Source organism: Shewanella sp. GutCb, from assembly GCF_002836135.1.
GTDB lineage: Bacteria > Pseudomonadota > Gammaproteobacteria > Enterobacterales > Shewanellaceae > Shewanella.
This window is the reverse complement of the sequence record NZ_PJBL01000015.1, coordinates 1-57671: the sequence shown is the minus strand read 5'-3', so window position 1 is coordinate 57671 and position 57671 is coordinate 1. Positions and strand designations below refer to the sequence as shown.

Sequence of the window (57671 nt, the reverse complement as noted above, 5' to 3'; positions counted from 1 at the left end):
TGCATGTTTATGTTGACGCTTATCCGACCGAACCCTTTGAAGGCATAATATCGGCAATTGAACCCGCTGTTTTTTACCAAAGTGGTTTGATTCAAGTACAGGCACAAATTCCCAATACCGATTCAAAATTGCGTAGCGGAATGTTTGCTAAAGTCGACATCCTGTTGCCTGAACTCGTTGAGCAAATCGTGCTACCACAAACGGCCATCAGCTTTACCCTTTACGGCAACTCAGTTTATGTCATTGAAGACAAAGTCGAAGACGGCGAGCAAGTTAAACGCGTTAAACAGATCAACGTGAATGTCGTTGAACGTGGCATTCATAATGCGTTAGTGACAGGCGAGATAAAGCCTGGCGATATGATCGTCACCTCAGGCCAAGTTCGCTTGAGTAACAATAGCAAAATCAGTGTGAGTGAGGATAAAGCATTAACGCCTCCCGCCACATTGCCACAGCTATAAGCGGAGGTCAGAGTCATGCGCTTTACTGATATATTTATCCGCAGACCTGTGTTGGCTGCGTCAATTAGCTTTCTAATCCTATTACTTGGCTTTTATTCGCTAAACAGTATGCAGGTTCGAGAGTACCCTGAAATGACCAATACCGTGGTCACTGTCACCACCAGTTATTACGGTGCCGATTCAAACTTGATACAAGGCTTTATTACCCAGCCGCTTGAGCAAGCTTTAGCTCAAGCTGACAACGTTGATTTCATGACCTCAGACAGTTTTCTGGGTAGCTCAAAAATCACCGTTTACATGAAACTCAACACCGACCCCAATGGGGCATTGGCAGACATTCTCGCTAAAGTTAACTCAGTACGGTCGCAGCTTCCTAAAGAAGCAGAAGACCCAACGGTTGACATGTCTACCGGCTCGCAGACATCGGTGTTATACATCTCATTTTACAGTGAGCAAATTAACTCTAGCCAAATTACCGACTATCTTGAGCGCGTGGTAAAGCCAGAATTATTCACCATTGATGGTGTCGCCAAAGTCAACCTTTATGGCGGTATTAAGTACGCCATGCGCATTTGGTTAGATCCAGCACGTATGGGGGCTTTTAGCCTATCGTCGACCGACGTAATGAACGTACTACAAGCTAACAACTATCAATCTGCAGTGGGTCAGGCAAACAATACTTTCACCCTGTTTAATGGCACCGCAGACACCCAAGTCGCCACCGTTTCCGAGTTAGAAAAACTGGTGGTCGGCAGTCAGGACGGCCTGGTTATTCGTCTTGGTGATATTGCCGATGTCAGCTTAGAAAAAAGCCATGACGTTTACCGCGCACTCGCCGATGGGCAAGAAGCGGTTGTTATTGGCTTAGACGTCACCCCAACAGCTAACCCACTGATTGTGGCTGCTGATGCGCGTGCGATGATGCCAGATATCACCCGTAACCTGCCGGTATCAATGAAGGCGCGTATCCTTTATGACTCGTCACTGGCGATTGATGAATCGATCAATGAAGTGATCAAGACGATTGGCGAAGCGGCACTGATTGTGATTGTGGTTATCACCCTCTTCTTGGGCTCATTCAGGGCGGTCATTATTCCAATAGTCACCATCCCGTTGTCACTGATTGGTGTTGCCGTCGTCATGCTGATGTTTGGCTTTACACTCAACCTAATGACACTGCTGGCGATGGTGCTGGCGATTGGCTTAGTGGTGGATGACGCCATCGTGGTCGTTGAGAATGTCGACCGGCATATCAAACTTGGCGAAACCCCCTTTAGAGCAGCGATAATAGGTACCCGTGAAATAGCAGCCCCTGTTATCTCAATGACCATTACGTTAGCCGCAGTGTATGCACCAATTGCGTTAATGGGCGGAATAACTGGCTCTCTGTTTAAAGAGTTTGCACTCACCCTTGCTGGTGCGGTATTTATCTCCGGTATTGTGGCACTCACGTTATCGCCAATGATGTGCTCTAAGATCCTCAAAGCCCACTCTGAGCCGAATAGGTTCGAGCGTGGCGTTGAGCGTTTTCTTAATGGCCTCACCAACCGCTACAGCCGCATGTTAAGTGCAGTGCTTAATCACCGTCCGGTAATCGTCGCATTTGCCATAATTGTGTTTGCGTCTTTACCAGTGATGTTTAGCTTTATTCCCTCAGAGCTGGCTCCTAACGAAGACAAAAGCGTTGTGATGATGATGGGCACAGCACCTTCAAGTGCTAACTTGGATTATATTCAGTCCAATATGTCGATAGTCACAGACATGATCACTGCCCATCCAGAAGCGGCTGCATCACTTGCCTTTGTGGGTGTGCCAAATGCGAACCAAGCATTTGGTATCGCACCGCTGGTGCCTTGGAGTGAGCGAGATAAAAGCCAGAAAGAGATGCAAAAAATACTCGGGAAAGAAGTTAAAACGGTTCCTGGTATGGCGGTTACGACCTTCCAAATGCCTGAGCTTCCTGGTGCCTCTGGTGGCTTGCCAATACAATTTGTGATCACCAGTTCAGCATCGTTTGAGAGTCTGTTTCAAATTGGTAGTGGCGTACTTGAAAAAGTGCAGCAAAGCCCACTGTTTGTTTACTCAGAAATTAACCTTAAGTTTGATTCAGGCACCATGAAAATCCACATCAAACGTGATTTAGCCGGTGCTTATGGCATCACCATGCAAGATATTGGTATTACGCTAACCACAATGATGAGTGATGGTTATGTTAACCGTATCAACCTCGACGGGCGCTCATATGAGGTTATCCCTCAAGTTGACCGAAAATATCGTGCTAACCCTGAATCACTTGCAGGTTATTACGTCACCGCGGCCGACGGGCGCTCTATTCCGTTATCCAGCTTGGTCGACATTGAGATGATCTCAGAGCCGCGATCATTACCGCACTTCAACCAAATGAATGCGGTAACGGTTGGCGGCGTAGCCACCCCAGGTGTTGCTATTGGTGATGCGATTGCCTTCCTGCAAAACATTGGTGATAACGATTTACCTAAAGGTTATAGCTACGACTTCCTTGGCGAAGCCCGTCAATACGTCACCGAAGGTTCAGCGCTATATGCGACATTTGCTTTAGCACTGGCGATTATCTTTTTGGTTCTCGCTAGCCAGTTCGAAAGCCTGAGAGACCCGCTAGTGATCTTGGTTTCTGTGCCATTAGCCATCAGTGGCGCGTTAATCGCACTTGGCTGGACCCACGTTATGGGGCTATCTTCGATGAATATCTACACCCAGGTCGGGCTCATAACCTTAGTTGGCCTTATTACCAAACACGGTATTTTAATGTGTGAAGTCGCCAAAGAGGAGCAACTGCATAACGGCTTAAGTAGAGTAGATGCTATTAAGCACGCAGCCACCATTAGATTGCGTCCGATCTTAATGACCACAGCAGCAATGATAGCGGGACTCATACCATTGCTCTTTGCTGTAGGTGCAGGAGCAGTTGCCCGTTTCAATATTGGACTGGTTATTGTCTCTGGCCTTGCCATCGGGACTATTTTCACCCTGTTTGTATTGCCCGTTATCTATACCTATTTGGCAGAAAAGCACCAGCCTTTGCCAGTATTTGATGAAGAGCTACAACCGGAGTCGTAATCCATAACCGACAGCATAAGGGCCCACGACGAGATATGGTTGTGGGCCTTTTTTTTATCTGTTGCCGAAGTGCCTCTACACGGCACTCAGCAAATGGTGAATCTTTTGGCAATCGCCATCTCCTAAGGTACAATCACTGCCATACTGAACAGGCACCCTAGCGGATATTAAAGATGATCAATCCAAAGAAAATCGAAGAAGTTGCCAAGCAACTTAGCGAAAGTCTACCCAGTGGACTAAAGCAGTTTGCCGGCGAATTTGAAGAACGCAGTAAGCAAGTTTTGCAAAACCAGCTACAGAAGTTAGATGTTGTTTCGCGTGAAGAGTTTGAAGTACAGCAGCATGTATTAATCAAAACCCGTGAAAAACTAGAAGCACTGCAAGCTCAAGTGGATGCACTAGAAGCTAAGCTGAACGCTGAAGACTAATCTCAATATTATTTGACCCAAAAAAGCACCCTTTAAGCGGGTGCTTTTTTATATTATGGCTATCCTGTTCTCAAATAAGCATATTTTAGTTTGGCTTGCGCTGTGCAAATAGAATTAGACACCCCGCCAGTAACACTAAGTCTTTAACAATAAACTGGCCACTCCCAGTCAAAACGGGAAAACCTAAGCTGATTTCCACAGCTGGCAGCGTAATAATAAAAGTCTGTGTCGCAGCAAACGTTAACGCCGCCATCCCAAGCCCAAAAACATAAGTCTTATCAGACCAACGCCCTAACAGCATCCCCGTCACCGCGAGTAACTCGACCACACCAATGAAGTAAGATCCATGCAGCACGCTAAAGAGTGAGTAGATCCAGCTAAACAGCGGACTCGTGCTCATTAGCCCTTCAATACCATCCGCTTCAATTTGGGTAAACTTCATCGCTCCGATCCAAACCATCACCAATAGAATGCCAGCAAGCACCAGTTTCACCGCCACTTTGTTAACTATTGTATGGTTGGCATAATATGAGGCCAGATATAACGAAACGGCTGAAATCCCCAAATACTTAATCAGTCCCTGCCCTGCGCCAATCGCTGGAAATCCCCCTAACGCGTCAATCCAAACGGGATGAGTCACTAGCATGAATAACGGCACTGTCGCTAATGCAGCATAAACATAGAGCATGATCTGGCTCCAACGCTGAGTTGGCATCATAAGCGCAACAACGACAACTAATTGCAATATACCTAAAACAGCGGCTAACCAAGGCATGGTGGGGAGATTGATTTCAAGCAGTTGCTTAGTGAAGTACAGACTATCGGCCGCGGTAAAGCGAGTTATGGCAGTGAGCAACAAAAAGCTGCCTAACAAGTAACGGGATATTGTTACGCTGCTTGCAACTGACAATGATTTGAATGAAGTTAGCATGTAGGGCTCTCAATCTTTTTCAGTAGTTAATTCCAGCAATAGACCCGCGCTGGTGCAAAAGCCTTTCACACATTTTGATATCAGTTAAACAAGTTTAATTTACACTTCATGTAATTGAACTAGCATAGCCTGCCGTTAATCATTAATCTGCCATGCCATATAACTCCAGCCCACTCCAGTTTCACAGAGTGCTTCTGGGTAACAGACAACAGCTACCATCTTGCTCACTGAGGCCCATATTGAACCCTTTACATCGTGACGCTAAAACCAGTTCCAAACTCCTACTCATAGGCTGGGCGATGTTGATCCTTATCCCTGCGAGCCTTTATATTTTTTCAGTCACCATGTTCCCGCGCATTGAGCTCGATACTCACTTTGCACAATTACTGTATTGGATCACCAGCACTGGCACTGCACCCTATGGCATCGCCACGGGTATTGTCATTCTTATCGCTTGTTATCGCAGTCTTGCTAAGCCTCAGTTTTTACAGCTAGTACTCGCCGTTTCCATCAGCATGGCTGCCACCCTAAGCCTTAATCATTTTTTAAAACCCTTTTTTGCCGAAGCAAGACCTTATGCTGCGCTACTCGCTCAAGAATCACTGCTCAATACCGATGACTTTTATCAACACAACAAAAAAAACAAACGAGCGATGATTAGCACTGCCGTTGAACAACTGGAAGTCGCTCGCACCGATATTAACTTAAGCTCTGCCATTAAAGGACATTGGCAGCACGAGGTTGGTTATTCTTTCCCCTCGGGTCACACATTATTTGCCGTCACCTTGGCGCTAGTGGTTAGTTTCTACCTGTTATTAGCAGGGCAAACTCTATTGCCAACAGCACTCGTTAGTTGGGCGATTGCAATGGGCTTTAGCCGCATGTGGCTCGGCATGCATTGGCCACAAGATGTTCTCGCCTCAACCGTCATTGGCGGTATTATCGCTTTAAGCAGCATTGCAGTGATACAAACACTGTTGATAAGAGTGAATAGGGTGCAGAAACTATCAGCAAACGAATAGGGGGTAAGCTCCAACACCTTGAACTTAAATAGAATAAGGGTATGCTGCCTAAGACGTTATCTGACTTTTAAGAGAAACCCCAATGGCTGACATTCAATTAGACAAAATTGATCTGCATATCCTCAAACTGGTGCAGCAACATGGAAAGTTGTCTAACCAAGAACTTGCTGAGAAAGTCGGTCTATCTCCTTCGCCTTGTTCTCGCAGAGTCAAAGCGTTAGAAGAAGCGGGTTATATTGCAGGCTATGCCACCTTGCTTAGCCCTGCACATTTTGACTTAGCGCTGACCGCTTATATTCATGTGCGACTCGAAAAGCATTCAAGTGAGACTTTAGAGGGATTTGAAGCCAAAGTTGCCTCTTATGACGAAGTACAAGAGTGCTGTTTACTGACGGGTAGTGATGCCGATTACCAATTAAAAGTATTGGTTAAAGACATGTCCGCTTTTAAAGTTTTTCTGCTCGATAAACTCACCACCAATGAAAAGATTGCCGGTGTACACTCAAGCTTTGTACTTAAACAGGTCAAAAACCAAACACAGATCCCGCTCCCTCAGTCTGCTGACTAAATTAGCGCAAACCAGCCTCCAGTCTTGCCTATTGCGACTATAATCTGTGGATTCGGTCGCACTTTTCTAATAAACCAATAAATGATTAAATTGCGCCACAAGGGCGGTAAACGCTCATCAACGCAAAATAAAATCGTCAATTTGTGAGTTTTAAGGCTTTAATCTTGGTTTTATGCAAAATTAAGATTAACTCTACTTGTATTACCGACATTAACGCCTATTGATTGCGTTGACCTACGTATTTAAAACTCTATCATGCGCGCTCTTTCATTGGTTCGAGATCATTTATGAGCACTGTAAAACAGGGGCATTTCAGCTCTAGAATTGGCTTTATCATGGCCGCTGCAGGCAGCGCTGTTGGCGTGGGTAATATTTGGGGTTTTCCTACGCAGGCAGCAACTCATGGTGGTGGCGCATTTTTACTGGTATATCTCATTTTGATCTTGCTGCTTGGTTACCCGATGTTACTTGCGGAGCTGATGATTGGTCGCCACGGTCAAACCAACCCGGCAGACGCCATGGCAAAAATCGCCAACAATCCTATGGCTAAAAAGATAGGTAAAACTATCGGTTTTATCTCCATTATTACCGCCACCCTCATCTGTACTTTTTACAGCATATTGTCAGGTTGGTTTGTGAGTTTCGCCCTCGCGCCAGTGGCACAAATGGCCAATCAGCCACAGGTATCGGCTTGGTTAATGGACTTTTCGCTTTCCCGCAATCTGGTGTTTACGCTGGTCTTTATCGCCATGGTCATTTTGGTTATTCGCCAAGGCGTGCAGCAAGGGATCGAGCGCTGGTCAAAACGATTAATGCCAATGTTATTGATTATTTTAGTCGCCGGGGTGGCTTACATATTAACGCAACCGGGTGCAATGCAAGGGCTTGAAGTATTACTCGTACCTGATTTTAGCCGAATATTTGAAGCCGACGTACTGGTTGGAGCCCTTGGACAAACCTTCTTCTCGCTCACCATAGGTACCGGTGCAATGATGGTTTACGGAGCCTATTTAAACCAAAATGAGGATCTCGGCAAGCTAACCGCTTATGTCACGTTAACCGACACCAGTGTTGCATTTTTAGCGGCATTAATGGTGATCCCAGCCATGTACGTTGCACAGCACAACGGCGTACAGATATTCGCAGAAGATGGCAGTTTGCTCAATTCAGACACCTTAGTGTTTACCGTATTACCCGCGCTATTTGATACATTAGGCGGTGTAAGTCAGTATCTACTCGCCATTATTTTCTTCATGTTGATGACCATTGCAGGCCTCACCTCTGCTATCTCTATTGTTGAGGTTCCCACCAGCTACATAGTAGAGAAAACATCACTAGGCCGCGATAAAGCAACGCTATTGGTTGGTGCCCTTATCGCTGTGTTATCTATGGTGGTGGTGTTTAACTTCAACACCCTATTTGGATTGATGATCACTTTAACCACCGAGCGAGCTCAGCCGTTAATCGCCTTAGGCATCGCCATCTTCTTGGGTTGGGTTTGGAGCCGTAACAAGTTGATTAGCACCATTGCAGCGCAAGATGGAGTAAAAGCTGACAGCCTGTTTTGGAAGCTATGGCCAGTGTATGTCAAGTTCGTTTGCCCGCTGTTGATTATCGTCATTATCATGCAGTTGTTTACTAAATAGCACTTGTTAAGCCAACCATGACTAAGCCGTCTTTCACTCAGTGACTTATTACTCGAAAGCGATGCAGAGTTAGCATGAAAAATCCCCACTTAGGTGGGGATTTCTATTAAGCTTTACTACCACTAACTTAACCATGTCACTGCAACAATATTTTATATCGCTATTTTTATGCTATTTTTATGCTATTTTCATTTTACAGCTATTAAAGCAGCGATTAATTTAGTGAAAAAACTATTTTTATTTTTATTTTTATTAATTAGCTTTTAAGAACAAGTTTATCCCGGCCGTCTGACTCGATAACCAATAGAATAAATAATATCTTCTCCACTACACTTACTATTTTCAAAATAGCTTTTTTCTGCACAATGACCATCTCCAGTCTCCAAGCAAAACTGAAATTGAGTACTGGTTTTAATCGGCTCTTGTATAATACCTTTCGATAATTCAGACCACTTCCATTGTTTTATACTTAATTTTGCTTGTTTAGCAAAGTACTTACTATTGGATGCGATTACTTTTATATCTCTAATTTCGTAATCTGGAGTGATGACATACTCTATTGAAGCGCAGCCCTCTTTTCCTTCTCTAGCAGTTTCAATGGGGTATTGAGGAGAAAAACGTTCTAGGCTTTCCCATTTTGTTGAGACCAATTCAGCTTCAATTAACTGTACATGTTGATACTGCTCTGTGGGTGCCGTCTTACAACCGGCTAAAACAAGTATCCCTACTATTCCTGAAATATATCGATTCATGCCAAACTCCTTTTGTATTCCTAACCGCTTATTCAATAGCAGCATGATAACGTCCTTGGCTGCTAGATTGACGTATCAAAATATCACTGTTAAGTAATTGTTGCAAAATAAATTTATCACGATAACCGTAAATAAAAATATCTTTACGAAGTCTATTAGTCAGTACGCAACAACTCTTCAGCTGCCATTAAACACTCATCTCCATCTAGGAGTCCGAATTAACAAACCTTATCTTCCCCGTTGGACATGTTCGCTTTCAGGTGATTTCACCGCGGTGCTGAGGGATTAATTATTATAAAATCAAGGCGGGGACAAGAACTTTAGTAAAGCGCAACATTACATCCTAACAATTATGGCTCCAATGGCCTACGCATGTGCAGATATAACTGAGCCTTACTGCAAGTCAATCTAACCTCCATCAATGAAGATAAAGGAAGAAGCTACAATCTCGACCCACTTTTCAGCAGTGGGGGTGAGTTACAAATTAAAACCTATGTAACCATAAGCAACCCAATTAGTTAATACTTTACCCATCCCTTTACATGGTATTAATAATTGAGAACATCATCACAAGACTCAAAAAAACAATAAAGGTGAGTCTGATAAGTTACTAATAATTATTTTTTAATAAACAAGATGTTCTATGGTGCTGCAATGTGGAAACTCAGATAATTTTAGACAAAAATATTATGGAAAATCAGAATCAGCGACAATCAAAAGAAGTAACCTACCCAGATAGTTATAAAATTCTATCTACCACCGATCTTAATGGTTACATCACTCATGTGAACAAGGACTTCTTACAAACATGTGGTTATGAAAAGTCTGAGCTGGTCGGTAAACCTCATAATATTATTAGACATTCTGATATGCCCAAAGCAGCATTTAAAGATCTCTGGCAAACAGTTCAAGGTGGTCGTTCTTGGATGGGGCTGGTCAAAAATAAGTGCAAAGATGGCAGCTATTATTGGGTGAATGCTTTTGTCACGCCGATAAGACATCAGGGAAAAGTCACCGAATACCAATCTGTAAGAACTAAACTAGAGCCATCACTAAAGGCGAGAGCTCAAGCCTGTTACGACGCCATTAATAGTGGTAAAAAAATTAAACCTAAAAATCGTCTCTCTATTGTTCAATCTTTAGGTCTTAGTTGGGCTATCTCATTGTTGATGATCTACTTAGCCACAATATCATCTATACCCGTTAGTCTGGGGTTAGGCGCTGTTGGTCTATTCAGTTTCTTTCTACCATTAAGACGGTTAAACACACGGCTTAATCATCTGATGACCATGAGTAAAAAGGTTCATGACTGCGCGCTAAATCAGGTCATTTATACTGGATATCAAGATGAATTATCCCACATTGAATTAAGCTTAAGAATGCAAAGAGCGGAGAGCCTAGCCATTTTAGGCCGAGTTAAGAACAGCTCTGAAGAGTTACAAGAGAGTATGGTGGAACATGATAAACAGAATAATTCCAATCAAATTCATCTAGTTGAGCAATCATCAAATCTTGAGCAGGTTGTTGTCGCCATTGGGCAGATGAATGAAGCAGTAACCGACATAGCAAAGAGTACCACCAGCTCCGCCGATGAAATTTCAACTTTGGTTGAAAAGATCGAAACCACTCAATCAGCATTGAAGACAAGCCAAACAACCACCTCTGAGATCACTGGGTTGTTGTCGGAGTCACATCAGTCAATTTCAGAGCTCGAATTACAGTGTGTAAAAGTAAAGTCGGTATTGGAAGTGATTGATAGCCTAGCCCAGCAGACAAACCTGCTGGCACTCAATGCGGCAATTGAAGCAGCACGCGCGGGTGAAGCTGGACGGGGTTTTGCGGTAGTTGCCGATGAGGTTAGAAGCTTGGCTAATCACTCTCAAACATCCGCCCATGAGATCCAGTCAATCATCGATACACTAAGCAAGACAACGGCACAAGCTGTCAGTCAAATGGAACAGAGTCACGAGTTGACTGAAAAAAGTGTTGAATCAAATCAGATATTATCTGACAGCTTGCAATCTGTTAGCGATGGTCTGCATCTGATGGAAGCCAACGGCGAACAGATAGCAGTTTGTGCTGAAGAGCAATCAACTGTCATTAATCAAGTTTACGCTAATGCGATGGATCTTAAATCGAGCACGAATATGTTCATAAAAAATTGTGAACATGCAGCAAGCTGCAGCAAAGAGGTTACGGCGCAAAGTGGTAGGCTATTGGAGTTGGTAGTACAGTTTGATCACTAACAAAGAAGAAGTCGGTACTTATTACCACACCTTGATTCAGAGACAAGTATTGAAGCCTTCATCCATATTGAACGGGTGGTTTTTTCTCAACATTGAATAAAAACATCTACCTATAAAAAGGCCAGTCACTAATGTGGCTGGCCTTAATTAAACACTATTGATAAGCGCTACGATGATGACATCGTTAACTCGAAAACCTAAAAAGTTCGCGAGTTACGCCAGCACCTCTTCAAGTGCCTTGATACATAGCGCGACATTTTCACGACGGGCAGCATAGCCCATTAAACCAATGCGCCAAGCTTTGCCTGCCAAAGTGCCAAGCCCAGCCCCTATCTCTAGGTTATAGTTTTCCAATAGCTGCTTGCGTATTTTAGCGTCATCTATTCCTTCAGGAATATAGACCGCATTAAGCTGAGGTAATCGAACCGCTTCAGCAACCACAAACTTAAGGCCTAATCGCTGCAAACCATGGCGCAACACTTGATGCATATCAGCGTGTCTTTGCCACGCTTGCTCCAACCCTTCAAGCGACAACAGACGCAATGACTCATGTAATGCATACAGTGCATTAACAGGTGCCGTATGGTGATAGCTGCGTTTCCCGCCACTTTCACCGGTCCAATAGCCCATTACCAAGGTTTGATCGAGAAACCAACTCTGTACAGGCGTCGTACGGGCTTTCATTTTCTCAACTGCAGCAGGAGAAAATGACACCGGTGACAAACCAGGTACACAGGATAGACACTTTTGGCTACCTGAATAGATAGCATCAATGCCCCATTCATCGACCCGAAGCTCAACGCCACCGAGAGACGTCACCGCATCAACAATCGATAAACAATCATGTTGTTTTGCCAAAGCACATAAAGCTTTAGCGTCAGACAAGGCGCCAGTTGAGGTTTCTGCGTGTACAAAAGCAAGAAACTTAGCATCAGGATTGGCCGCAAGTGCGCTAGCAACGTCATCAACTGAGACCGCTTCGCCCCATTCATTATCAACCATTACCGCAACGCCACCGCAGCGCTCGACGTTTTGGCGCATACGCTCACCAAATACACCATTACGACAAACAATCACTTTTTCACCGCGCTCAAGCAGATTAACAAAACAGGTTTCCATGCCTGCGCTGCCAGGTGCTGACACCGCTAGCGTCATCTCATTGGTAGTTTGAAATGCATATTGGATCAGCGCCTTTAACTCATCCATCATGCCAATGAATAAGGGATCAAGATGACCAATAGTGGGTTTAGCTTGTGCAGCCAAGACTTCTGGATAAACGTCTGAAGGCCCGGGTCCCATCAGCACTCTGCGCGGTGGATTAAACGTTTCAGTATAGGGTGCTATTAACATTATATTTCCTTAGAAACAAAGTACGTTGGTGTGGTTAAGATTGAACTGCCTTGCCTAAACAAAAGCCCTGCGCTGACCGCAGTTATTATTATTATTTTCTTTAAGACCATATTACAAAACGAGACTTAACTCTATAAGTCTGCGAGAGTTTTATAAAAAAAGGACGCTTTCGCGTCCTTTTTTTAAGAAACCACTTCAAAATGCTAAATTCTGCATTTTGAGAAGGTTCAGTTATGGTCATTATCTTCAGTCGAAAATGATAATTTCAACCACAAAATTTTATATAAAAACCACAATCTATGCGCGGTTATCGAGAAATAACCGATACGCTGGACTCTGGGTTTCCTCTTGATAGATGAAACCAAGCTCAATTAAAAACTGCTGAAAAGCAAGATTATCACTCTCTGGCACTTCAAAGCCGGCTAACACTCTGCCATAGGCAGCACCATGGTTACGGTAATGAAATAAGCTGATGTTCCACTTACTTTGCAGTGTGGTCAAAAACTTAAACAGTGCACCTGGGTGCTCTGGGAATTCAAAGCTAAATAAACGCTCTTCGAGCGGCTCAGGAGGATGTCCGCCAACCATATAGCGCACATGCAACTTAGCCGTTTCATCCCGGGAGAGATCCTGTACCCCAAAACCTTCAGATTCGAGGTTAGCGATAATCTCATTAAGCTCGCTTTGCCCTTCGGATATGCGAATACCCGCAAAAACAACCGCCTTATTACGACTACTGAACCGATAGTTAAACTCAGTCATCACCCGCTTATCAAGTAGCTCACAAAAACGCAGGAAGATTCCTGGACGCTCAGGTACCGTTACCGCAAGAATGGCTTCTTTTTGCTCGCCAAGCTCACAGCGCTCCGATACATAACGTAGGCTATGAAAATTGACATTAGCGCCGCTTAATATGGCGCCGAGCTTCTCGCCTTTGCCATTACTACCCACATATTTTTTAAGTCCCGCTAACGACAATGCACCTGAAGGCTCAGCTATCGCACGCGTATCTTCAAAAATATCTTTTACCGCTGCGCAAATTTCATCAGAGGTCACGGTGATAACATCATCAACATACTCGCGCGCTACCCTAAAGGGCTCTGCACCAATTTGCTTCACCGCCACACCATCGGCAAACAAACCCACTTGCGGCAGTATCACTCGCTCACCCGCATCGAGTGCCGCTTTCAAGCAGGCAGAATCTTCAGGTTCAACGCCAATGATCTTCACTTGTGGCCGCACCGCTTTGTAATAAGCAGCAATACCCGCAATTAAGCCACCACCGCCCACAGGAACAAATACTACTTCAAGATCGCGCTGTTGCTGTACCATCTCCTGCGCCACTGTCCCTTGTCCGGCGATAACCGCTTCATCATCAAATGGGGCAACGTAGACGCGCCCTTCTGTTTTAGCCAGATTCTGTGCGTAAGCATTGGCTTGATCGAAAGCCTGCCCATGCAAAAAAACATTGCCACCGAGTCGCCTTACCGCATCAACTTTAATATCGGGGGTGGTTTCAGGCATAACAATAACCGCGCTAATACCACGCGCAGCAGCAGACATTGCCACCCCTTGCGCATGATTACCCGCCGACGCGCATACTACGCCACACTCACACTCTTCTTTTGTGAGCTCCGCAATCTTGTTATAAGCACCACGCAGCTTAAAAGAGTGCACTGGCTGCATATCTTCACGTTTAAGAAATACTTGGCAGCCAAGACGTGCAGAGAGCTTATTTAGGCTAGAAAGCGGCGTCACTTTAGCGACATCATAAACAGAAGATAGTAATATCTTTTGCAAATAATAATGCGCTAAGTCCAATTGTGGTTTTGATGCTACAGCCAACATAAACTACCTCTTAAGCCCATTAAATCGATTAAACCAGTTTACTGGTATCACGCACAGCACCTTTGTCGGCACTGGTCGCTAATAATGCGTACGCCTTTAGCGCCATCGACACTTGTCTTACGCGTCCTATTGGCTTCCACGCATTGGCGCCTAACGCCTCCATCGCTGTGCGACGCGCGGCTAGTTCAACATCACTAATGGCCAGTTTTATTGAACGAGCAGGGATATCAATCTCAATCCTGTCACCGGTATTCACTAAAGCAATCGTGCCACCCGCTGCCGCTTCTGGTGATACATGTCCAATCGATAATCCCGATGTGCCACCAGAGAAACGACCATCGGTGATCAACGCACACTTGTCCCCTAGGCCACGAGATTTAAGGTAACTTGTTGGGTAAAGCATCTCTTGCATACCAGGCCCACCTTTAGGGCCCTCATAACGAATAACTACGACATCACCCGCAACGACTTCGCCGCCTAAGATAGCAGCAACGGCATCATCTTGGCTTTCATAGACGCGTGCGCTACCGATAAATTTGTGATTTTCCACTTCAACACCGGCGGTTTTAACAATACAGCCATCTACCGCGATGTTACCGGATAGAACAGCGAGTCCACCCTCTTGGCTAAAGGCAAATTCACGAGTACGAATACAGCCCTCTTCGCGGTCAATATCAACACTGTCCCAACGGCAACTTTGGCTAAAGGCTTTAGTCGTTGGAATACCTGCAGGACCGGCGGAGAAAAATTTATGTACTGCAGCATCTTTGCTTTGAGCGATATCATATTTTGCCAGTACTTCAGCAAGGTTTTTACCGGCAACATGATAAGCGTCATTGTGCAGTAGACCAGCACGATCGAGTTCACCCAAAATACCCATTACGCCACCGGCGCGATGCACATCTTCCATATGGTATTTCGGTGTAGACGGCGCAACCTTACACAGGTGCGGTACTAGGCGAGATAGTCGGTCGATATCAGCCATGGTGAAATCAACTTCCGCTTCACTTGCCGCGGCAACCAAATGCAATACCGTGTTGCTCGAACCGCCCATGGCGATATCGAGTGTCATGGCATTTTCAAACGCATTAAAGTTAGCAATATTACGTGGCAATGCTGACTCATCGTCATCTCGATAATAACGCGTCGCAAGATCCATAATACGGCGACCCGCTTCTAAGAACAGTTCACGACGATCAGAGTGAGTCGCCAACATTGAACCATTACCCGGCAATGACAAACCTAGCGCTTCGGTTAAGCAGTTCATTGAGTTAGCGGTAAACATGCCAGAACATGAGCCACATGTTGGACAAGCACTTCGCTCAATTTGCTCGCTGTCGGCATCCGACACACGTTCATCGGCGCCCGCCACCATAGCATCAACTAAATCAAGCTTAATAATTTTGTCTGACAGCTTAGTCTTACCCGCTTCCATCGGGCCACCAGAGACGAAAATGACTGGAATATTCAGTCTAAGCGCCGCCATCAACATGCCAGGAGTAATTTTGTCGCAGTTAGAGATACACACTAGCGCGTCGGCGCAGTGTGCATTCACCATATACTCAACGCTGTCGGCAATCAGCTCACGTGATGGCAAGCTGTAAAGCATGCCGCCATGGCCCATTGCGATACCGTCATCAACAGCAATGGTGTTGAACTCTTTAGCAATACCGCCCGCCTCTTCGATTGCGCCAGCCACTAAAGAACCCATATTTTTAAGATGAACGTGACCCGGCACAAACTGAGTAAACGAGTTAGAGATAGCGATAATTGGTTTACCAAAATCGCCATCTTTTACACCCGTGGCGCGCCAAAGTGCACGTGCTCCGGCCATGTTACGACCTTCGGTACTGGTTGCTGAACGTAATTTTGGCATTGCTATAATCCTTATTTAAAGAAGGCTTTAGGTTCTAAAAGACCCACCCTGACCTTCTATTTTAATTCTTTAACCAAAGGCATTTGCCTCAGATTTATATAATTCGTCTTAGCTTTCCCGGCTTTCATCAGCAAAGCGCCCGGACGTTCCGAAATCCGTCAGCGAAGCGTTCACCCGGCTTCTAACCGGCTCTAAGTCTGCTTCTAACCCGCTCTTACCGTCTTTAAATCTGCTTCCAACCCGTTCTTAACCGGCTCTAAGTCTGCTTCCAACCCACTCTTAATCGGCTTCTAACCCGCTCTTACCGTCTTCTAACCGTCTTCTAACCGGCTCTAAGTCAGCTCTCAACCGGCTTTTAATCGTCTCTTAATCTGCTTCTAACCTATTTTTTCAACGGTTCTAACCAACCCCATTTATCTTCAGTTTGACCATTAAACAGACCAAAGAAACTCGCTTGAACTATTTTAGTGATGTCACCGCGCTTACCGTTGCCCACTTCGATGCGATCAACGCTGCGTACTGGAACAATCTCTGCTGCGGTGCCCGTCATAAAAATTTCGTCAGCCAAATAGAGAAATTCGCGAGACATGTTCTCTTCAACGACTTCATAGCCATTATCTCGGGCCAGAGTGATAATGGAATCGCGGGTTAACCCCATCAGAATAGCGGCAGTGGCGGGTGGTGTGTAGATTTTATTCTTCTTCACCACAAAAATATTTGCCCCCGCAGCTTCACTGACCAGACCGTTGGTGTCTAGCGCAATACCTTCATCAAAACCGTTACGCTTAGCTTCGGTAGAAATCAGTAGTGATGACAAATAATTGCCACCCGCTTTGGCGCCAGTAGGGATGGTATTTGGCGCTAAACGATTCCAAGAGGTGATTGCAACATCAACACCGGCATCCATACTGTCTTCACCTAGATAGGCGCCCCAAGGAAAAGCTGCCACTAATACATCGCACTGCGCATCTTTGGGGGGCGTAATGCCCATGCCGACATCACCGTAAAAAGCTAACGGGCGAATATAGGCGCTGGATAAACCGTTATCTAACACCGCATCACGACACGCTTGCATCAACTCATCAAAGCAATAAGGAATAGGCATGCGATAGATTTTTGCTGAATCAAACAAACGCTGTATATGCTCGGTCAATCTAAAGCCCGCTGGCCCTGCGGGGGTATCGTAAATACGAATACCTTCAAACACCGACGTACCGTAATGCAAAGCATGCGACATGACATGCACCTTGGCATCACCCCAAGGCATCATTTCACCATTAAACCAAATTAACTCAGCTGTTTTAGCGGCCATATTCTTATCCTTTTGCAGATTCGGTAGTCTTGTTTGTTTGACTTGCCAACACTTGGCAGTCCAGTACATCAATTAACTTTTTTATTTGATTGGTTAACAAAGCAATCGCTCTGTCGCTTTGCACTGACATATCAATACTGGTGGTGTTATTTTCGTTGAGCTGCATCTGTAAACTAGTGACTTTAAAACCGCGATGACGGACGACGCGCAACACCCGCTCTAATACTTCCGGTTGCTGCTGCACATTAATTGCTACTGAGTAGTGGCTCATGTTTGCTTCTCCATCTCATCCATCATGTCTTGGTTTGACGCCCCTGGCGGGACTAATGGCCATACATTGTGCGCATCATCTATCGACACGTGCAGTAGGAATGGCCCTTCACTATTGAGCATTTCATCTAAGCCTGCTTCAACTTCGCTGGCCAAGGTAATGTTACGCCCAGGAATATCAAAGGCTGATGCCATTTTGACAAAGTCTGGGTTATCAGAAAGGTCAGTTTCGCTATAACGCTCTTCAAAGAATAGCTGCTGCCATTGCTTAACCATGCCTAACTTTTGATTATCGACTAGCAAAATTTTAACCGGTAAACGTCGGCGCTTGATGGTGGTAAGCTCTTGCACGTTCATCATAAATGAACCATCACCCGACACTGCCACCACCATAGCACTTGGTCGCGCGACTTTGGCGCCAATCGCGGCAGGCAAGCCAAAGCCCATAGTGCCAAGCCCGGAACTTGAAAGGTGATCTTCTGGGCGACGAAAATACATGTGCTGCGCCACCCACATTTGGTGCTGACCCACATCGCAAGAAACCACACTATCTTCAGGTAGTTTTTGCGCTAAACGATGCAACATTGCCGGGGCATAAATCAATTCACCTGGGCGGTCATAACGCCATGGGTGTTGCTCTTTTAAATTTTTAACTGCGTCTTGCCACGCTTCAATCTGCATACTTTGACTCAATGCAGGTAGGATTTGACGCAAATCGCCTGCAATGGCCACTTCTGGCATTCTTAATTTGCCCAGCTCAGCGGCATCAATATCGAGGTGAAGCACTTTGGCATTTTCAGCAAACGAGGCTAAACGCCCAGTCACACGGTCATCAAAGCGCGCACCCACTACGATCAGTAAATCGCATTGTTGCACCGCTAGATTGGCCGCTTTGGAGCCATGCATGCCTAGCATGCCGAGGTAGCTCGGGGTGTCGTAACTGACGGCGCCGAGCCCTTTTAAGGTCGCCACAGATGGAATGCCCGTCGCGGCAATAAACTGTCTTAACGGCTCAACTGCACTCGCCATGCCCACGCCGCCGCCCACATACAGCATGGGCCGTGAAGAGTGAGCCAGCAGTGCATTAGCAGCATCGATTTGGGTTTGAGTATGTTCTGGTTCTGGCATTACGGCTTGCAACGGCGTTTTGTAATCCACTAGCGCAATTTGAATATCTTTAGGTATATCGACTAAAACGGGGCCAGGGCGACCAGACGCTGCAATTTCAAATGCTTTATATAGCGTGGGCACTAACTCTTCAACATTGGTCACCATAAAGCTGTGCTTGGTACACGACAGTGACATGCCTAGTACATCAATCTCTTGGAACGCATCGGTACCGATAACGGCGGTGGAAACCTGACCGGTAATCGCGACCACAGGAACAGAATCGAGCAACGCATCTGCAAGTGAGGTAATAAGATTAGTGGCTCCGGGGCCTGAAGTGGCAAAGCAAACGCCAGTCTTGCCACTTGAACGAGCATAACCTACAGCAGCAAATGCGGCGCCCTGCTCATGGCGACTCAATAGATGTTCAACAGAACTGCCATACAAGGCATCATAGATCGGCATAATCGCACCGCCTGGATAACCAAACACCGTCTTTACCCCGTGTGCCGCGATGGTTTTTATTACTGCGTCGGCGCCCCGTATCATCTGCCCTTGTTCCATCTGTTCTTGCTCCACTACTCAATGTATCGATAACTTGGTTACGGCTTAATGGCGACACTCAATAATTTCAGCAGGCCTTTAAACGAAAAAACCCCCGTTCCTTTCGGCGCGGGGGTTGTTTGCAATCTTAAACCTAATTAGGTGTGTCGATTTAGCATGCGCGCCCCCCGCTGTGATTTAATAATCACGACGGTAATAATCACAATAATAATTTGGGCGGCTTGGCTAAACATACGTGACTCGTATTCCTAATTTGGGTCTTTGCTTAAATTCGGTATCGGTCTTCGTCGATCAGACCACTATTAAGATTTACCACAAAGCGAATAAAAAACACAATGAAAACTTTTGCATTATTAATAACATTCAAGCATTAGCCTTAGGTCTCCGGCTAGCAACTCGGTGTAAGAATAACTGACTGCCGCCTCTATTTATTGTCGCTAAGATGTTAATTATTAATGTTTTATTAAAAATAGCTTACTAATCATCGGCTGCTTTACTCGGTGTTATTTCAGCATTGCCTGCCACTCGATTGAGTTACAGGCTCCGCTTCAGATAATATTAAGCTTCTTCAACAATGCGTTGCATTTCGGTCATGTAACCGCGAAGTTCTGCGCCGACGAACTCAACGGCAGTGTTACGGATCTCATCATTAACTTCGATAAGACGAAGATTATCAACACCGTTACTGGTCTCTTTTAAGCCAGCACCTAGGTATTCTGATGACATGCTTTCAACATAACCGCGTAACATAGGCACTGCTGCGTGGTTGAATAGGTAACAACCGTATTCAGCCGTATCAGAGATCACTATGTTCATTTCGTAAAGACGCTTGCGAGCAATGGTGTTAGCGATAAGTGGCGTTTCATGCAGTGACTCATAGTAAGCAGACTCTTCAACAATACCCGCGGCAACCATAGTATCGAACGCAAGCTCTACGCCCGCTTTGATCATCGCAACCAAGAAGATACCTTTATCGAAATATGCCTGCTCGTCAATTTGCTCATAACACTGTGGTGCATTTTCAAAAGCCGTTTCATTGGTTTCGCTGCGCCATTTAAGCAAATTAGCATCGTCGTTAGCCCAGTCTTCCATCATGGTTTTAGAAAACTCGCCACCGATGATATCGTCCATGTGCTTTTCGAATAATGGCTTAAGGATCTCTTTCAACTCCTCTGCCATTTCAAACGCTTTAATCTTAGCTGGGTTAGAGAGTCTATCCATCATATTGGTAATACCACCGTGCTTAAGTGCCTCGGTAGTGGTTTCCCAACCTTGCTGAATTAACTTAGCTGCGTAGCCTGGCTCTACGCCATCGGCAACCATCTTCTCGTAACCCAAAATTGCGCCAGTTTGTAACATGCCGCAAAGAATTGTTTGCTCACCCATAAGGTCAGACTTAACTTCAGCGATGAAAGATGAGTGCAATACGCCCGCTCTGTCGCCGCCCGTTGCGCTTGCATACGCCTTAGCGATATCAAAACCTTCAGCCTTTGGATCGTTTTCTGGATGAACCGCAATCAGTGTTGGCACGCCAAAGCCACGCTTGTACTCTTCACGTACTTCAGTACCAGGGCACTTAGGGGCAACCATAATGACGGTGATATCTGGGCGAACCTGCATGCCCTCTTCAACAATATTAAAGCCGTGCGAGTAAGACAATGTCGCACCTTGCTTCATTAACGGCATAATAGTGGTAACGGCATTAGTGTGCTGCTTGTCTGGCGTTAGGTTTAACACCAAGTCAGCATCAGGAATTAACTCTTCAATCGTGCCAACACGGAAACCGTTGCCGGTAGCTTTTTGATATGAATCACGCTTCTCGCTAATCGCTTGTGCACGCAGGGCAAAAGAGATGTTGAGCCCAGAGTCACGCATGTTCAAACCTTGGTTTAAACCTTGTGCACCACAACCTAGGATGACAATGTTCCACCCCTTGATATGGTTGCAGCCTTCGCTGAACTCGCTACGATCCATAAAGCGGCATTGAGCCAGCTGTTCTAATTGTTGACGCAAATTCAGAGAGTTAAAATAGTTAGCCATCTGATATACCACCTTGATTCTGGATGTTTAAACGGGCCTGCTCAGTTGCGAGCTAAGCTGTGATTGAACTCACTATAGCGCAAGCTTTTCATTGCCGAAAATGATATATTCGGAACATGATGTTGCGCTTTGTGCAACATGGAAAGATAGCGGTCTCTTAACCCTTGCGGCTAGCAAACGCGATACACAGAGGATGAACCATTTGGATATTCGCACCATCAAGCTCTACTTACATCTGTCTGATAGTTTGCATTTTGCGCGCACTGCGCAAGCGATGCATGTCAGCCCATCAACGCTAAGTCGTGCAATGCAAAGATTAGAAGCAGAGGCAGGTGCGCAGCTGTTTCAGCGTGATAATCGCAGCGTGACGTTAACGAGTGCCGGCGTGGAGTATCGTCATTTTGCCGAGTTAACCTTGGATCACTGGGGCAAACTCAAAACCAAGATCGACCCTAAACAGGATTTATTAAGAGGTCGACTTAATCTTTATTGCTCAGTGACCGCCGCCTATAGTCATCTGCCCGGCTTACTTGACCGCTTTAGGCGAGAGCATCCATTAGTCGAAATAGCATTAACCACAGGTGATGCGGCTAATGCCGTCAACGAAATTCGCAATAATCGCGCTGATATCGCCATTGCAGCGCTACCTGATCCTTTTCCAGAAAACCTGCATTTTGCCAAAATAGATGACGTGCCACTGTCTATCATCGCACCCACTTTTCGCTGCCAAGTGCAAGAGCTGTTGACCGAATCCTACATCCCATGGGATCGTCTACCGTTTATCGTGCCTGAACATGGACCGGGTCGTAAACGTATCGACAACTGGTTTAAAGCACTTGGCTTAACGCCCAATATTTATGCTCAAGTGTCAGGACAAGAGGCAATAACCTCTATGGTCGCGCTCGGCTGTGGCGTCAGTATCACTCCCGAAGTGGTGATTAATAACAGTCCAGTAAGAGACCGAATTCAATTACTGTCATCGCCAATAGCCATTCCGCCATTCGAACTAGGGTGTTGTTGTAAACTTAAACGCTTAGCAGAGCCAGTAATTCAAGCTTTTTTAGATGCCATCTAACGATTCTGCTCAAGTAAGCACAAGTAAGCACAAGTAATCTATACAAAAGAACAATCATCTCTACTACAATATAATGACCATTCCCTATAAAAATAACTATGAATACCATTGCGCTTACCTTGGTCTCTGTTGGTCTTCTAGGGCTATTACTCGCCCTATACCCAGCATTACAGATCTGTAATCAACCAAACTATCAACGTAATGGATGGCGCATTCTATTTGGAATGATCCTATTATTTATTATTGGATATTTAGGTTTTATCTGGATGTTATTTGATAGAGAAGCGAATAACCTAGAAATGATTGTCGCGGTAATATTTTTTGCAGGAGGCGGCTTTGTACTAACAATTATAAAAATGAGTAACAGTACTATAGGCGAATTACTGCTTACCCTAAAAGAGAAACACCATCAAGCACACCATGATGCGCTAACAGGCTTACCGAACCGTATCCAGTTTTATGAAACACTTGAACGGCTCACGATTGATACCAATATACCAACCTGCTGCATGATGATGGATGTCAATAATTTTAAAGTCATCAATGACACATACGGCCATGCATTTGGCGATTATGTACTGCAAGAAATAGCAAAACGTATTTTTGATGCTGTCCCCTCTGGAAATTTAGTCGCTCGCATTGGAGGCGATGAATTTACGGTCATACTCCCCAATAGCAACGCTGATGATGCCGTTAAAGTTGCCCAAGCGATTCAACAAAGCTTCCTAAGTGAGATCGTTTGTGACCCATTTCAACTTGTCGTAGGGATTAGTATTGGCATCGCCCAATACCCTATCCACGGAGAAAACAGAAAAGTCATTCTTAAATTTGCTGATATCGCCATGTATGAAGCCAAAAAGCGTGCAGATCACATTCAAGTTTTTCAAGATAATGCCGAACGACACAAAGTTAATGATTGATCACAAACAATCAAAAAGACTAGGGGCTTTTGATCTTTCACGGTTGTTTTTGCCGCAGTTTATTGGCTATTTTGACAAGGCGGAGGCTATGTCGTTTAGTTATTCTCTACAAATAGCCTACAACACCGTAAAAATAGCCAAGAAGCGCGGCCCTTAGGGTTCGTTTCAATAATTTTATTAATGCGTTACGAGCTTTTCGCTTAGCCAGCTAAGCATCATCGCTCAAGCCTTGTACTAAAACCATTGAATTCGAACAAAAACTAAGCTCGAAAGTTCAACAGCCCCTAGAAATAAGCCCCCTCTTAATCTTTCTCTTTTACGCCATTAATAATCAAATTACGCAGCCAACGGTGGCTGGGATCAAGATTAAAGTGCTTATGCCACACCAAAACATAGGCGCCGGGTTCAAGTTCAGTCGGCACGTCAAGCATCGTTAAGTCAAAGTCTGCTGCCATTTTAGTCGCATATTTTTTAGGCGCACATAAAATCAAATCACTGCTCTCACACAGGCCCATTGCACTATTAAAGTCAGTCATGTTAACCGCTATATCTCGATGCAAATACTTTAAACGCAATACATCATCCAACAGCCAGTGCTCAAGCCCGCCAAACGTAACCTGTAAATGACGATACTTTAGAAAAGTCTCTATATTCCAAGGCTCATTTAATAGCGGATGCTCATTTCTCACCAAACATACAGGATAGTCCCGGATCAATTCTGCATAGCCTAACTCTTCGGGTAAGTGATTCATATGTAACAAAGAACGGTTATCCCACTCGCGGCAAATAATGCCCATGTCAATTTCGCAGCGTAATAGCTTATCTAAGCTATCCAGTGACCATGTTTGACAATTGAGACTCACTTGTGGCGCTTGTTCAAGTAACTGAGGCATAAAGTAGGGAAATGTGAGCGAATAGGCAGTTTCAACCAAGTTGATTCGAAAACGGCGTCGGCTCTCGGCGGGTTCAAAGGTATTTGGACGAGTAAATTGATCTAGCCTTTGCAACACTTCGCGCAGCTCTGGGGCTAACTCTAATGCTCGTGGTGTTGCTTTTAGGCCATAAGCAGTGCGATCAAACAATTGATCATCGAAAGTTTCGCGTAACTTGCTCAACTGTTTACTGACCGCAGATTGACTCAGGTGCAGCCTCGACGCAGCAGCGGTAACACTTTGCTCTTCGAGCAACACCTCTAACACTCGCAATAAATTGAAATCTAGCTGTTTCACCCGTTACCTTCTCACATACCAAAACTGACTTGGCCTATGATAGTTTTTTTCAGGCATCAGCGGTGCTGTTTTCGAACATCAAAACAAATATAAGCACGATTATGAATACGCCATCCGCTCTCTAGTCCCGAGTCACGTTAGTTATCCACGGCGCCAGCGTCCTTTAATGTTGTCGATTTATTTAATGCATCTATGGCTCCAATGGCCTGCGTATATACAGATAGGGAAGAGTCTCACTGCTATTAGTCATTTTACAACAGTGACTTAAGAGTGATAAGTTAATCGGCGCAATCTAGCCAGAGGGATCACGCCGCTAAGTGTTACGATCTCCAGAGCGGGTATATAGCGCTCACCATGGCACTTTTAACAGCACTCTCAACTACATGTTCCAGCAGTGATTGGAATGACTAACAAACGGACTTATAGGTCAAAAATGAAAATTGAAGTCATAAATAAAGAAGATAAGGCGGTTTTTGATACGCTTATCGAGGGGCTTAAACAGCACAAATACGAGCATATGGGGCCAGAAGAAACGGTCCCTCTTTCAGTTATCGCCCGAGATGAAGATGACAACATCATCGGCGGCGTTTCCGGACGAAGCATTTATCGAAACTTTCTCATCGAAGTGGTTTGGGTAAGTAAACAAGCAAGAGGCACAGGGCTTGGGCGTCAGTTAATGGATCAAGCAGAGATAGAAGCTAAAAAACGCGGATGTTTAACGGCGCAATTAGACACCTTATCTTTTCAAGCCCCTGTATTTTATAAAAAACTTGGTTTTGATATTGTCGGAACCGTCCCCGGATTTTCCGGCAGCCCAGAACGTTATTTTATGCTGAAGCAGTATTCAATGGAAGATAGCCAATGAAACCTTTTAAAAAACTAGAAACTAAAAACCTCGGATTAGTGTTAACCATTTCACGCCTGTTTCTCATCTTAGGAGCATTCGGAACGGCACTGATATTGGCAGTACTGATATTTACCATGTCTTTTATGAATACTATTGCTATGGGAGCGGTATATATGCAGTTTCTTCCTTACTGTTTCGTTTTAATCGTGACTGCTTGTTTACTCGCAGTATTGATTGCAATCGAAGAGTCTTATAGAAAGCGTACCCTTACGCCGGAGCTAGAAAGCTAAAGATAGATCAACCTTGGCTGCCAATAGCTATGACCGGAATTGGCCATAGCTACATTAATACGGGGTTAGAACAGTGAAATAGTTTGGCGTTGGAGTCATCGCTGAAAGGCCAAGATTTATTAATTCTACTCTGCCCAAAAATTTTATTTAAAAAAAGCGATCCCATCTTCAATTCCTACCGTATAGATAATCAAGTATGCATTAGCGTGGCAGTACAGCCCAAGTACATAAGCCTTTGAAGCTAACCAAGCTAATGATTGCTTAACCTTTTCCATCCTCCAAGTACCTTTACCCTCGGACCTCTGTTCGGGGGATTTTTTTGTCTGAAATAAAGCTAATTTTCGTCATTATTTCGCAACTCAATATATTTGTGGTACCAATGTTTTGATCGCATGTGCAGACACTGCCGTATCTACACTCGATTTGAAAAGCGGGATCTTCTAGCACCAGAGTGTCTATTTAGTAAAGTCTACTCTGACCCCAATTGTTTGTTCGTCACGTTAGTTATCCATGGTTCCAAACGACTGCCCCATTTAATATCCACCGTATAACGCGGCGCAGTAATATCTTGGTAACCCAATCTGCTTAAGCCCGACAGATCCTCGGAATACTCCAGTGGCACCATAATGTTACTGACCAATAACTCTCTTAGTAATAAGCGGTAACTGTTGTTATTAACGTTGTAATAAGGCTTGGCTAGCCCCTTAACAAACAGCATATTATCTTGGCCAGAAAACTCAGCGGCTAAAGACTCATAGTCCAAGGCTGCTTTAACAAAAAATAGCCGACTATTGGTTAGCTTCTCCTTTTTCAAGCTAACAAGAGAGTCATCCTTTAAGCGAAGATTGTTCTCATTAGGCTGCTGGGTATAGGTTTCGAGTGCAGCCTGATAACGTAACTCTGCTTTGGTAATTTCAGCAGTGTGTAACGCTCCATCAAACTCTAATGCCCAATACAATTGACGTGACTGCGCGCCGTAGTACTCGTTGTCAGGCACCTCAAAACCAAGAGCTAACAACTGTGCTTGAGTCACCTCGGCCTCGTGTGAGTTATAGCCGTTGTAAGCGTTTTCAACCCTTGTTGCAGTGCGCCAATTCATACCAAGTAAAATGCCTGAATTCTCTTTATTCATGCCGCTGTTATAAGGTAAACCTAGCTCTCTTTCAGTCAGTGTTAACTCTGATGTCACCACGCCGATACGGTTATATGCCACACCACTTAGCGCTATGGCATTACTGCCAATAAGTATCACTAAACCAATCAATAAGAACTTTTTCATTACGTGGCTCCTTTGCTTAAGTCACTTAAACGAACTCGCTTAAACACCATCAGTGCCAGCAGGGCTGACAAGCCCAGAATGAAAAAGAATATATATTTCGGCATCCAATCCCACCACCAGTCAAAGAACTTGGTGTAGAGGAATAAAATAAAGAACACATTACCGGTATTGGTCACCTCGCCCCATTGGCGCTTAACCCCAAACCAAATAGCAGCCACCGAGAGCGCAAACCCTGTCAGTTGATAACAGCCTTCTACCATCTCCGGTGACCAGCTTAAATAGCTTATTTCGCCCCAATTAGACAAGATTAGGATCGGTAGAAACAGCATGATCATTGCCATCACGTTATAAATCGAAGCAAAGCCACTGAAACGTCGATGATCGCTAAAATGAGGTAAGAGGAAGATAAGTAAACTAGGCAGTAGAAAGTTCTCTGGCCTTTCACCAAAGTTTATCCAATACATACCGGACCAACTGCCCACTTTCATCGCAATAAAACCACTGAGGCTGACGATGCCAAAGAACAGCAACAAGCGCGCATTACACGCATAAGCCAGCAAAAAGCTAAAAGCAGCCCACACAGCAAAGGCATTAGGTGACGGCGTAATATTAAATATCTGCCCCAACATAGAAAGGTTAAGCACAAAGCACGCAAGGCTTACCAAGGCGGCAATTTTTGAGTAATAAGCACTTTTCTCTGCTTGAGCCAGTTTCAATGACACTATGAACAGTAGGATGGGAGCTATCACTAAAATGCTGACTTGAACCGCAGTATTTAGGTAGCCCCAGAACTGATAGAACAGAAAGAAGATGCTGGTGGCCATTGCCAGCGCACCGAGCATGGAGGCAATTCTCATCCCTAAAGATAGCTGTTTAGATTGGCGACTAGTGTCAACATCATAGGTATCTGATAGGCGTTGCAATAATTGCTGGTGGTAGCCACTGAGCCTATTTTTCTGTTCAGCTGAAATTTCAATAACGTTATCATTTTCCAACTCATCCATCTCTTGTTGGAATGCATGAATTTGATCAACACGTTGCTGCGCATCACATTGAGAAAGCGAATTTTCTTCCATGGATTGATTCTCCTTAATCACACCTTATAGTGCCGTAATTGATAATAAAGGCAACTCATCATGACCGGTACCTTCCGCCAGTAAATGGATGTGGCACAACAAACTCTGCTTCACTCTGCCTGATTAAACACCCGTTATCGACCTACACTCGCCAAGCGCGCCATGATGCTCGAATATCTGTGGTGCCAATGTCGTGATCGCATGTGCAGACATGCCGGAGGCTCGCTGCAAGTCCATCTGACCTCCATGGATGGAGGAAATGCCAAATTCTGTCTGGAACAGAATTGGCCCAGTAAGCTCTACGATGGCATCCATGCCATCAAAGGCCTCAGCCATATCTACACTGGGTTATAAAAGCGCAATTGTTTAGCTTTGGAGGTATCACCGAAAAGCAAAGATTGAGTTGTTTTACTCTGAACTAAATTTTGTAGTTACACAGCAACTTGATGTATCTGTGGTTCCAATGGCCTGCGGCCAGCGCATGTGCAGACACAGCCGTGACACGCTACAAGTCCATCCATGGAAGCTCGGCCATGACGTCCATGTCATGGACGGTCACGGCCGCATCTACACTAGGGTTTGAAAAGCGGGAGCTTCTAGCACCAGAGTGTCTATTTAGTAATAGTTTACTCTGACCCAGCTAATTATCTTTCACAACTCCAACATAAAACACTACTCATAAACCTAAGCACTCAACTCACTGACACCGATCTCCCCCGTTGGAAATTTCGTTTTTCAGAAATTTCGCCGGGGCGCTGAGGGATTGCCAAGGGGTACAAGCGCTTTACCCCTTGGCTCTGGTGTGGGCGAAGCGCCACGACGTTAGTCAGGCGCAGCCTGATGCAGTAGAAATGTAAGCGAAGCGCCACGACGTTAGTCAGGCGTAGCCTGATGCCGTAGAAATGTGGGCGAAGCGCCACGACCTTGGTCAAGCGCAGCTTGATGCCTTTATCTGTAAACCCAAAATGAAACTCAAATCTAAAATAAATTCAAAACCCAAAAATTCATAACCTTAGCTAAACTTACCTCAGCCCACATTGGAATTTAGGACTATCCACCACTAAAACAAAAGGATTTGTTTATGGCACTCGCCTGTGTTGCAACCCGCGCAAGCTGCGGCGTCGACGCCCCTCTGGTCACCGTAGAAGTCCATTTAAGTAATGGCTTACCCGCCTTTTCATTAGTTGGACTCCCCGAAGCCTCCGTCAAAGAAGCAAAAGAACGCGTGCGCAGCGCGCTGATAAATGCGGGATTCGAGTTCCCAATGCGGCGCATTACCGTCAATTTAGCCCCAGCAGATCTGCCTAAACAGGGTGGCCGCTATGATCTGCCCATTGCGATTGGCATTCTCGCCGCCTCAAAACAGATCCCGCTAAAATCGATTGAACAACATGAATTTGTCGGTGAACTCGCCCTCTCTGGCCATGTGCGCTATTGCCAAGGAATACTGCCAGTGATTGTTGCGGCCAGCAAAGCAAACAACCGCATAATACTGCCGATTGATAATCGTGCCGATGCCGAATTGGTCGGTTTTGATAAAGTGTTTTTTGCTACTCATCTGCAATCATTAGCCGCTTACCTGCATGGACAGTCGGAGTTACCCAGCATCGATTTTGGCCTAGAATGGATAACGCCGACATCCAACACCGGCGAGCCCAGCAACAACTGCCTCAGCGAGGTGATTGGTCAACAACACGCTAAGCAAGCGCTAGAGATAGCGGCGGCGGGCAACCACAATTTGCTGATGCTCGGCCCACCAGGGACTGGCAAAACCATGTTGGCGAGTCGGATGATGCAGCTTTTACCGCCACTCAGTTATGAAGAGGCGCTTGAAGTTGCTTCAATCCACTCGGTTGCAGGACAAAATATGCAACGACAACAATTCTTTCAACGTCCTTTTAGAAGCCCGCACCATACAAGCTCAGCCATTTCATTGGTTGGCGGTGGTGCAATGCCAAAACCGGGCGAGATCTCCCTCGCCCATCGCGGGGTACTATTTTTAGATGAAGTGGCTGAGTTTCCGCGCAAAGTGCTCGATTGCCTGCGTGAGCCGATGGAGACCGGAGAAGTGAGTATTTCGCGAGCCGCGGCCAAGCTCAATTTTTTATGTCGATTTCAGCTGGTGGCCGCAATGAACCCGAGCCCCTGTGGCGATGTTAATAATGCCAGAGCGAGTAACGAGCAGATTATCCGTTACTTATCTAAACTTTCAGGGCCTTTTCTCGACCGTTTTGACTTAACCATTGATGTCCCTAAACTCCCTTTAGGCGCACTAAACAGTAGTAATACTCACGCAGAAACCAGTGCAACCATCGCCCAACGCGTGCATGCAGCCAGAGAGGTTCAATTAGCACGTTCGGGCACACTCAACAGTGAACTAAGCGGTAAACAATTAAAGAATGAGGCTAGGTTTAGTGCGGCAGATCTGTTGTTTCTAGAGGAGAGTGTCAATCGATTAGGTTTATCGGTCCGCAGTTACCATCGACTGCAACGTGTCGCCCGCACGATTGCAGATCTGCAGCAGGAACAAGACGTATCGCGGGCCCATATTGCGCAAGCATTAGGTTACCGCGCCATAGACCGATTATTAACAAGCTTAAAACAGTACTAAGCTGAGCAATGCTTAACTGAATCATGCTTAGATCAACAAAGTGAGAATACAGCGACAACAGATAGGCTAAAACACCTTACTTGTTGGTTTTTTCGGCAAAAATTAACATCTAGATTGAGACAAACCACTACAACGAGTACTATAGGTCTCCGTTTTTTATCCTGGGGTCCTCAATGGGCGCAATTGTGTCACGCATTACGGGAAGTTTAGCGTTCTTCTTTTACATCATTAATACTGCATTTTGGGTTACTCCCATTTTAGTGGTCAGTATTTTCAAGCTAATTCCTCTCACTTTTACGCGTACCGCTTGTACTTATTTCCTCGATTTCTGTGCCAGCTCATGGATCCGTTGCAATGGGGTAGTTGAAGACATTTTCCATCCCGTCAACATTGATGTTCAAGGTGATGCACAATTATCACCAAAAGAGTGGTATATGGTGATTGCCAACCACCAATCTTGGGTCGATATTCTTATTTTACAACGGGTGTTAAATGGCAAAATTCCTTTTCTTAAATTTTTCCTGAAACAGCAATTAATCTTCGTTCCAGTTTTAGGACTCGCTTGGTGGGCGCTCGATTTTCCTTTTATGCGTCGTTATAGCACTGCACAGCTACGTAAAAATCCGAAGTTACGCGGTAAAGATATTGAGATAACACGTAAAGCCTGCGCTAAGTTTAAAAGTAAGCCAGTGAGTGTGATGAACTTTGTTGAGGGCACACGCTTTCACCCCGCTAAACATCAGAAACAAAACTCGCCTTTCACCCACTTGCTCAAGCCAAAAGCAGGCGGTATGGCGTTTGCGCTATCAGCAATGGGCGACCATATTCATAAGTTGGTTGATGTTTCTATTTGCTACCCTGACAAAGTGCCTACTTATTGGGAATTTATTAGTGGGCAACTTAAAGAGGTCAAAGTGCATATTCAAGTGCGCGAAATTGGCGAATCACTGCGTGGTGATTATATTAAAGATCGTGAGTTTAAGATTGAATTCCAAAACCAGCTGAATCAAATTTGGCAGCAGAAAGATCAAGTGCTTACTGAGTTAGCACAAGTGAAAACAACCAGAGAAGAGGCTTAGCGCAAGATGTTAAATTTTTTACCCGGCTCATTTTTATATTTTATGAGTACCACATTACTGATCATCAACACCATTGTGTGGACCTCACTGATCTCACTGGGCGGGATCATAAAACTGGTGGTTCCTTTTACAGCTGGACGCGTGTTACTCACGCGTCTAATGAACCGTTTTATGTGGGGATGGGCTACCTGTAATGGCGGTATTCTTATGCTGTTGGCCGATATGGAATGGGATGTTGAAGGCTTAGACAACCTCGATAAGAAAAGCTGGTACCTGCTTATTAGTAACCATTTAAGTGGTTTTGATATTGCAGTGCAAACTTATGTACTGCGTAACCATATTCCCATGCTTAAGTTCTTTTTGAAGCGTGAACTCATGTATGTGCCCTTTCTTGGTTTAGGTTGTTGGGCACTTGATATGCCTTTTATGAGTCGAACCAGCCCTGCTAAGTTGAAGAAAAACCCGAAGTTAAAAGGTAAGGATTTAGAGAGCACCCGTAAAGCCTGTAGAAAGTTTCGTTTTATGCCGACCTCGATTATCAACTATGTCGAAGGCAGTCGCTTTACCGAAGAAAAACATAGACGCCAAGACTCACCTTATCGCTATTTATTACGCCCAAAAGCAGGCGGTATTGCTTTCGCTTTATCAGCGATGGGAGAGCAGTTTACTAACGTGCTGAACGTGACTGTACTTTATCCTGAAGTGTTTAAGAAAGATGCTTTGCATGAAGTGATGCATGGTCGTTTGAAAAAAATTGTGGTGCGGATCAAAATCCTTCCTGTACCTGAAGTTGATAATAAGCGCTACTTCTCTGAGGCGAGTTATCGTGTCGAGTTTCAGCGCTGGTTAAACCGGCTCTGGCTAGAAAAAGATGAAGAGATCCACCAGCTAATGATAAAACATGGCGCGCCAACGGAACAAATTGCAGAGAAAAAGCCAGCAGAGTAAGCGATTGAACATTTGAATAAAGGCGCACTAACGGTGCGCCTTTTTATTGCTTGATCTACGCTAGCCATGGTTATCCAATCCAGCTCCCAAAGTCGCCCTTCGCTAAAGTTGCCTCTTACCTCTATTAGCATCATAAATAATTCATTTAATAATGGGTAATATTCACAATCGCTTTTTATAAGTAATGTCAGCTACTTAAAGTCCATTAATCACTTAAATAATATTGCTCATCTCATTTTATTAAAAATCAGTCAAACCCTTGAGCCCAACACCTAGACAGCAGTACGTTCGACCTATATATTAACACCGAAATTAACAGCTTGTTAACACTTGTTTCTACCGGGGTACATTAAATGCCGATAACTTGGTTCCATTTTAAAAATGCCTCTTTGACGTGTTTGCTATTATTGTCGGGGTCATTGCTAGGCTGCACCAACACCACCACGAAGCAACAAGACGTTAGGGTTCTCGATCTTGATAGCACCAACTTTGCCCATTATTGGGTCACAAAAGATAAGCTAATTAATTGGCGTAAAAGCCTCGCTAAAGCCTCAGCAAGTAATGTCGAATTTGCAGAAACTAGTTACCAGATCTCTTTCGTGGTCGATAATGAGGGACAGATGCGTCAACTAGAGATCATCAATAACACCACCGGAGCGCTTTTAGATAAAGCGATTATGGCTGAGGTGTCTAATCAACAGTTTTATCCAACGGCGCAAAACAGTGCACGCCAAGCTGTACGCATTAATACCAGCTTTCGATTATAAGACAGAGCCATAAGATGTGATGTTTCAGCAGAAGCTCAAAGCTCTGCAGACCGTCTTTTTAAGGGGATGGAGAAGCGCTCTGCACTGAGCGATATTGAATAAGACAGCTATGCATTGAGTTAGCGATAAAAAATAGTCATAAAAAAGCTCCCAATGGGAGCTTTTCATTTTGAATACCGACAGAAGTATTACGCCCGTCGTTCAACCAGTTTTACCCAGCCTTCAGGTCCTTCTATATGGCCCTTTTGGATCTCTGTCAGCACATTGTAGATACGCTTAGTATGCTCACCCACATTACCATCACCGACGGTAACAATGCGGTTATCTTCAAATATATAAGAGCCTACAGGCGATACTACCGCTGCAGTACCAAAACCACCCGCTTCAATAATTTCGCCAGACTCAATATCTGCAATAAATTTATCTAGCATGACCGTTTCTTGTCGAACATCACACCCCAGTAATTCACTTAAATCGAGAATTGACTGCGATGTAATAGACTTCAAAATGGTATCTGTAAACGTAGGAATAATGATGCTGCCATCTTTAAGCACATGGAAGTGGTTCATCGCACCCACTTCTTCAATTTGCTTGTTGTTAGCATCTAAATAAAGCACTTGCGCAGCGCCATATTCCGCCGCAGCTTTACCCGCTTTTAATGACGCGGCATAGTTACCCGCGGCTTTAGAAGCGCCCGTGCCACCTGAGACAGCACGATGGAAGCGCTCACTGATCAGCAAACGAATCGCTTTATCAAAACCGTCGCTGTAATAAGGACCACTTGGGCTCAACATCACACAGAAAGTATATTCTTCGCTTGGGCTTACCGATAACCGGTCTTCAGTGGCAAACACAAAAGGTCGAATATAAAGACAGGCGTCTTCCTGCATTGGGAACCACAGTCTGTCGACATCAATGAGCGCATTAATAGCTTCGATTTGCGTTGCTTCAGGGATCGCCGGGATACAGATAATATCCGCTGAACGGTTTAAGCGTTCGGCGTTTTTATCAATGCGAAAGGTGTAGATTTCGCCATCTTCATGTTGAAATGCTTTTGCACCTTCAAACACAGATTGGCCATAATGCAATGCGATTGCACCAGGCGCGACTTGAAATGGACCGTATGGCACAACCCTAGGATCACACCACTCACCATCGCGATAATCCATTAAAAACATATGGTCAGTTCTGAGGTTTCCAAAGCCAACATTGGTGGTTGGTTGGAATTGCTCAGTACGGCGCTCTAACGCAGGTTTTAAATTATAGTTTATTTGCATTGCATACCACCTTGAATACTGACTGAGCAGACTATGCAGTGGTCACAAAAAAGTCAAGTAAAACGCGGGCTAGCATTAATTTATTCAGCATTTTAAGCGCTGGTAATAATGGACACTTGCAACTAGGGATAGGCGCGCTTTTACAACATCAACGATTGATTAGTGACCTTACTCCCTGCAATCGGATTTTTTCCCTATCGCTAAGCAATTTTCACAGCTTCGAATATTGCCATGCCCTTTATCGAGAAAGTCGCAGATCCGCGACGATAATCCCAGCATCATCTCTTGGCTTATAGGCTTTCGCCATTGGTAGCGATTCATTAAACGGCTGATATGTCGATGACCAAGCATATCTTCCGCGGTAAAATACTGCTCATCCATCAACTTACTTTCGAAGGAAGAGGTGATACCCGCAAGGAAAAAATACAACGCTTGGCTGAGATCCTTAATATCAGTTTCGGTTGCTTGCAAGTCACCTGATACAACCGCATCTTCTAATGGGCGTTTAATACGACTCCAAAACAAATTAACTCTATTTTTTAATACTTCAATTTTATCAGAGCTGGCTAATTGCCAGAACATACTATTAATTGATACCACTCGCAAAATGTTAAAGATTGGGCTTCTCTTCACAACTTCAAAGGTAAATAGTATCGCCAGCACTGAACGCTCATTAATAGTTAAGTCAGGATTTTCTTTTATAAAAGTCGGTATTTGGCTCGATATTGTATTTCTTAAAAATAAACACACTAGTACATCTTCTTTAGATTCAAAATATTTATATAAGGTATTGGTTGAGCACTCTGCACCTTTGGCTATCTGTGCGAACCTAAAAGACACAACCCCTTGTTTATCAATTAAATCCTCCGCGACATCGAGTAATTGATTACACCTGATCGCGTCACAATGACTACTGGGACAACGCATTATTTAAACCTATAAATACTATTTCAGCATCTATATTATTCTGCTCTCACCAATTAGATACATAAAAGAAACATTTTCTTGAACAACGCCACAAAAAACTTTACTACCTAATACAAAATGTGATTTCGCGCATCATTGACTTACAAGCAGAAGCATATTGTTAGCCCAAGTTAATTGGAGATTAAAATATGCAAACAAGACGTTCGTTTTTAAAGTTAGGCGCTGGAGCTGCAGCTGTTGGTGCATTCGCGCCACTTACCGTTAGCGCAAATTCTTCCGATGTAAAATGGGATGAAACACATGAAATCGTTATCGTGGGTTCTGGTTTCGCAGGACTTGCCGCCGCAGTCGAAGCCGGTAAATTAGGCGCCAAAGATATCGTCATATTTGAAAAGCTCGGCGTATACGGTGGTAACAGTACACTGAATGCTGGCCAAGCCTGTTTCGCAAATACCGATTTGCAAAAGCAATTGGGTATTGAAGATAGCGCTGAACTCATGGTTCAAGACCAACTTAAATCAGGGCGCGGTTATGCTAGCGAAGAACTGCTTACCCACAGCGCCGAGCTTGGACCTTATATTTACCAACTCACTAAAGATTGCGGCTGTGTTTACCGCGACCACATCATCAACACGGGTGGCACCAGTGCCACCCGTAGCCATCAAGTGGTTGAACGTAGTGGCTCAGGCTTTATTCGCCCTATGCTCAAAACAGCCCGTAGTTATGGTGTTAAAACCAAAATCCGTCATAAATTTGAACATCTCATCACGGCAAAAGATGGCACCGTACTCGGTATTCAAGTGCGCCGTGGCTATCACTTCGGCCATGAAGAGTCAGGCGAGCTCATCAATGTAAAAGCAGAAAAAGGCGTGTTAATAGCGACGGGTGGATTCGGTGCCAACGTCAGTTTCCGTCAAGCACTCGATCCTAACCTTGGTGCTGATGTCGGTTGTACCAATGCACGAGGTGCTACAGGTGATGGCCTAATCGCTATGCTCGCCGAAGGCGCGATGCCAGTGCATTTGAGCTTTATTCAATCAGGCCCTTGGGCATCACCTGACGAAGGTGGTTTTGGTTACGGCGCAGGGTTCTCACTCTATAACTTCCCACACTCTATCGCCATTGACCGCAATACCGGTCAACGCTTTATGAATGAAACAGCTGACCGTAAGACCCGTGCTGATTTAGAAGTGCTGCGTCGTGATAAAGAGGGTAAGCCTAACCCTGCACTGTTAATTGCGCCTAAGCATGAAGCAATGAAAGACCCTTCAATGCACAACGTATTGAAATATAACGTTGCCTGGGAATTTGACAGTGTCGACGCCATTGCTAAGCATTTCGACCTGCCGCTCACAGCACTTAAGAAACAAATAGAAGATTGGAACATCTACGTAAAAGCAGGTGAAGACCCTCAGTTTGGCAAGCGCATGAACATGAGCACCGGCATCTACCTTACTGCGCCTTTTATCGTGCAGCGTTTATGGCCAAAAGTGCATTACTGCCAAGGCGGTATTCAAATCAATACCAAAGCAGAAGTGATTGCCGCTAAATCAGGCGAAAAAATCCCAGGGCTTTATGCCGCAGGTGAAGTATCCGGTGGTGTTCATGGTGTCAGCCGACTCGGTGGTTGTTCAACACCAGAGTGTATGGCATTTGGCGTTACTGCCGCCCGTTCAATCATGAAGGCATAAGGAATTTTTCGATGAAGACAGTTAACACATTACTTTTACTCGTCCTTGGCGCTTGTATTGCACTTTCAGCACAGGCACGTGACCAACGTGATTACCATGAAATGGTCTACGACTCAGGCTGTAAAACCTGTCATGACCAAGGCATGAAATCTTTCCCGTCTGATGATTCTTGCCTGCAATGCCATGACATGAGCGAGCTGGCGCAGCAGACAAAACGTGAGGGCGATGAGGCGAGACAAAACCCCCATGACAGCATGCATTACGGCCAAGAAGCCCCTTGTATGGAGTGTCACGGTGAACATACACCGAAGCAAGCCATCTGCATGGATTGCCACAACTTTGATTTTCCAAAATTTAAGCAATAAAAACTGAAAAACCTAAAAAATATAAGGGATAGATGATGAAAAAGTTACTCGCAGTTTCTGCAATTTTAGTGACGGGTTGCGCCGTTGCCGGCGACAAGCCAGCCGACCAACCTTGGCACAATGAAAGACCAACGCTGTCTACCATCAATGCGCCAACGAAAGTCATGCCGATGGTATGTAAGCAAGAGCAAGCGATGGCTTACCTCAAAGAGCTACAGTCTGGCGAGAAAGATATTTATAACATCAAGTCAAACGATCATGGCGGTAAAGGCGCAAATGACTCTGGCTGGTTAACTTGGCGTGTAGATGATCCAAGCAACCTAATCCCTTGCCCTGCAGGCGGAGCCAGCGCGACTGAAGTTGGTATGTGCTGGAAAGAGCTAAACGATGAACCAACAGTTATTGGTTTAGTGCGTGTAGCACCGGGTACTGCAGCGCCTCATTACCATCGCGAAATGGAGTGTTACTACGGCATAAGTGGTCAAGGTCTTACTTGGGCACAAGAGCGTATGCAACCATTTGGACCTAAAGATTATATTGAAATCCCAAGTAAAGCGATGCACTACACACCGAACACCTATGATGACCAAGATTTGATCTACATGTACTGGTTCCCATTAGATGGCAAGTTCTCGACCTTTAAGTACCAGTGGCCACAAGATGTAGGTCCAGGTGAGCAACTGATGTTTGATTTCATCCCCTACACCAACTCTAAGTTAGTGCGTTCTGGCAACGGTGGTTATGGCTGGGATGTCGTTCAAAAATCTAAGTAATCGTACTTAACCCACAATAGAGCGTGAGGCCAAGTATCCTTGGCCTCCTTATACACTATGAAAAATCTTATCCTGGCGTTTAGTTTACTGTTTAGCTCCTCCCTTCTAGCAGAAGAGGCCGTATCAATCATGTGGCACAACTTGGCACCCGGCGCCGCCAACCTGCCAGTTGAAACCAATGTCAATCTAGCCCTAGACGGCAAGAAGGTGATTATTCCTGGTTTTGTGGTACCGCTGGATGGAAAAAATAGCGGTTACGTTAAAAACTTTCTGCTAACACCGCAGCAAGGTGCTTGCTTTCATAAGCCGCCGTCACCGTCGAATCAATTGATCCATGTTGCTTTTGACGTTCCCGTAGCAATCCCTGATTTACAGCAACCTATGTATATCGCGGGCACATTGACGGTGAAAAATGCCCAAGCTGGGTTTGCTAAAACCGGCTATCACTTAGAAGGCATTGAAGTCATCCCATACCCAGTGAAGATAAACACAATTGTTGATGAGCAAGAACACCAACACGAAGTCGCTAGATAGATAAGCAAAACAAAAGGTAATGATGATGAAAAAGACCACTCAATTTATGTTGTCAGCAGTGGCAACTATGATTGCACTTTCTGGCACCAGCGCTTTTGCCGAAGAGCAAGCAGACGGTATCAATATTGGCGGAGCCGTGCGCGTAAACTACGGCTATAAAGATTACAACGAAGCATCAAAAGATAAAGGCGGCGATTTAACCTTTGATATGGCGGCGCTTAAATTTAATGGTAAGAAAGGCGATTGGGGCTTAGCTGCCGAGTATCGCTTTACCTCTGATACCAACTACATAAAGTATGGCTACGCCTTTTACGATATTGACCCTAACTGGCAGCTACAGTTTGGTATCAACAAGGTGCCTTTTGGTAATGCTGAATTTATCTCCAACAGCTTTTGGTTCGGCCTACCCTATTACTTAGGCTTTGAAGATGACCATGATGTTGGTGTTAAAGCCACTTTCGAAAAAGATGCTTGGCATACCGATCTGGCCTTCTACAAGAATCCAGAGTACGGCCCAAGCGAAAATAAACGTTACGCCACAGACCTATATACCGGCACCATCAACGGCACCGAGTATAACAACGAAGAAACCAATCAAGTTAACGTGCGTCAAAGCTATACATTTGAGCATAATGGCGGCTTTACAACCCTAGGTGGCTCAGCTCAGTTTGGGCAGATCTATAACAGCAAAACGGGCAATAATGGCGATCGCTACGCTGTGGCTGTGCACTTAGACTCTAGCTTCAATGATTGGAATTTACAGCTACAAGCATTGCAGTATGAATATGATGCGGCAGATGCAGAAGACCCGAACAAGATTGGCGTTTCAGTCGTTAGTTGGCAGTACGAAATTGCTTCTAAAGGTCAGTCATACAGCGCAAACATCGCCAAGACATTCAACACCGATTGGGGCAGCGTGAAATGCTATAACGATTTTGGCCTAATGACACCGGATGTTGACGACGATGATTACGACAACAGCTTACAAAACGTGACAGGGTGCGCCATTGCTGCGGGTCCGACTTACACCATGGTCGATTTTATCATGGGTAAGAACATGACCTTCTCAACCGCCAATAACGACCATGTTGGTTTACCTGAAATGGGCGATGATTGGGACAAGCGCGTTAATATCAACTTCGGCTATTACTTCTAGCCAAGATTACGCTGTCTATGGTGAGTTGAAGCTCGTTGCAATAGGTTTATCAATTGCCATAGATAGGGATTTTAGGACCGGTTTCATCTGCTCAAACATCACACCTACATTTAGGTCCAGCCCTCTCCCAGAGGGCTTTTTTCTATTTAAAATAAAACCTGTGTAATCACACTGCTAGATAAACTCAGAAAAATTATTCGCGGCAGTCATCACAACATAAAACATACAAATAAAAAACAATATAGGGCAACTGTTTAGAAAATCCTAAACAATCATAGACTCTGACTCGGAAAAATAATGTTAAATCGCCTCTCTATCGTACAAAGGATCTGGCTACTGTTAATCTTCATTGTGTTTGCGTTTATCGTAAGCTCTGGATATGAATCCTTTAACCAAAAATCACGCATGCTAATACAACGACAAGCTGAAATTAGCAGTGTCCTCAATTCTGGACTATCGCTACTTCAACGAGCTCAAGGATCTGTAGACCGAAATGAGTTAACACTGTTACAGGCGCAGGAAATGGTGAAATCAGAGATCTCAGCCATGAGATATCGAGGCCAAAACTACCTTTGGATATTTGACACTGAGGCGACACAATTGGCCCATGGCACCAGCCAAAAAGATGTCGGCAACAACCTGATTAACTTTACTGACCCTAACGGCAAAAAAGTCTATGTCGCCTTCCTTGACGTGATACGACAATATGGTGAAGGTTATGTCGATTATGTTTGGACTAAAACGGGCTCCAGCACTCCCGAACCTAAGCTTAGCTTTGTGAAGCTATATAAACCTTGGGGGTGGATATTAGCAACGGGTGTCTATACCGACGATATCAATGCAGAATTTAGTCAACTCATTAAAGACAAAGTGATATTTTTCGGTCTGCTATTAAGCATGATTTTTATCGCATCGATGTTAATCATTCGTTCAATTACCCGCCCATTAAATGCAACCACTCTCGCGATGGAAGAGATAGCTCAAGGAGATGGTGACCTCACCGTCAGACTCGAAGTATCGAGTAAAGATGAGCTAGCTCAATTAGCCGTGGGCTTTAATCAGTTTGCGGAAAAGGTGCGACGGATCGTCATCGAAATGCAGCAAAGTCAAACCGTGCTCGATAGTGCTACCGGTGAGATGTCGGTGATTACTAGCCGTTCGCGAGAACTTCTGACCCAACATCAGCATGAGAATCATCAGGTAGCAACCGCTATCCACGAGATGAGTGCCACCATAACAGATGTTGCCCGTAATGCCGCCGATGCGGCCAAGTCTGTACTAACCGTTCAAGACCGAGCATTGAAAGGCAATACATTGGTGGAGGACAACATCACCTTTATCAATGAACTGTCAGACACAGTCCATCAGATAGTCAATGCGATGAATGGCCTTAAGCAGGAAGCACTCGACATCAACAATATTTTAGATGTTATCAAGTCGATTGCAGATCAGACCAATCTATTGGCACTCAATGCTGCTATTGAAGCTGCCAGAGCCGGTGAGCATGGTCGTGGTTTTGCCGTTGTCGCAGATGAGGTACGCACCCTAGCAATGCGAACACAGCAGTCGACTCAAGATATTGAACGTATGATTCTCGGTATGCAAACTCAAGTTGATGAGGCCGTTAAGACCATAGACTTAGGCAGACAAAAAGCGGATTCCAGTGTACAGCAAGCCAAACTCACCGCCGAAGCTTTTGGTGACATCAGTGCTGACATCGATGTGGTCGCAGATATGAATACTCAGATAGCCTCAGCGACCGAGCAGCAGAGTGTGGTCGTCAATACCGTACATCAAAATATCGAAAACATCAGAGAGGCATTTGATGAATCAGCGTTAGGCGCTCAGCAAATAGAGATAGCCGGACAGCAGCTACAAGCACTAGCCACCGATATATCATCAACACTGAGACAGTTCAAAGTATAGAGAAGAGTTTCCCTCAAATTGCAGTTTTTGGACCAGTAACATCATCTCCAACATCACATCAACTATTCGGTCCAGCCCTCTTATTGAGGGCTTTTTTATTTATCTAGCGATGGCCTCTAGGCGTGAGCAGGCTGAGATTTTATCCGTCGATGCACACACTAACGCACTGCATGTTGCGCAGGTCATATGCTCTCGATAGTGTTTGTCGAAAAAATCTGAACTTCTATTTTCCAAAGATTCAAATAATTCAGGCGTTAATGGCTTTGCCCATTTGTACTGCCCCATTAAGCGCGCTAAATGGCGATAGCAGGTTTCGCGGCGATTTGATAGATATTCAGGAGCGATTAGCTGGCTTTCAAATTGAGTCAATGAACCGGTTAGATAAAAAGTAATGCCTTGCACTAACTCTTTTACTTCTAGGGGGGTTGCTTCTAGTTCCCCTCTTTCTATCGCTTCATTAAGTGATTTAGTGAACCAACCCCAGAAGCCATTAATACGTTTTTTAAACTTTGCAATTTTTGCGTCACTCGCCAGCTGCCACACCATGGTATTGACAGAGACTGAACGCAGTGTAAAAAAGCTCTTACTGCGTTTAATGGTTTCAAAGGTAAACAAAATTGGCAATAGCACTTTTTCTTGTGCCGTTAGTTCAGGATGCTTATCGATAAAAATGGGCAGATGATTAGAGGTGGCACTACGCAGAAAAAGACAAACGAGGATATCCTCCTTTCGTTCAAAAAACTTATAGAGAGTACCTGTGGAACAACCCACTTCTTTGGCTAATTGAGAAAACTTAAATGACACGATCCCCTGTGACTCAATAAGCTGCTCCGCAGCGTCGAGTATTTGATTACAACGCATCATGGGCAATGCTTCAGTAGGACATTTCATCATTACAGCCTTTATATCTATTTGCGATAATTATGCGCTGTTAAAAATTGTTAGTTTAGGTGTTGCTTCATTAATCGGGATTAACTTCACGCTAATACCCGTTTATTATTTGGCTTTGTGAGTTACTTCATACAAACATTTCAACCACAGCTGTTAACTCAGTATAAAATCCTGTCACATTTTCCACCGCAATTTACTAGCTCTTTTTGAGTAGAGAAAAGATCTTCGAGATCTGACTCACGAATAAATTTGTCACTGAAAAAATGGCGTGACTTAGTTCACTTTTAGCAGCCTAACTTGTGTTTATCGTTACCTCATTCCCATTGAGAGGATTCAAGAATGCAAGGTAGAAGAAATTTTTTAAAACTAAGTGCGGGTGCCGCAATTGGTAGCATAGCAGCAACGTTGCCCGGTACTGTCCAAGCAAAAACCTGCGGCGAGATTAACTGGAACGAAAGCGTCGATGTGATTGTTGTCGGTTCTGGTTTTGCAGGCCTATCCGCTGCGCTCAATACTAAACGTCAAGGCATGGGTTCAGTATTAGTTTTAGAAAAGATGCAAGTGATTGGTGGTAATTCGGCGATTAACGGTGGTTGGTTAGCTATCCCAAAAAACCCGACTCAATTAGCACAAGGTATTAATGACGATTCACCAGAAGAGCTAGTAAAAGATCAAATAATTTCTGGGCGTGGCATGCAGAACGAAGCTGCACTGCGCCAAATTGCCAACCGAGCCTTAGATGCTTACGAGTTATGCATCGATACAGGGGTTAAATTTAAGGAAGGCTTCAATATTCAGGTCGGTGGCCACAACAAGGCGCGTGCGATCCGCACCCAACACGGTACTGGTGGCGATATCACCACCAAGCTATATGAAGCGGGTGTAAAGGAAGGCGTTGATTACCGCCTACAACACTATATTGAAGACTTCATCATGGATGGCCAGAAGATTATCGGTGTCAAAGTGCGTAAGAACTACCGCTTCCCCGATCTAAAAACCGGTAGCAGCATTTTTATCAAAGCCAACAAGGCTGTGATTTTAGCCAACGGTGGCTTTGCTCGTAACATGGCATTGCGTGCAGCCGTCGATCCATCGTTGGACCCTACACTCGATTGTACCAATGCATTAGGTGCAACCGGTGAAGTGACACTTACCGCAATGGCTTATGGCGCACTGCCGGTGCACATGAACCTTATCCAAACTGGCCATTGGGGTTCACCTGATGAAGGCGGATTTGGTTGGTCTAATGCCCTCCTTTCAATTGGCTGGCACCAAGGCGCTTCGATTAGCGTGCTCAACGGCAAACGCTTTATGGATGAGCGAGCCGATCGCAAAACCTGCTCTGAAGCCATTATGAAAAACCGTAACAGCGATGGCAGCCCAGCTTACCCAATCGTGCTCTTTAACTACAACAACTACGCCGAAGACCATCGTGTTACCCGCGCATTGCGCGACAAGATGGCCTGGAAGCTTGATTCGCTCGATGATATCGCCGCAAAATTCGATATCCCAGCCGATGAGCTAAAACACAGTATTACTGAGTACAACACGCACGTTAAAGCCGGTAAAGACCCACTGTTTAACCGCAAAATGGATACTGCTGAGGTGCTAACAGGACCGTTTGTTGTCTCTCGTATTTGGCCAAAAGTGCATTACTGCATGGGGGGGCTTAAAACCGATTTAGCCGCTCGCGTCATTGATGGCCGCTCAATGGAGTCAATTAAAAACCTCTACGCCATTGGTGAAGTTACCGGCGGTATTCACGGTGAAGCACGCTTGAGTTCAACCTCTTGCCTAGAGTGTCTCGCGATGGGGATCGTCGTCTCTGAAACGATTAAAGCTGATCTTAAGGGAGCCGTCTAATGAACAAGCTATTACTTACAGCCCTACTTAGCTTTGTGGTGTCACAAGGTGCGATGGCCGGCGAGTTAGTCAAAATGAAAGGCAGCACCAAAGGCCGAGTAAACCACGAATTTATCTACCAAGATGGCTGTCAATCTTGCCACCAAGGTTCAGGTAGAAAGAATGCCACGGATAGCGCATGTGTTGAATGTCATGGCGACATCAACAGCATTGATGTCGATGAAACCAAACTGGCGATCCCAGAAGCAAATCCACATAAGTCACTGCATTACAACCAAGGTGCAAGTTGCCTTGCATGTCATGGCGAGCACGAGAAAAAAGCACCAGTTTGCGCTGAGTGCCACCGTACTTGGTTTGAAGAGATGTAATAGAACAAATTTAAATACAAAAATCTAAAAATCTAAAAATCTAAAAAATGGGAATGATGATGAAAAATACCACTAAGTTTATGTTGTCGATGGTGGCCACAGCAATCGCACTTTCAGGTTCAGCAGCATTCGCTGCCGAGCAGGAAGATGGTATCAATGTTGGCGGCGCTGTAAGAGTTAATTACGGTTATAAAGACTACGATGAAGCCTCAAAAGACAAAGGCGGTGATTTAACCTTTGATATGGCCGCTATCAAGTTTGACGGCAAAAAAGGTGACTGGGGATTAGCGGCTGAATATCGCTTTACTTCAAACACTAACTACATCAAATATGGATACGGTATCTACAATATCGATCCTGATTGGCAACTACAGTTTGGTATTAACAAGGTGCCTTTTGGTAACCGTGATTTTATCTCAAACAGCTGGTGGTTTGGTCTTCCTTATTACCTTGGTTTCGAAGATGACCATGATGTCGGTATCAAAGCAATCTACGAGAAAAATGGCTGGCACACAGATTTAGCTTTCTATAAGAATGCTGAATATGGCCCAACTGAGAACAAGCGTTATTCGACCGACTTATACACAGGTACCATCAATGGCACTGAGTATAACAACGAAGAGACTAACCAGTTCAACGTGCGTCAAACCTATACAGCAGAACATGAAGGCGGCCAAACAACGATTGGTGGTTCTGTTCAATATGGTCAAATTTATAACAGCAAAACGGGTAATAATGGCGACCGTTACGCGGTAGCAATGCATTTAGACAGCAGCTATAAGAGCTGGAATCTACAAGTGCAAGCGATGCAGTATGAGTACGATGCCGCTGATGCTGAAGATCCAAACAAAATCGGTGTTTCAGTGGTTAGCTGGCAGTATGAAATTGCCTCAAAAGGTCAAGCGTACAACGTTAATATCGCAAAAACATTTACCACTGATTGGGGTAGTGTTAAATGCTACAACGACTTTGGTTTAATGACGCCAGATGTTGATGATGATAACTACGATAACAGCATGCAAAACGTGACAGGTTGTGCCATTTCTGCCGGTCCAACTTACACCATGCTTGATTTCGTCATGGGAAAAAACATGACCTTCTCAACTGCTAACAACGATCATGTTGGTCTGCCTGAAATGGGCGATGATTGGGATAAACGCGTTAACATCAACTTTGGTTACTACTTCTAACGGATGAAGATTTAGTGAACTAAAGCTATCGGCAGGAGTTAGGTTGCTCCCACTTTTCTCCTGCCACCCAATTTACTTTTTGATCCTACTAACATTTAAATCTGATATCTCTCATCTGTTTGTAGCCATCTCAATAAATCATGCCCTTGTTAGGGTTTTGCAACCCTTCTCAACAAGAAAAAACTATGAAATCAATGATTAAAACTTCCATCTTTATTTGTTTGGTTGGCACTTTATCTGCGCCATTGTCAGCCAGTGAGTATCACTTTGGTGGATTTATCAAAGCAAATGCACGCTACATTGATGGCAACATTGCCTTTCAGGACAGCTGGACCGGTGGTGGCAGCGTCACAGAATCTGCTAAACGAAGTCAGTTTAGCGCAGCAGAGAGTCGCTTTAATGTCACTGTGACTCAAGGGGATGTGAAAGGATTTGTCGAAATCGATTTTGCCGGTTCATCACAAGGTAATGCTGTATTTTCTAACTCTTACAGTCCACGCCTAAGGCATGCCTTTATTGAGTACCAAGGTGTCACTGCAGGACAAACTTGGTCAACAATGGTTAATACCAGCACCTTTGCCGAAACGGCCGATTTAGGTGGACCATTAGTCGGTCAAGCGATGGTGCGACAAGCATTAATTCGTTACCAAACAGGCGATTGGCAATTCGCGCTAGAAAACCCCTATACCTATGGCAAACAAGCCATGCGCGATGGCGCTCAAACTGCTGCAGAGCCAGATTGGATAGACACCAGTAATGACTATGTACCCGACGCCATAATCCGCTATGACCAACAAGGAGATTGGGGCAATGTTTCAATTTCTAGCTTACTGCGCTATTTAGATCCTGCCGACAACGCACAGCTGGCAGCGGGGGTGTCGGTTGCTGCCAAACTACACACCTTCGGCAAAGACGATTTACGAATGCAGCTACATTACGGCAATTTGGGGCGATATGTAGGTACCGACGCCGCGCGCGACATCGTCAACGGTGAAGTTGAAACAACGCTTTCAGCCATGTTTTCCTATCGCCACTTTTGGACTGAACGCACCCGTTCAAGTCTATTTTATGGCCGTACAACAACAGAGATTGAACAAACTGACCGCTTTCATATTGGCGCCAACATTTTTACCAACTTAACCCCGGTATTAGCACTGGGCTTTGAAGTCGGCCGCTATCAAATCAGTGATGAACTGTCTGCCTATACATTACAGCCAGCTGCGCAAGGTTCATCCAATTATGTGCAGTTAAGTTTGCAGTTCTATCTATAAATTGTGGCTAACGAAAAGAATATTCGCGAGCTTGCTCACGAATAAGTTTGTTAGTCAAAACACGGCGTGATCCAATTCAAATTTACGCCGCAACAATCGCTTTATTGTTAGTTCAAGCCCGTTTAAACGAGCACAATATCGCAGCTAAAGCTGCATCAGCTAAAAACAGGATAGGAATGATGAAACTAAAAATGATATTTGGCATTGCTGCGCTAACATCCACAGCCGCTTTCGCCCAAGGCCCACAATGTAATCACGCACAATTGCCATTCCAGCAGATGACACCAGTGCCATACGACAGCACACCGTACTCGCCACAAGATACCATGCCAGTTCAGTGTAGTAACCCTATGGTAGAAGCGTACATTGCTGACTGGGAAGCGGGTAAAATTGATTTCAATAGCATCCAATCTAACAGCAGTATTGCTGCCGATCAGCGTTTCTGTAAGACATTAGATGACAACGGTAACATCCTAGAAGTTAAAGATTGCGATAAGTCAAAATCACCGGTTGGTTACATTTGGAAAGAGCTTTCAGATAGCCCTATGGTCATGGGCATTACCGATGGTGGTAAGTCAGATCATGCCCCCCACTTCCATGGTCAACCTGAGTGTTACTATGTGGTCAATGGTGAAGGGCAAACACTTGCCGATAACCAGTTCAAGAAGCTTGGTACAGGCCAGTACTTCTACATTCCCGGTGCAACTATCCACAACACGCCTATCATGTCTGATAAAGGTTTAGGTGTGATGTACTGGTATCCAAACAACGCTCACTTTGATGGCTTTAAGTACTACTGGCGTAAAGATGTGAAAAACCTTCGCGTTGCTGAAGAAGCATTTGACCGCGTTGATGAGATCCGTAAGCGTGACCTAGATTTAGGTCCATACGGTACTAACGAAGCTGTTTTCAAAAAGTAAGCTAAGTTAATCTTATTTGGGGCTCAATTGGGCCCCAAATTAACGTCATCAACAATCCGCTAAAAAGCCTCATTGACGTTAAAATAAAAGCCGCTGTCACCATCACCCCATGCCATATCTAAGCGTAAGTTCACTCTCGGTTTAACTTCAAAACGGTAACCAACACCGCCATTAGGTAGAATTGTATCGCGGTTAAACCCACTGACATCATCTGCTATCACGCCAGCACCACCCCAAAAGACCATACCATGTCGACCAGGAAGATTAAGCCGATACTCCACTTGCGTAAGCAGCATTTGCTTGTCACGGTAGCGACCCGAGGTATAACCGCGTAATAAGCTACCGCCGCCTGCCTTAGATAACTGATCCCAAGGCACATCACCCGAGGTAAAACGGCCACGCAGTTGCCATGCTAAAATATCTTCGCCACGGCCTATTTTCATGTATTCGCTGTAGAGCGCGTTATAGACATCAAAGTCGGTTTTACTGCCTAATTTCTGTCGATAAAACGCGGCATCTATTTCTAAAATGCGCCCTGATTGTGGATTAAGTACGTTGTCGCGACTGTCATGATTAAGTAGCACATTAATCCCCACATTGCGTGAACTTTCCTCTAGCGCTTCGGTAGCCACACTTGAATCTAACGGATTGATTTTTTCGGCGCTGGCATAGCTGAAATCAAAACCAATACCCACAAAACTAGTCGGACTCATTCGCTGTAATAACATAGGATTAACCGACATGATGCGTTGGTTAAACTCAACACGATTACCATCATTGTGATTAGCATCGTAACCCACACCATAAAATACATCTGGCGCATCAAACACTTCAGCGTTGAGATAAAAGCGTTGATTGTCTTGATTGATAAAGGTCTTATTGGCGATTGTCATCCCTAGTGCACCATTAGTTGAGGCCAAACCGTTAATCACCAGTGACGATAACTGACTGACCTCATCATTCGGATCATATTGGTACAAACCTACCGCAGAGATCCCCACACCAAGATCCATTTCTGGATTATAAAAGGGTCCCGGCAGGTAGCTGAAATCAATCAGTTTATCGGAGTTAAACTCGCCATCAGCCCCTAAGGTCTGTAAGAAACCTTCGAGCCAACCTTGGGAAACGTCATCATCTTGTGGTTGTGTGGCCTCTATTGAACCTGTCGACTCCGTAGCGGCAACATAAGGCACCTTGAGCGTACATCCTAAAACGAGACTGAGCATAAGCGCATTAGCGATATTACCGCTATTCATGGTTGTGCCTCTAACTCGGTAAGGTGGCGAGCTCGCTGCTCTATATGCTGCTGTAATTCGATTGAGTCTTGTATTTGGTTGTACTCACTGATGCGATAAAAATCGGCTTGAGTGAAGCCATTGCGCCACAGTTTCTCGGGGATATGGCTAAAACTGGATCTGAATTTATCCGCCACCGACAGCTTTTGCTGAGCAATCGCATCAATGTCGATCCCATGTATGGTGTTACTCAGGGCTAAGTGATGCGGCTGAGCATTCGACTCATACAGCTCGCTAACATCGCGCCATTTAGCATGGGAATTAGCTAAGGATTCTGGCACTAAGTAAGGTGGCTGCTTATCGCCTAACTCATAATGGCGTTTGAGCAGCATAAACTTGTTCGGTAAGGGTTGCGTTGAATCCCACCAAACGCCATCAATGACATCAAATAGTGCATTGGTTTGCGCTATAGAAACAGGTTCTAACCAGGTGAGTGTAGCCGCTAGCCATTGTGTCATGTGTTGATTATATAACTCCTTATTCATCGCCAAGTTATTAGTCAGCAAGGCTAATGCAATCTTGGCGCCCAACATATTGGAATAAAGATCTTCAGGTGAATAAGCCGATACCGCCTCAGACCACGGCACCCAACTACGATAGCCATGCCACTGCGCGACTTCATGAGCCTCCGCCATAAAATAAGCTAAGCGCACGGAGATGGTCGCTGCAATTTCCCAGCGCTGAGCGGCGGTTAAACCAGAGGTATCAAAGGCTTTGAGCTCTATGGTGCGTGGACCAATTTCATCAGGCAGTACAATACTCTGCGGCAAACCTAATTGAGGGTAAATACGATAGAACAGGGCAATGGCATTATCAGCGGTATCGCGCACGTGGGCTAAATCGATAAAACCGCCACGTAGGGTATAAATTTGGCCGTTATTCTCACCGCCACGACTGCCATTAGGCGCACCTTTTTGGTAGCTAAATGTCCCCGCCTCAAAAGCATGTGGCCCAACACTGTCGACCGCTAACGTGTTAGCATAACGAAAGAACGGCACAGGCACAGAGCCGACTTGGACTTTTTGCGCATTGCCAAAGGCGCAGCAAGGACGAACATCTTCAGGCATACGCACTAATGGTAAATCTTGCAGCACTACGTCACCCATCAACAGTGGGTCAGGCTCATTATCTAGCGCGGCAGCAATCGCAATATCACTGGGTAAAGCTCGCACTTGCCAATCAGGGCTACTACACGCGCCAAGCAGCAATAGGCTAATCACCAGCACCCCACTTTTCCAACTTAAATTACCCGCCATCATTGTATAAACGCCTTTATTGCTTGGCTAATGATCTCAGGGTGCTCATTGCTGATCCCATGAGCCCCTTTTGGAATAACCACTATCGGAGCGCTTAAATAATTAGCCAGTTGGATCCCCGATGCCAATGGGAAAACTTGATCATTCTCACCCCAAATCAGCATGCTTGGCGGTAATGCCTCCACAGCTATCGCCGCCGCAATACGATCTCTGTCCGCCGGTAGCCCCTCAATGAGTAAGTGTTTTTCTTGGCGGTGCTGTACAAAGTACTGAGCAAAAATGGCTTCATCAATAAAAGCGGGATACCAAGGAAAGTCAGTAAAAGTCGCATCGAGCAAGCGACGCATCTGCTGAGCATTTTCAGGTACAAAAACCTCGCTGGCATTATCGACGCCAAAACGTTGATTCATTTGTGCTAAGTCATTATCAGAGAAAAGCACACCAGGACTTGCTAACAACACTGCTTTTTCAACCTTAGGCTCGTTAACCATTAAGTCGAAAGTGACAAAGCCACCGTAGGAGATCCCAACGACATTGACCTTATCGAGTTTAAGCGCATCAATAAGCTGGCGAATCGCTTGTGACTGAGTCGCAAGACTAGGTGCAGCCTGACTAACAGAGTCACCAAACCAAGCTAAGTCTGCTGCAATAACCTGATAATCTTGACTCAACTCAAGCATCACTTGCTGCCAAGTCGTGACAGCCGAGCCACCAAACCCATGAATGAGCAGCACCGTTTTACCTTGTCCCGCTTGCCAATAATTGAGCTTACCGCCCTCTGATAACGTAAGCTGCTGCTGTGAAAAACCCACTTTTTGCAATGCGGCTTTGTCACTTGAATCAGCCATCTCAACAATTGAACAACCACTGATAAATAGGATACTGAGTAATAGATAAATAGATCGCATAATGCCCCCTGAAAGCGCCTGATTAAACTTCCGATTAAATGCCTTAGAAACGATAACCTAAGCTCATCATGAAGCTCGTCCGCGTACCTATTCCCAACTCCATCAACAGGTCGATATTTTTAGTTACCCCGATTTGCCCGCCAATAAGGCCATTCCATTTATCTTCAAGATGCTGGTTGACCTCAAACTTTGCCTTACCCAATGGAATGCCAATATCTTGCAGGTAGCCACTAAAGGTCTGTTCCACATTTTGATACATAGCCCCGGCCCATATCTGAATATCATGATTGTTATAGCTAGTGCGGTATCCAGCACGAGGGGATACTACGATACTGCTGATCTCACCATCTAAAATATCCAAATTAGTATTGGTATAATTAATATCAAGCAATGCAAACCAATTGCCGATGCCGCCGACTAGCGTGCCGCCCACACCATAGGTAGTGCCTTTGAAGTTGAGTTCGAAATCGAATGGGTCACTAACGCTCTGGCAAGGATTGATCTTACATACCAACGGTGGCAACACTGAAGACCAGTCAGCTTCAAGCTGTACATTCGCCACACTGCTGCCTTTGGTATGCCCTATTACCCCATATAAATTCAAAAATGGCAGTACCCATGCATCAGCTCTAAAAGTGATGGTTTCTGACTCTTGCTGCGCTTCACTGCCTTTTATACTGAGCAGATCATCTAGGCCGCCTAATCCAGAAAAGGCAACAGAATCGACGATTAAAGGTTGCTCCATCGACATATAGTTGACGCTAAAACCAAATGGCTTTGGTAATTCATGCCCCAAATCAATCGCTTCTTGAGCCCAAATAGGAAAGGTGCGGTCATAACGCACTTGATGCGGCTCTCGCTCGATAGCGTGAACAGGTGCAATACAAAACAACATGGTTGATATAGCCATGATTTTTAAAAATTTAAACATGTATAGTTTGAGCCTTTGCTGAAAAAGAGAGGAGTGAATGTTGTTTCAATGAAGGTCGCACATAGATTAACTAAGACGAGGCAATACATTAATGAAGCATAATTATCTCGTACTAATCTGAAATAAATCTGAAATGATAGCCATTACCAACAATAATTAGAGTAAAAGGTCTAATTTGATCTGTATTGTTAAAACAACATTAATCAGGGTTAAACAGATTTGCGGTACGATAGCTAAAAGCCCCTTATAGAGGGCGAAGATAAGCTGGGTTAACTGATGAAAGAGAATGCCAAAAGGGGATTGTTGTAAGAAAGCTTTAAATATAAGTTGCCATAACACGACACTAGAGAGAGTTCAAAAATAACACTGCAATAAATTAACCCAATATATATCAGCAGATTAACAGTACTGCGTTCCGTTACATATAGCTAAAACAGAAAGTTCCCTTATCGTTAATATCATTCAGTTATTATTCAGCTAGTGTCCCCTACTATAGCTCCAACGAAACGAAACACCTCGATTGATAATGAACACAATCAAAAATTTTTTAGTGTGGGAGCACAAATATGAAAACTAAATCACTTATCTTGGCATCAGTAATCGCAACCGTAATTTCAGCACCTACAATGGCAGCAGATTGGTTTATCGGTGGCGGTGTTGGCGCACAGCAAAACTCATATAAAGGTTCAACAACCACTGAAGTAACAGTTGACCCAGGGTTTAACAGCGAGACTGAAAACTGGTCAACATCTGAAGATAATGCAGTTTACGAACTAAGAGCGGGTGTTTTTCTAGATGATAATAACCGTGTTTACGGTACATACTCTTACAACTCAGATGATTTTGCTAAGCAACAGAGTTTATTACTCTCTTATGATTACCTTGTAGCCCTAGGTGATAGCAACAAGCTGAACTGGTTCATCGGTGCAACAGCGGGTGTTAATCACATCAGCCCTGAAACTGCGCTTGCTAGCTCAAGCAACAACTTTGTATGGGGTGGTCAAACAGGTATTATGTACAAGATCAATGACAACCTAAGCACAGAAATTGGTTACCGTTACCTTAAGCAGGATTATGATGCATCAGCATCTATGACCATGCAACCTAAAATGGAAGGTGCTATTGGAACAACCATTACAGAAACGGCATCACTAAATGATAGCCAGCAACTATATCTATCTGTTGATTACCGCTTCTAAGCGAGTCGTTATATAGACCTTGCCTCACGCTAGCGCACGGGGCATACAAAAACTCCAGCAATGTATATTGCTGGAGTTTTTGTATCTGTTGTTTAATGATATTTATCAGCCTAGCGCATTTAATCCAACCCATCGCTAACGTCATTTTACTCGTATCATCCCCTCAAGAAACAACAACCTCGCGAGGTCAATACCAGAGGCATGATGTTTTCCAATCTCATATCTGCTATTTATACAGGTAACAGCGATTACTAAAACGAGAATAGAGATGTGCGGTCGACTGAATGTTATCGATGATATGTTTGTACAAGCATTGATGGAAGACTTACGCGTCAACAATAGCGACGAGATGCTCTATTCTCGCTTTAAAATGCCGACCAATGACATCAGTATTGTGCGTGAAACCGAAGACGGCGAACGACAATTACAGACGGCTACTTGGTGGCTTTTACAACAAACGACTTATCACGGTTTTAAACCGAGTCGCTTTACCTCGTTTAATACCCGTTCCGATAAACTCAACCAACCCAATAGTGCCGGCTTTACGCCATTTAGAGAGAGTCGCTGTATTGTGATTGCCAAAGGTTTTGGCGAAACAGAGACAAAAGGCAGCCGCAATGTTTATCATGATTTTATCGCGGAAAATGCAGCGGTAGCCTTTGGTGGATTATATCGAGAATGGCAACACCCTAAAACAGGCGAGAGTCGCGTTTCCTGCTCCATCATTACCAATCCACCTCACCCTGATTTACTGCCTTATCACAGTAAGGCAAGCCCGATGATTCTACCTGAAGATGAATCAATAATGGACGCATGGCTGAGCCCTCATAATCAACAGGTAGATATGTTTGACGAGCTATTAACGCCAGCACTGCGGCATGACTTTATAGCCCAGAAGATAGATAAACCTAGCCTACACAATGCTATCGGCAAGCCATCGAGATTAACGCCCAATGACTTTCTTGCCGCTCAACGCAGCACCAATGAATAAAATCAAAACAGCAATCCCTTACCGAACCTAGATATCACAGTGACTTTAAGGTGCTTATTTTACAGATCGCGTAGGGCAAGGCAAAATTAACTACACCGTCAATCCCCACATGTCGAAAGTCTCTCGACAGAGCTGTTCTCTAAAATCTGGATGGGCGATATCTATCAAGTCTCTTGCCCGCTCTCGTAACGATCTCCCCCTTAAATTAACGATGCCATATTCAGTAACAATATAATGCACATGGGCGCGAGTGGTCACCACTCCCGCACCGGGAGATAACACGGTACTGATCCGCGAGACTGAGCCACGTGCAGCCGTGCTCGGCAGTGCGATCACCGAGCGGCCGCCCTCAGAAAGGCCTGCGCCACGAATAAAGTCCATCTGACCACCGACTCCAGAGTAAATTCGAGTCCCTAAAGAGTCAGCACAAATCTGCCCTGAGATATCCACCTGCAGCGCGGAGTTAATCGCCATGACATTAGGGTTTTTACGGATGATAGACGTGTCGTTGACCTGCTCGATATCCATAAATATCACCGAAGGATTATCATCGACATAATCATAGAGTCGCTGGCTACCGAGTGCAAAACCGGTGACGAGCTTACCGGGATGTACCTTCTTACGGCTATTATTGATCACCCCAAGCTCGACTAAGTTAAGCACCCCATCGGAGAACAACTCGGTATGCACCCCAAGATCTTTATGCTTGGTTAAACAAGAAAGCACTGCATCAGGTATGGCACCGATCCCCATCTGTAGACAATCCCCATCACGTACTAGCTTCGCCACATTTTGCCCTATCGCGAGGCTAACCTCATCACTTGCGGCTAATGGATGTTGTGGCAGTGGCATACTCTGCTCGTATACAGCGGAAAACTTATTATAATAAATAAAACCATCGCCATGCGTTCGCGGCATGAGGGGATTGATATGAGCAATAATCTTACCTGCTACCTGACAAGCAGCCAATGTCGCTTCAACTGAGATCCCTAAGGAACAGATGCCATGTTTATCAGGAGGAGAAACTTGAATGATGGCGGTATCGATGGGCTGTTCACCCGAACGAAATAGCTTAGGCACTTCAGAGAGAAAAATAGGCACGTAATCCGCATCCCCCTGTTGCAGTAGCGAGCGAGTTGGTAAGCCACCAAAAAAACAACGATGCCGCAGATGGCCCTTGAGCTTCTCGCTACTGAGTGACTCAGCTCCTTCAGTGTGCAACTGTAACAAGGTCAGATCTTGCTTGGTTAATGCATGCTCAGCAAGAGCATCGAGTAGCAGGGTCGGAGTCGCCCCCATTGAATGTGTCCATAGCGTCTCACCACTTTGAATTAAAGACACAGCCTCTAAAGCACTACTGCAGATAATGGGTGCCATCAATGATCCCTAATATAATGATTATGCCGCCAGTGTATGAGGTTCGGTCATTCATTAACAGCGGTTACACATGCCAGTTAACGATGATGTGATCTTAAACAACTCAGCCAATATTTGTACAACGAAGGCCGTTCTGAACACTTCCGTCTAGCGCTGTAATCTACAGTCATCCAATACAATAATGATGCTGGCTAATCATTGTGGTCATAAACGTAATCTGGTCATTATTTAAAGAGGTTGAATCACCTATCGATTGGCGACGACCAACAATAAAAATCATATAAACCCCCTTAAAAAACATAAAGAATAATGATTATCAATTGAACTATTGAAGAAATATGAATTTTTATGAAGAATTATTAATAGAGTTATTAAAACTTATTAACAGAACAGGATTTATAAAAAACAATATGAACAACTATTATATTTATTCACATTAATACTTATTTTAATATATATAAAATCAAAATTAAAAACATTAGAAAACAAATAAAACGCACCTCAAAAAAACCAATATAAAATCAATACAAACAGCTAGTTACACCTAAACCACAGACGGTGCAAATATAATAATTACGGCATCAAACAGCGACCGCTAAATAAAGATCCCGATCACGTATAAATTATTTTTAAATTAATAATCACAATTTCACGCATACCTATTTAGTAATACGGATACATTCAAACTACAATTCAACTGCAAAATAATTAACATAAAAAATACTAAACATTAAAATAATTAACCGTAAGGCCAAGATGATGAACAAATCTATTATCACTAAGTTACTTTTTGGGGTATTCGCTTTCGCGTTTTTATCTCTCTCAGTTCAGGCGGCCCCCTGGAACCAACTCACTGGTGAACAACTGGAACAGCAACTGACGGAGAAATTTGCTCAGGGTAAATATTCCAACAAAGGTGCCGAC

49 protein-coding genes (1 of these 49 running past the window's edge) are annotated in these 57671 nt (G+C 44.6%); 28 read left to right on the top strand and 21 right to left on the bottom strand.

Annotated features, from left to right (window positions below; translation table 11 throughout):
• The 3 genes from CXF86_RS08465 to CXF86_RS08455 all read left to right on the top strand — a co-directional run.
• Window positions 1-461 carry the end of an efflux RND transporter periplasmic adaptor subunit gene (locus CXF86_RS08465; protein WP_101089398.1) on the top strand. The gene continues 658 nt to the left of window position 1, outside the view, so 461 of the gene's 1119 nt are visible here — the last part of the coding sequence; its start codon lies off the left edge, out of view; the stop codon is at window positions 459-461.
• Window positions 462-476: 15 nt separating this feature from the next.
• Window positions 477-3557: a multidrug efflux RND transporter permease subunit gene (locus tag CXF86_RS08460; RefSeq protein ID WP_101089399.1), complete on the top strand. Its 3081-nt coding sequence runs from the start codon at window positions 477-479 to the stop codon at window positions 3555-3557.
• A 173-nt stretch (window positions 3558-3730) separates the two neighbouring features.
• On the top strand, window positions 3731-3985 hold the full coding sequence (locus CXF86_RS08455; RefSeq protein WP_101089400.1) for a ubiquinone biosynthesis accessory factor UbiK: 255 nt from the start codon (window positions 3731-3733) through the stop codon (window positions 3983-3985).
• 85 nt (window positions 3986-4070) lie between these two features.
• Here the strand turns inward: CXF86_RS08455 and CXF86_RS08450 are convergent, their stop codons facing one another.
• Window positions 4071-4916, bottom strand: a complete 846-nt coding sequence (locus tag CXF86_RS08450; protein ID WP_102038781.1) for a DUF417 family protein — start codon at window positions 4914-4916, stop codon at window positions 4071-4073.
• A 239-nt stretch (window positions 4917-5155) separates the two neighbouring features.
• On the opposite strand from CXF86_RS08450, the gene CXF86_RS08445 reads away from it, so the two are divergent.
• From CXF86_RS08445 to CXF86_RS08435, 3 genes are all read left to right on the top strand, one after another.
• Window positions 5156-5938, top strand: a complete 783-nt coding sequence (locus CXF86_RS08445; protein WP_232775173.1) for a phosphatase PAP2 family protein — start codon at window positions 5156-5158, stop codon at window positions 5936-5938.
• An 82-nt stretch (window positions 5939-6020) separates the two neighbouring features.
• Window positions 6021-6506, top strand: a complete 486-nt coding sequence (locus CXF86_RS08440) for an Lrp/AsnC family transcriptional regulator (protein WP_101089403.1) — start codon at window positions 6021-6023, stop codon at window positions 6504-6506.
• Between the two features lie 287 nt (window positions 6507-6793).
• Entirely contained in the window at window positions 6794-8152 is a 1359-nt protein-coding gene (locus CXF86_RS08435) for a sodium-dependent transporter (RefSeq protein WP_102038780.1), read from the top strand.
• Between the two features lie 275 nt (window positions 8153-8427).
• Here CXF86_RS08435 and CXF86_RS08430 read toward each other — a convergent pair whose 3' ends face one another.
• Window positions 8428-8904, bottom strand: a complete 477-nt coding sequence (locus tag CXF86_RS08430; protein ID WP_180961034.1) for an energy transducer TonB — start codon at window positions 8902-8904, stop codon at window positions 8428-8430.
• Window positions 8905-9560: 656 nt separating this feature from the next.
• On the opposite strand from CXF86_RS08430, the gene CXF86_RS08425 reads away from it, so the two are divergent.
• Window positions 9561-11150 carry a methyl-accepting chemotaxis protein gene (locus CXF86_RS08425; RefSeq protein ID WP_232775174.1) on the top strand — a complete coding sequence of 530 codons (1590 nt, stop codon included), beginning with the start codon at window positions 9561-9563 and terminating at the stop codon, window positions 11148-11150.
• Between the two features lie 213 nt (window positions 11151-11363).
• Here the strand turns inward: CXF86_RS08425 and CXF86_RS08420 are convergent, their stop codons facing one another.
• From CXF86_RS08420 to ilvC, 7 genes are all read right to left on the bottom strand, one after another.
• Complete coding sequence (locus CXF86_RS08420) at window positions 11364-12500, bottom strand: pyridoxal-phosphate-dependent aminotransferase family protein (RefSeq protein WP_101089407.1); 1137 nt, start codon at window positions 12498-12500, stop codon at window positions 11364-11366.
• A 297-nt stretch (window positions 12501-12797) separates the two neighbouring features.
• On the bottom strand, window positions 12798-14348 hold the full coding sequence (gene ilvA / locus CXF86_RS08415) for a threonine ammonia-lyase, biosynthetic (protein WP_101089408.1): 1551 nt from the start codon (window positions 14346-14348) through the stop codon (window positions 12798-12800).
• Window positions 14349-14376: 28 nt separating this feature from the next.
• On the bottom strand, window positions 14377-16224 hold the full coding sequence (ilvD, locus tag CXF86_RS08410) for a dihydroxy-acid dehydratase (RefSeq protein WP_101089409.1): 1848 nt from the start codon (window positions 16222-16224) through the stop codon (window positions 14377-14379).
• A 382-nt stretch (window positions 16225-16606) separates the two neighbouring features.
• Window positions 16607-17536, bottom strand: a complete 930-nt coding sequence (locus CXF86_RS08405; RefSeq protein ID WP_101089410.1) for a branched-chain amino acid transaminase — start codon at window positions 17534-17536, stop codon at window positions 16607-16609.
• Window positions 17537-17540: 4 nt separating this feature from the next.
• A complete protein-coding gene (gene ilvM / locus CXF86_RS08400) occupies window positions 17541-17807 on the bottom strand; it encodes an acetolactate synthase 2 small subunit (RefSeq protein WP_101089411.1) in 267 nt (88 codons plus the stop codon).
• Complete coding sequence (gene ilvG / locus CXF86_RS08395; RefSeq protein ID WP_180961033.1) at window positions 17804-19477, bottom strand: acetolactate synthase 2 catalytic subunit; 1674 nt, start codon at window positions 19475-19477, stop codon at window positions 17804-17806. The genes ilvM and ilvG overlap by 4 nt, the downstream gene beginning before the upstream one ends.
• A 558-nt stretch (window positions 19478-20035) precedes the next feature.
• Window positions 20036-21517 (bottom strand): ketol-acid reductoisomerase, encoded by a 1482-nt coding sequence (gene ilvC / locus CXF86_RS08385; RefSeq protein WP_102038778.1) that lies wholly within the window; start codon window positions 21515-21517, stop codon window positions 20036-20038.
• A gap of 202 nt (window positions 21518-21719) precedes the next feature.
• On the opposite strand from ilvC, the gene ilvY reads away from it, so the two are divergent.
• Together ilvY and CXF86_RS08375 are read left to right on the top strand one after the other, a co-directional pair.
• A complete protein-coding gene (gene ilvY / locus CXF86_RS08380) occupies window positions 21720-22592 on the top strand; it encodes an HTH-type transcriptional activator IlvY (protein WP_102038777.1) in 873 nt (290 codons plus the stop codon).
• A gap of 98 nt (window positions 22593-22690) precedes the next feature.
• Window positions 22691-23512, top strand: coding sequence for a GGDEF domain-containing protein (locus CXF86_RS08375; protein WP_101089414.1), 822 nt, complete (start codon window positions 22691-22693; stop codon window positions 23510-23512).
• Window positions 23513-23814: 302 nt separating this feature from the next.
• Here CXF86_RS08375 and CXF86_RS08370 read toward each other — a convergent pair whose 3' ends face one another.
• The gene (locus tag CXF86_RS08370) at window positions 23815-24741 is read right to left on the bottom strand and encodes a LysR family transcriptional regulator (RefSeq protein ID WP_101089415.1); all 927 of its coding nucleotides are present in this window, start codon (window positions 24739-24741) and stop codon (window positions 23815-23817) included.
• A gap of 433 nt (window positions 24742-25174) precedes the next feature.
• Here CXF86_RS08370 and CXF86_RS08365 point away from each other — a divergent pair, with 433 nt between their 5' ends.
• Together CXF86_RS08365 and CXF86_RS08360 are read left to right on the top strand one after the other, a co-directional pair.
• Window positions 25175-25606: a GNAT family N-acetyltransferase gene (locus tag CXF86_RS08365; protein WP_101089416.1), complete on the top strand. Its 432-nt coding sequence runs from the start codon at window positions 25175-25177 to the stop codon at window positions 25604-25606.
• On the top strand, window positions 25603-25878 hold the full coding sequence (locus CXF86_RS08360; RefSeq protein ID WP_102038776.1) for a hypothetical protein: 276 nt from the start codon (window positions 25603-25605) through the stop codon (window positions 25876-25878). The genes CXF86_RS08365 and CXF86_RS08360 overlap by 4 nt, the downstream gene beginning before the upstream one ends.
• 143 nt (window positions 25879-26021) lie before the next feature.
• Here CXF86_RS08360 and CXF86_RS23035 read toward each other — a convergent pair whose 3' ends face one another.
• From CXF86_RS23035 to CXF86_RS08350, 3 genes are all read right to left on the bottom strand, one after another.
• Window positions 26022-26153, bottom strand: coding sequence for a hypothetical protein (locus CXF86_RS23035; protein ID WP_257985317.1), 132 nt, complete (start codon window positions 26151-26153; stop codon window positions 26022-26024).
• A gap of 194 nt (window positions 26154-26347) precedes the next feature.
• Window positions 26348-27157, bottom strand: coding sequence for a DUF4824 family protein (locus CXF86_RS08355; RefSeq protein WP_102038775.1), 810 nt, complete (start codon window positions 27155-27157; stop codon window positions 26348-26350).
• Complete coding sequence (locus CXF86_RS08350; protein WP_102038774.1) at window positions 27157-28233, bottom strand: DUF2157 domain-containing protein; 1077 nt, start codon at window positions 28231-28233, stop codon at window positions 27157-27159. Before CXF86_RS08350 ends, CXF86_RS08355 begins: the two co-directional genes overlap by 1 nt.
• A gap of 1081 nt (window positions 28234-29314) precedes the next feature.
• On the opposite strand from CXF86_RS08350, the gene CXF86_RS08340 reads away from it, so the two are divergent.
• The 4 genes from CXF86_RS08340 to CXF86_RS08325 all read left to right on the top strand — a co-directional run bounded on the left by CXF86_RS08340 (window position 29315) and on the right by CXF86_RS08325 (window position 33638).
• Window positions 29315-30844 (top strand): YifB family Mg chelatase-like AAA ATPase, encoded by a 1530-nt coding sequence (locus CXF86_RS08340; RefSeq protein ID WP_102038772.1) that lies wholly within the window; start codon window positions 29315-29317, stop codon window positions 30842-30844.
• 173 nt (window positions 30845-31017) lie between these two features.
• Window positions 31018-31923 carry an acyltransferase gene (locus CXF86_RS08335; protein WP_101089597.1) on the top strand — a complete coding sequence of 302 codons (906 nt, stop codon included), beginning with the start codon at window positions 31018-31020 and terminating at the stop codon, window positions 31921-31923.
• Between the two features lie 6 nt (window positions 31924-31929).
• On the top strand, window positions 31930-32871 hold the full coding sequence (locus tag CXF86_RS08330; RefSeq protein WP_101089596.1) for an acyltransferase: 942 nt from the start codon (window positions 31930-31932) through the stop codon (window positions 32869-32871).
• 353 nt (window positions 32872-33224) lie between these two features.
• Complete coding sequence (locus CXF86_RS08325; protein ID WP_102038771.1) at window positions 33225-33638, top strand: energy transducer TonB; 414 nt, start codon at window positions 33225-33227, stop codon at window positions 33636-33638.
• 188 nt (window positions 33639-33826) lie between these two features.
• Here the strand turns inward: CXF86_RS08325 and CXF86_RS08320 are convergent, their stop codons facing one another.
• Both CXF86_RS08320 and CXF86_RS08315 read right to left on the bottom strand, forming a co-directional pair.
• Complete coding sequence (locus CXF86_RS08320; RefSeq protein WP_101089594.1) at window positions 33827-34915, bottom strand: branched-chain amino acid aminotransferase; 1089 nt, start codon at window positions 34913-34915, stop codon at window positions 33827-33829.
• 168 nt (window positions 34916-35083) lie between these two features.
• The gene (locus tag CXF86_RS08315; protein WP_101098065.1) at window positions 35084-35842 is read right to left on the bottom strand and encodes a TetR/AcrR family transcriptional regulator; all 759 of its coding nucleotides are present in this window, start codon (window positions 35840-35842) and stop codon (window positions 35084-35086) included.
• 188 nt (window positions 35843-36030) lie between these two features.
• Here CXF86_RS08315 and CXF86_RS08310 point away from each other — a divergent pair, with 188 nt between their 5' ends.
• The 6 genes from CXF86_RS08310 to CXF86_RS08285 all read left to right on the top strand — a co-directional run bounded on the left by CXF86_RS08310 (window position 36031) and on the right by CXF86_RS08285 (window position 42287).
• Window positions 36031-37533 (top strand): flavocytochrome c, encoded by a 1503-nt coding sequence (locus CXF86_RS08310; protein ID WP_102038770.1) that lies wholly within the window; start codon window positions 36031-36033, stop codon window positions 37531-37533.
• A gap of 11 nt (window positions 37534-37544) precedes the next feature.
• Entirely contained in the window at window positions 37545-37898 is a 354-nt protein-coding gene (locus CXF86_RS08305; protein ID WP_101089592.1) for a cytochrome c3 family protein, read from the top strand.
• A gap of 35 nt (window positions 37899-37933) precedes the next feature.
• A complete protein-coding gene (locus CXF86_RS08300) occupies window positions 37934-38671 on the top strand; it encodes a cupin domain-containing protein (RefSeq protein ID WP_232775176.1) in 738 nt (245 codons plus the stop codon).
• Window positions 38672-38728: 57 nt separating this feature from the next.
• The gene (locus CXF86_RS08295; RefSeq protein WP_102038769.1) at window positions 38729-39205 is read left to right on the top strand and encodes a DUF3299 domain-containing protein; all 477 of its coding nucleotides are present in this window, start codon (window positions 38729-38731) and stop codon (window positions 39203-39205) included.
• 22 nt (window positions 39206-39227) lie between these two features.
• Entirely contained in the window at window positions 39228-40361 is a 1134-nt protein-coding gene (locus tag CXF86_RS08290; RefSeq protein ID WP_102038768.1) for a hypothetical protein, read from the top strand.
• A gap of 297 nt (window positions 40362-40658) precedes the next feature.
• Window positions 40659-42287: a methyl-accepting chemotaxis protein gene (locus CXF86_RS08285; RefSeq protein ID WP_102038767.1), complete on the top strand. Its 1629-nt coding sequence runs from the start codon at window positions 40659-40661 to the stop codon at window positions 42285-42287.
• A 99-nt stretch (window positions 42288-42386) separates the two neighbouring features.
• Here CXF86_RS08285 and CXF86_RS08280 read toward each other — a convergent pair whose 3' ends face one another.
• Window positions 42387-43178, bottom strand: coding sequence for a TetR/AcrR family transcriptional regulator (locus CXF86_RS08280; RefSeq protein WP_101089587.1), 792 nt, complete (start codon window positions 43176-43178; stop codon window positions 42387-42389).
• A gap of 339 nt (window positions 43179-43517) precedes the next feature.
• On the opposite strand from CXF86_RS08280, the gene CXF86_RS08275 reads away from it, so the two are divergent.
• The 5 genes from CXF86_RS08275 (at window position 43518) to CXF86_RS08255 (ending at window position 48790) form a co-directional block, all read left to right on the top strand.
• Window positions 43518-45041 (top strand): flavocytochrome c, encoded by a 1524-nt coding sequence (locus tag CXF86_RS08275; RefSeq protein WP_101089586.1) that lies wholly within the window; start codon window positions 43518-43520, stop codon window positions 45039-45041.
• A complete protein-coding gene (locus CXF86_RS08270; RefSeq protein ID WP_101089585.1) occupies window positions 45041-45409 on the top strand; it encodes a cytochrome c3 family protein in 369 nt (122 codons plus the stop codon). The genes CXF86_RS08275 and CXF86_RS08270 overlap by 1 nt, the downstream gene beginning before the upstream one ends.
• Before the next feature lie 56 nt (window positions 45410-45465).
• Window positions 45466-46599: a hypothetical protein gene (locus tag CXF86_RS08265; protein WP_102038766.1), complete on the top strand. Its 1134-nt coding sequence runs from the start codon at window positions 45466-45468 to the stop codon at window positions 46597-46599.
• A 185-nt stretch (window positions 46600-46784) separates the two neighbouring features.
• A complete protein-coding gene (locus CXF86_RS08260) occupies window positions 46785-47870 on the top strand; it encodes a DcaP family trimeric outer membrane transporter (protein WP_102038765.1) in 1086 nt (361 codons plus the stop codon).
• 176 nt (window positions 47871-48046) lie between these two features.
• Window positions 48047-48790: a cupin domain-containing protein gene (locus CXF86_RS08255; RefSeq protein ID WP_101089612.1), complete on the top strand. Its 744-nt coding sequence runs from the start codon at window positions 48047-48049 to the stop codon at window positions 48788-48790.
• A 59-nt stretch (window positions 48791-48849) separates the two neighbouring features.
• Here CXF86_RS08255 and CXF86_RS08250 read toward each other — a convergent pair whose 3' ends face one another.
• From CXF86_RS08250 to CXF86_RS08235, 4 genes are read right to left on the bottom strand one after another with little or no spacing between them, the layout of a single operon-like run.
• Window positions 48850-50046: a BamA/TamA family outer membrane protein gene (locus CXF86_RS08250; RefSeq protein WP_102038764.1), complete on the bottom strand. Its 1197-nt coding sequence runs from the start codon at window positions 50044-50046 to the stop codon at window positions 48850-48852.
• Window positions 50043-51344, bottom strand: a complete 1302-nt coding sequence (locus CXF86_RS08245) for a DUF4056 domain-containing protein (RefSeq protein WP_308303179.1) — start codon at window positions 51342-51344, stop codon at window positions 50043-50045. Before CXF86_RS08245 ends, CXF86_RS08250 begins: the two co-directional genes overlap by 4 nt.
• Window positions 51341-52249, bottom strand: a complete 909-nt coding sequence (locus tag CXF86_RS08240; protein ID WP_102038763.1) for an alpha/beta fold hydrolase — start codon at window positions 52247-52249, stop codon at window positions 51341-51343. Before CXF86_RS08240 ends, CXF86_RS08245 begins: the two co-directional genes overlap by 4 nt.
• A 43-nt stretch (window positions 52250-52292) precedes the next feature.
• A complete protein-coding gene (locus tag CXF86_RS08235; RefSeq protein WP_101089580.1) occupies window positions 52293-53180 on the bottom strand; it encodes a virulence protein in 888 nt (295 codons plus the stop codon).
• Window positions 53181-53746: 566 nt separating this feature from the next.
• Between CXF86_RS08235 and CXF86_RS08230 the strand changes: the two genes are divergently transcribed.
• Complete coding sequence (locus tag CXF86_RS08230; protein WP_102038762.1) at window positions 53747-54379, top strand: outer membrane beta-barrel protein; 633 nt, start codon at window positions 53747-53749, stop codon at window positions 54377-54379.
• Between the two features lie 268 nt (window positions 54380-54647).
• A complete protein-coding gene (locus tag CXF86_RS08225; RefSeq protein ID WP_101089578.1) occupies window positions 54648-55370 on the top strand; it encodes an SOS response-associated peptidase family protein in 723 nt (240 codons plus the stop codon).
• 90 nt (window positions 55371-55460) lie between these two features.
• Here the strand turns inward: CXF86_RS08225 and CXF86_RS08220 are convergent, their stop codons facing one another.
• On the bottom strand, window positions 55461-56747 hold the full coding sequence (locus tag CXF86_RS08220; protein ID WP_102038761.1) for an acetyl-CoA hydrolase/transferase family protein: 1287 nt from the start codon (window positions 56745-56747) through the stop codon (window positions 55461-55463).
• Window positions 56748-57671: the final 924 nt, after the last annotated feature.

Excerpts from the sequence above, each read along its gene's own strand:
- CXF86_RS08460 (WP_101089399.1), top strand. The coding sequence starts at position 477 with ATGCGCTTTACTGATATATTTATCCGCAGACCTGTGTTGGCTGCGTCA.
- CXF86_RS08455 (WP_101089400.1), top strand. The coding sequence starts at position 3,731 with ATGATCAATCCAAAGAAAATCGAAGAAGTTGCCAAGCAACTTAGCGAA.
- CXF86_RS08450 (WP_102038781.1), bottom strand. The coding sequence starts at position 4,916 with ATGCTAACTTCATTCAAATCATTGTCAGTTGCAAGCAGCGTAACAATA.
- CXF86_RS08440 (WP_101089403.1), top strand. The coding sequence starts at position 6,021 with ATGGCTGACATTCAATTAGACAAAATTGATCTGCATATCCTCAAACTG.
- CXF86_RS08435 (WP_102038780.1), top strand. The coding sequence starts at position 6,794 with ATGAGCACTGTAAAACAGGGGCATTTCAGCTCTAGAATTGGCTTTATC.
- CXF86_RS08430 (WP_180961034.1), bottom strand. The coding sequence starts at position 8,904 with ATGAATCGATATATTTCAGGAATAGTAGGGATACTTGTTTTAGCCGGT.
- CXF86_RS08420 (WP_101089407.1), bottom strand. The coding sequence starts at position 12,500 with ATGTTAATAGCACCCTATACTGAAACGTTTAATCCACCGCGCAGAGTG.
- ilvA (WP_101089408.1), bottom strand. The coding sequence starts at position 14,348 with ATGTTGGCTGTAGCATCAAAACCACAATTGGACTTAGCGCATTATTAT.
- ilvD (WP_101089409.1), bottom strand. The coding sequence starts at position 16,224 with ATGCCAAAATTACGTTCAGCAACCAGTACCGAAGGTCGTAACATGGCC.
- CXF86_RS08405 (WP_101089410.1), bottom strand. The coding sequence starts at position 17,536 with ATGGCCGCTAAAACAGCTGAGTTAATTTGGTTTAATGGTGAAATGATG.
- ilvM (WP_101089411.1), bottom strand. The coding sequence starts at position 17,807 with ATGAGCCACTACTCAGTAGCAATTAATGTGCAGCAGCAACCGGAAGTA.
- ilvG (WP_180961033.1), bottom strand. The coding sequence starts at position 19,477 with ATGGAACAAGGGCAGATGATACGGGGCGCCGACGCAGTAATAAAAACC.
- ilvC (WP_102038778.1), bottom strand. The coding sequence starts at position 21,517 with ATGGCTAACTATTTTAACTCTCTGAATTTGCGTCAACAATTAGAACAG.
- CXF86_RS08375 (WP_101089414.1), top strand. The coding sequence starts at position 22,691 with ATGAATACCATTGCGCTTACCTTGGTCTCTGTTGGTCTTCTAGGGCTA.
- CXF86_RS08365 (WP_101089416.1), top strand. The coding sequence starts at position 25,175 with ATGAAAATTGAAGTCATAAATAAAGAAGATAAGGCGGTTTTTGATACG.
- CXF86_RS08360 (WP_102038776.1), top strand. The coding sequence starts at position 25,603 with ATGAAACCTTTTAAAAAACTAGAAACTAAAAACCTCGGATTAGTGTTA.
- CXF86_RS23035 (WP_257985317.1), bottom strand. The coding sequence starts at position 26,153 with ATGGAAAAGGTTAAGCAATCATTAGCTTGGTTAGCTTCAAAGGCTTAT.
- CXF86_RS08355 (WP_102038775.1), bottom strand. The coding sequence starts at position 27,157 with ATGAAAAAGTTCTTATTGATTGGTTTAGTGATACTTATTGGCAGTAAT.
- CXF86_RS08350 (WP_102038774.1), bottom strand. The coding sequence starts at position 28,233 with ATGGAAGAAAATTCGCTTTCTCAATGTGATGCGCAGCAACGTGTTGAT.
- CXF86_RS08340 (WP_102038772.1), top strand. The coding sequence starts at position 29,315 with ATGGCACTCGCCTGTGTTGCAACCCGCGCAAGCTGCGGCGTCGACGCC.
- CXF86_RS08335 (WP_101089597.1), top strand. The coding sequence starts at position 31,018 with ATGGGCGCAATTGTGTCACGCATTACGGGAAGTTTAGCGTTCTTCTTT.
- CXF86_RS08330 (WP_101089596.1), top strand. The coding sequence starts at position 31,930 with ATGTTAAATTTTTTACCCGGCTCATTTTTATATTTTATGAGTACCACA.
- CXF86_RS08325 (WP_102038771.1), top strand. The coding sequence starts at position 33,225 with ATGCCGATAACTTGGTTCCATTTTAAAAATGCCTCTTTGACGTGTTTG.
- CXF86_RS08320 (WP_101089594.1), bottom strand. The coding sequence starts at position 34,915 with ATGCAAATAAACTATAATTTAAAACCTGCGTTAGAGCGCCGTACTGAG.
- CXF86_RS08315 (WP_101098065.1), bottom strand. The coding sequence starts at position 35,842 with ATGCGTTGTCCCAGTAGTCATTGTGACGCGATCAGGTGTAATCAATTA.
- CXF86_RS08310 (WP_102038770.1), top strand. The coding sequence starts at position 36,031 with ATGCAAACAAGACGTTCGTTTTTAAAGTTAGGCGCTGGAGCTGCAGCT.
- CXF86_RS08305 (WP_101089592.1), top strand. The coding sequence starts at position 37,545 with ATGAAGACAGTTAACACATTACTTTTACTCGTCCTTGGCGCTTGTATT.
- CXF86_RS08300 (WP_232775176.1), top strand. The coding sequence starts at position 37,934 with ATGAAAAAGTTACTCGCAGTTTCTGCAATTTTAGTGACGGGTTGCGCC.
- CXF86_RS08295 (WP_102038769.1), top strand. The coding sequence starts at position 38,729 with ATGAAAAATCTTATCCTGGCGTTTAGTTTACTGTTTAGCTCCTCCCTT.
- CXF86_RS08290 (WP_102038768.1), top strand. The coding sequence starts at position 39,228 with ATGATGAAAAAGACCACTCAATTTATGTTGTCAGCAGTGGCAACTATG.
- CXF86_RS08285 (WP_102038767.1), top strand. The coding sequence starts at position 40,659 with ATGTTAAATCGCCTCTCTATCGTACAAAGGATCTGGCTACTGTTAATC.
- CXF86_RS08280 (WP_101089587.1), bottom strand. The coding sequence starts at position 43,178 with ATGAAATGTCCTACTGAAGCATTGCCCATGATGCGTTGTAATCAAATA.
- CXF86_RS08275 (WP_101089586.1), top strand. The coding sequence starts at position 43,518 with ATGCAAGGTAGAAGAAATTTTTTAAAACTAAGTGCGGGTGCCGCAATT.
- CXF86_RS08270 (WP_101089585.1), top strand. The coding sequence starts at position 45,041 with ATGAACAAGCTATTACTTACAGCCCTACTTAGCTTTGTGGTGTCACAA.
- CXF86_RS08265 (WP_102038766.1), top strand. The coding sequence starts at position 45,466 with ATGATGAAAAATACCACTAAGTTTATGTTGTCGATGGTGGCCACAGCA.
- CXF86_RS08260 (WP_102038765.1), top strand. The coding sequence starts at position 46,785 with ATGAAATCAATGATTAAAACTTCCATCTTTATTTGTTTGGTTGGCACT.
- CXF86_RS08255 (WP_101089612.1), top strand. The coding sequence starts at position 48,047 with ATGATGAAACTAAAAATGATATTTGGCATTGCTGCGCTAACATCCACA.
- CXF86_RS08250 (WP_102038764.1), bottom strand. The coding sequence starts at position 50,046 with ATGAATAGCGGTAATATCGCTAATGCGCTTATGCTCAGTCTCGTTTTA.
- CXF86_RS08245 (WP_308303179.1), bottom strand. The coding sequence starts at position 51,344 with ATGATGGCGGGTAATTTAAGTTGGAAAAGTGGGGTGCTGGTGATTAGC.
- CXF86_RS08240 (WP_102038763.1), bottom strand. The coding sequence starts at position 52,249 with ATGCGATCTATTTATCTATTACTCAGTATCCTATTTATCAGTGGTTGT.
- CXF86_RS08235 (WP_101089580.1), bottom strand. The coding sequence starts at position 53,180 with ATGTTTAAATTTTTAAAAATCATGGCTATATCAACCATGTTGTTTTGT.
- CXF86_RS08230 (WP_102038762.1), top strand. The coding sequence starts at position 53,747 with ATGAAAACTAAATCACTTATCTTGGCATCAGTAATCGCAACCGTAATT.
- CXF86_RS08225 (WP_101089578.1), top strand. The coding sequence starts at position 54,648 with ATGTGCGGTCGACTGAATGTTATCGATGATATGTTTGTACAAGCATTG.
- CXF86_RS08220 (WP_102038761.1), bottom strand. The coding sequence starts at position 56,747 with ATGGCACCCATTATCTGCAGTAGTGCTTTAGAGGCTGTGTCTTTAATT.